This is a genomic window from Naasia sp. (assembly GCF_025465545.1).
Taxonomy (GTDB): domain Bacteria; phylum Actinomycetota; class Actinomycetes; order Actinomycetales; family Microbacteriaceae; genus Naasia.
The window spans coordinates 1-53,695 of record NZ_JAODMK010000022.1; the positions used below are offsets into that span (position 1 = coordinate 1).

Genomic DNA, 53,695 nt, shown 5'->3' on the forward strand with positions numbered 1-53,695 from the left:
GGAGTCAAGGCCTGGGCCGACATGGAGCGCCTTCAGCAGCGTGAGCTCACCACGAGCTTCGTCTCCGGCTGGACGCGGGGGCGGATCGAGAGCACGCTGGAGCTCATGCGGAGCGGCGCGTTGCCCCTCGAACGATTCGCGGGGGCGCCGTCAGCGACGGAGGCAGACATCATGGCGACGATTCGAGCGGTGCTCGACGGGACTCTCTCCCCCGTCGCTGCGGTGCTCGACTGGCGTGACCTGCAGTAGCCGATGACCGAGATCGGGGCTGTCCCCGGCGGGAGGAGTTCTGCCCCGACTGCGCTGGGCCCGGCCCGCCCGGAAGGCGCCCGACGGCGGGTTCCCCGTCGCCGCCCGGCTGGGCACACGCAGGGCAGGAGGACCGCATGACCCACGTTGCGCTCCTCGGAGACTCCGTCTTCGACAACGCCCGGTACGTCGCCGGCGGGCCGGACGTGGTCGCCCAGCTCCGGGAGGCGCTCGGCAGTGACGGGACAGCCAGCCTGCTGGCGGTCGACGGCGACGTGACGGGCGGCGTGCCCGGACAGCTGCGCCGCCTGCCGCCGGAGGCGAGCCACCTGGTCGTCAGCGTGGGCGGCAATGATGCGCTCGGCTTCGCGCACCTGCTGCAGCAGCCGGCGCGGACCGTGGCGGACGGCATCCGGGCGCTCGGCGCTGCGCAGGAGGTCTTCGCGGAGCGGTACGCGGCGATGCTCGACGCGGTCCTCGCGGTCGGACTCCCGACCGTCGTCTGCACGATCTACGACACGAACCCCGCAGAGCCGGGTCATGCGGTGATCCGCAGCGGCATCGCGCTGTTCAACGACTGCATCACTCGAGCCGCCTTTGCCCGTGGCGTGCCGGTGATCGATCTCCGGCTGGTCTGCGACGAGGCGGCCGACTACGCGAATCCGATCGAGCCCTCCGTGCAGGGCGGCCGCAAGATCGCGACGACGATCGCGGCAACCGTCCTCGGCAGGGCGCCCTCCTCGCCGGTCCACCGCCGCCGCTGACCCCTCAGACAGCGAGAATGCGCAGTCCGGGTGGCGGAAGATGGTGCCATGGACCCCAGGGACGCGCTGCACGAGATCGCCTTCCGGCTGGAGCGCGAGCGCGCGCCCCAGTTCAAGGTGCAGGCATTCCGCAAGGCGGCGGGCATCATCGCCCCGCTCGGGGTGCAGGAGGTCGTCGCCCGGGCTCGGGACGGGCGCCTGAAGAGCATGAAGGGCATCGGCGGCAGGACCTTCGAGGTGATCCGGCAGGCCGTCGACGGTGCGGTGCCCGACTACCTCGAGGACCTCCGCCGGCGCGGGCAGGAGCCGCTCGCCGAGGGCGGCGCCGAGCTGCGAGCCGCGCTCCGGGGAGACCTGCACGCGCACAGCGAATGGTCGGACGGGACGACGCCGATCGAGCAGATGGCGGACGCCGCCCGCATGCTCGGCCGCGAGTATCAGGCCCTCACGGACCACTCGCCCACTCTCACGATCGCCAAAGGGCTGAGCGCCGAGCGGCTCAGCGAGCAGCTGGAGCTGGTCGCCGCCCTCAACGATGGCTACGACGGCTTCCGCCTGCTCTCCGGCATCGAGGTCGACATCCTGGAGACGGGGGAGCTCGACCAGACGCCCGAGATGCTGGACCGGCTCGACATCGTGGTGGCGAGCGTGCACTCCAAGCTGCGCTCGCCGAAGGCGACGATGACCGAGCGGATGCTCGGCGGCGTCCGCGACCCGCACACGAACGTGCTCGGCCACTGCACCGGCCGCCTCGTCGAGGGCTCGCGGGGCACCCGGCCGCAGTCGGAGTTCGACGCGAAGGAGGTGTTCGCCGAGTGCGCAGCGCGGAATGTCGCGGTGGAGATCAACTCCCGGCCCGAGCGTCAGGACCCACCGGACGACCTGATCCAGCTCGCGCTCGACGCCGGCTGCCTCTTCAGCATCGACACCGACGCGCACGCGCCCGGACAGCTCGACTTCCTCGCCTACGGGGCTGAGCGGGCTGCGAAGAACGGGGTTCCCGCCGAGCGGATCGTCACCACCTGGCCGCTCGACCGTCTCCTCGACTGGACCAACTCCCGCGACTAGCGGCTCCCCCCGCCGACCTGCCCAGTTCGGTCGCATTTCGGCGCCGTACTGCGACAGAACTGGGCAGGTCAGCGGCATGCGGGGCGCCCCACTACGCGCGTGCGTCCCCAGTGGCAAGGGCCTTGAGGGCGCTTCCCCGCGGTGCGACCCTCGGCTGGGACGAACGAACGGGAGGCGCGATGAAGGCGATGGTGTACCGAGGGCCGTACAAGGTCCGGGTGGAAGAGAAGCCCATGCCGAAGATCGAGCATCCGAACGATGCGATCGTCCGGGTCTCGCTCGCCGCCATCTGCGGCTCCGACCTGCACCTGTACCACGGTCTGATGACGGACCTCCGGATCGGTCACACCTTCGGGCATGAGTTCATCGGGGTGGTCGAGGAGGTCGGCTCATCGGTGCGGAACCTCAAGCGCGGCGACAAGGTGATGGTCCCGTTCAACATCTACTGCGGCTCCTGCTTCTTCTGCGCACGGGGCCTCTACTCGAACTGCCACAACGTCAATGCGAACGCCACGGCGGTCGGCGGGATCTACGGGTACTCGCACACCGCCGGGGGCTACGACGGCGCCCAGGCGGAGTACGTGCGGGTCCCGTTCGCCGACGTCGGTCCCTCGGTCATCCCGGACTGGCTCGCGGACGAGGACGCGCTCATGCTCACGGACGCATATTCGACCGGCTACTTCGGTGCGCAGCTCGGCGACATCGTCCAGGGAGACACGGTCGTCGTGTTCGGGGCCGGCCCGGTCGGACTCGCGGCGGCCCAGTCGTCCTGGCTGATGGGCGCAGGCAGGGTTCTCGTCGTCGACCACCTCGACTACCGGCTGGAGAAGGCGCGGACGATGGCGCACGCGGAGACCCTGAATTTCGTGGAGTACGACGACATCGTGGTCGAGCTGAAGAAGCAGACCGACTACATCGGCGCCGACGTGGCCATCGACGCCGTCGGCGCCGAGGCCGACGGCAATCTGCTGCAGCACATCACCGGCTCGAAGCTGAAGCTGCAGGGCGGTTCCCCGATCGCGCTCAACTGGGCCATCGACTCGGTCCGCAAGGGAGGCACCGTCTCGGTGATGGGTGCCTACGGCCCCATCTTCAGCGCGGTCAAGTTCGGCGACGCGGTCAACAAGGGACTCACGCTCCGGATGAATCAGGCGCCCGTGAAGCGCCAGTGGCCGCGCCTCTTCGAACACATTCAGAACGGCTACATCAAGCCCAGCGACATGATCACCCATCGCATCCCGCTGGAGCACATCGCTGAGGGGTACCACATGTTCTCGTCCAAGCTCGATGACTGCATCAAGACCGTCGTCGTTCCGAACGCGGCCTGATCGAGGAGTACGCCATGGCCTACATCGCTGACAAGCCCACCCCGCCGCCCTCGGCCGACGAACTCCGCGCCCGCATTCCGGGCTGGGGTGCCGACGTCGATCCGAAGGACCGGCCCGCCTTTCCCCGGGAGCGCCGTGACCTGGACTCGGGCGCCCACTGGAACTTCCCCGACCGTCAGCCCGAGATCGTGCCCCGGGAGCGGAGCATCGAGCACAAGTTCGTGACGCCCGTGTTCGGCACCGCTCAGCCGCTCGCCGGGCTCTCGGGGGCGATCCGCCGGTACGCCTACGCACGATTCAGCGAGGGCCGCGCCGCGCACTGGCTCCTCCTCCTCGCCGGCGACCGGGTGGACGCGATGGAGAGCCACGCGCGTTCGCTCCTCACCCTGCATCCCGACAACCCCGTCACCGAGACCGGCATCCTCAGCGAGTTCCGGCGGCACCCGATCCGCTCCCGCTTCGGTCGCAACCGGGCGGACCTCAGCCACACCTGGCTGGACCCGATCCTCGTCGCCGGACCGTGGCTGCTCGGGGGATGGGTGGCGGTCAAGGTGCTGCGCCGCCTGCGCGGCCCGCGCTGAGGTTCCCCGACCGGCCGCTGCTGAGCTCGCGGGAGGGGCCGCCGTACACTTCCCTAGCGGCGGGCGATGCCGATCCGGCGCCTGCCCGCGCCGTGAAGGAGCACCATGTTCCCCGGTCCCGTCATCGTGGCATCCGACCTGCGCAAGACCTACGGCGACTCAGCGGCCGTCGACGGCATCTCGTTCGAGGTGGCCCCCGGCGAGGCCTTCGGGCTGCTGGGGCCGAACGGGGCGGGCAAGTCGACCACCATGCGGATGCTCGGCGCCGTCTCCCAGCGCACCGGCGGCGACCTGCGCATCCTTGGCCTCGATCCGGATCGCTCGGGACCGGAGATCCGCGCGCAGCTCGGGGTGGTGCCGCAGAGCGACAACCTCGACCGTGAGCTCAAGGTGCGCGACAACCTGATCGTCTACGGCCGCTACTTCGGCATGTCACGGAAGGAGCTCGGCCCTCGAGCCGACGCGCTGCTCGAGTTCGCCCAGCTGACCGACCGCGCGAAGGCGCGCGTCGACCAGCTGTCCGGCGGCATGAAGCGCCGGCTGACGATCGCCCGCGCGCTGATCAACGACCCGCGCATCCTCCTGCTTGATGAGCCGACCACCGGACTCGACCCGCAGGCGCGACATGTGCTCTGGGACCGGCTCTTCCGGCTGAAGGAGCAGGGCACAACCCTCGTGCTGACGACTCACCACATGGACGAGGCGGAGCAGCTCTGCGACCGCCTCGTCGTGGTCGACAAGGGAGTCATCATGGCGGAGGGGCCGCCGGCCGAGCTCATCAGCCGATACTCCAGCCGGGAGGTGCTCGAGGTGCGCTTCGGCTCGGACAACAACGCCGCCGTTGCCGCCCGGCTCGGCAGCATCGGGGAGCGGTCCGAGGTCCTGCCCGACCGCGTGCTGATCTACACCGCCAACGGCGAGCGGGAGCTCGCGGCGATCCTCGCCGCCGGCTTCGCGCCGATCACCAGTTTGGTGCGGCGGTCCTCGCTCGAGGACGTGTTCCTCCGTCTCACCGGGCGGAGCCTCGTCGAATGAGCGCCGCCGCATGACGGCCGTTCGCGGCGGACGGGTCGAGGCACGGGCGGCGCGCAGGGCCCGGCGCTACGGGACCTGGTACGCGACCGAGTACCGCCTCCGGCTGATGCGCGCCTACGGAGGCACGATCCTCGCGGGCACCCTCGCCAACCCCCTCATCTACATCTTCGCGCTCGGAGTGGGGCTCGCCACCCTCGTCGAGCAGAAGACCGGCCCGCTCTCGGCGGGCGGCCACGGCTACCTCGCCTTCGTGGCCCCCGCCCTGCTCGGGATCGCCGCGCTCACCGTCGCCATGGAGGAGTCGACCTACGCGGTGATGGCCGGCTTCAAGTGGGACCAGACCTTCTTCGCGATGAACGCGGCACCCCTGTCGCCCGCACAGGTCGCGAGCGGAAACGTGGTCATCGTGATCCTCCGGCTGCTGGTCGGCTGCTCGGTCTACCAGGTCCTCCTCTTCGCCTTCGGCGCGGTGCCCTCGCCCTGGGGATGGCTGACGGTCCTGGTCGCGGTGCTCTGCGGAACCGCGGTGGCCGCCTGCCTTGTCGCCTTCTCGTCCTCGCTCGAGGGCGAGGACAGCCCTCTGGCTCTCGTCATGCGCTTCGTGATCACGCCGATGATGCTGTTCTCGGGCACCTTCTTCCCGCTGGCGAACCTCCCCGTGTTCCTGCAGCCGATCGGCTGGGTGTCGCCGCTCTGGCATGCCACGGAGCTCGGTCGGGTGCTCAACTACGGGGCGGTCGAGCCGGCCTGGCTGTCCGTGCTGCACGTGGCCTACCTCCTGGCCCTCACCGCCGTCGGCTGGCTGCTCGCGATCCGCGTCACCACGAGCAGGCTGAGCCGGTGATCGCCGTCACGGCGCGGGCCGCCGCTGTCCCGGCCCGCATCCTCGGCTCGGTCTACGCGGGCAACGCGCGGGCCGTCCTCGGCCGGGGGATCACAGCGACGCGCAGCAGCAACTGGCTGGTCGTGCTCAGCGGTTTCCTGGAGCCGGTGTTCTACCTGCTCTCGCTCGGCCTGGGCCTCGGCTCGGTGATCGGCACGATCGACACCGGGGGCGGCGCGCAGCTCAGCTACGCGGCGTACATCGCTCCGGCCCTGCTCGCGGTGTCCGCTATGAACGGCGCGATCATGGACTCGACGTGGAACGTGTTCTTCAAGATGCACTTCTCCAAGCTGTACGAGGGGATGGTCGCCACCTCGCTCGGCCCGTTCGATGTCGCGCTCGGCGAGATCCTGCTCGCCCTGCTGCGGGGGGCGATGTACGCGGTCGGCTTCATGGTGATCATGCAGGCCCTGGGGCTGAATCTCGCCTGGACCGCCCTGCTCGCCCTCCCCGCCGTCGTCCTCGTCGCCGCCGGCTTCGCCAGCGTCGGCATGGCCATCACGAGCTTCATGAAGACCTTCCAGCAGATGGACTGGGTGCAGTTCTTCCTGCTGCCGATGTTCCTCTTCTCCGCCACCTTCTACCCGGTCACCGTCTACCCGGTGCCGATCCAGTGGCTCGTGCAGGCGCTTCCGCTGTACCACGGCGTGGAACTGGTACGCGGCCTCACCACCGGAGTGCTCAGCCCCGCGATGCTGCTGCACGTGCTGTACTACCTGGCGATGGTGGCGGTCGGGATGGTCTTCACCACCCGGCGGCTGAAGGCGCTCTTCCTGAGCTGAGGCGGGAATAGCGGGGCGCCTCCCCGCACTTGAGTCTCCTCGTGGATGGAACGAGCGGGTGCAGTCGATGATGGCGGCGGAGATCACCAGGGCGAGCGTGGGCCTGCGGTCCGAGCGAGGACCCATCCTCCTGTCGCTGATGCTCAGCACGTCCCTCGTCGCGCTGGACTCGACCATCATCGCGACGGCGATCCCCTCGGTGGTGGACGACCTGGGCGGCTTCGGCCAGTTCCCCTGGCTCTTCTCGGTCTATCTGCTGGCGCAGGCCGCCTCCACCCCGATCTATGGCCGTCTGGCCGACATCTTCGGTCGCAAGCCGCTCATGTTCCTCGGCATCGGCCTGTTCCTCCTCGGCTCGATCCTCTGCGGCCTCGCCTGGAGCATGCCCGCCCTCATCGTGTTCCGTGCGGTGCAGGGGCTGGGCGCGGGAGCGATTCAGCCGGTGAGCATCACCATCGCCGGCGACATCTACTCGCTCCGCGAACGCGCGAAGGTGCAGGGCTACCTGGCGAGCGTGTGGGGCATCTCGTCGGTCGTCGGTCCCGCGCTCGGCGGCATCTTCTCGGACCTGGTGTCCTGGCGCTGGATCTTCTTCGTCAACATCCCGCTCTGCCTGATCGCCGGCTTCCTGCTGTGGCGCAACTTCTCGGAGAAGGCCGTGCGGTCGGACCAGAAGATCGACTTCCTGGGCGCGGGCCTGCTCGCCTCGTCGACCGCCCTGCTCATCCTCGGGCTCCTCGAGGGCGGTCAGGCCTGGCCGTGGCTGTCGCTGCCGAGTGCCGCGGTGTTCGCCGCCGCAGCCCTCCTGCTCGTCGTGTTCGTCGTCGTGGAGCGCAGGGTGGCCTCGCCGATCCTGCCGCTGTGGGTGCTCCGGCGCCGGGTGCTGCTCGCCAGCAGCGTCGCGTCCCTCCTCGTCGGCGCCATCGTGCTCGGGCTCTCGTCCTACATCCCCACCTACGGCCAGATCGTGCTCGGCACCACCGCCCTCGTCGCCGGGTTCGCGCTCGCCGCGCTCACCATCGGCTGGCCGATCGCCGCGTCGTTCGCCGGCGCCATCTACCTCCGGTACGGGTTCCGGGCGACGGCCGTGCTCGGCTCCGCTCTCGCGCTCGTCGGCACCGCGCTCACCCTCACCCTCGATGCGTCCTCCCAGATCTGGGAGGTGGCCGTCTACTGCGTGATCGTGGGCCTCGGCATGGGCTGGGTCGCGGCGCCCACTCTGATCGCCGCACAGTCGAGCGTCGAGTGGAACGAGCGCGGCGTGGTCACCTCCACGAACCTCTTCGCGCGCAGCATCGGCTCGGCAGTTGGCGTGGCCGTCTTCGGGGCCATCGTGAACGGGGTGGCCGGCCCGTCGGAGGGGGGAACGCCGTCCGCCGAGCGGCTCGTGCCAGCGCTGCACCTGGTCTTCCTCGGCATGACGGGCATCGCGCTCGCCCTCGTCGTGGCGGCGGCGTTCATGCCCGCGCACCGCCGCGATGGCCAGGTCGTCGCACCGGGGGCGGCGGCGCCGGACCCCGCCTGACCGCGTCCCAGCGGGGCGGATCCCGGGAGCTCAGCGAGTGATCACGTGGGCGTCGAGCGCGATGGGCCGGTGGTCGGATGCGCCGGCGGGGAGCACGTCCACCCGGTCGATCGCGTAGCCGTTCGAGGTCACGAAGTCGAAGTAGCCCGAGAAGAACTTGTACCGCACGTAGGTCGGCTCGGTGCTGCGGAACAGCTCGTAGCCGGAGTCGGCCAGGCGCCGCTCCAGCCCCCGGATGAACCACGGGTAGTTGAAGTCGCCCACCATGAGGGCCGGCAGGTTCTCGGCGAGCGACCGCATTCCCTCGTGCGCCGCGGTGATCTGCTTGCGCCGCACGGAGTTCGACGCGGTCAGCGGAGCCGCGTGGAAGGAGCCGACGAGCATCTCCTGACCGGTCTCGGCGTCGAGGAGATGCGCCGCGAGCAGCCGTTCGTTCGCCGGGGCCAGGATCCGGTCGTGCAGCGACTTGTGCACCGCGAAGACGCGGGTGGTGAGCACGGAGTATCGGCTCTCACGACGGTAGATGGCGAGCCCGAGGCGATTCTTCTCGGTGGCGCCCGCGAGCATGAGGTGGCCGATGCGCTCCGGCAGGTCGTCGCTGTCGCACTCCTGCAGGCAGAGCACGTCGACGTCCTCGGCGGTGGCCAGCGCGGCCAGCTCTCCGACGGCGGTGTGCTTGAGCAGGTTGTAACTGACGACTCTCAGCAGCCCGTTCCTCTCCCCGATGACCTCGTCCAGCCTAGGACGGCTCCCGCCACACTACGTCTCCCGCCGGGACCTCTCGATTCCGCGCCGGTGTGCCGCCGACCCTCGTCCGGTGTCTCGCCTGAGGCAGGATGATCCCGTGCTGACGCGGAGCAGGGATCGATGATCGATCTGGAGGCTGTGGCCGACGAGCTCTACCGGCTGCTGCCCGGGGAGTTCACCGCGGCCCGCAACGTGCGGGCGAGGGAGTTGCGGACGGTGGACAAGGGTCTCGCCGCGGTCGTCGCCAAGCTGCCCCGGCCCTCGGTCGCCGCCTGGGCGTGCAACGCCCTCGTTCGCGAGCGTCCCGACCAGTTGCGCCAGGTGCTCGACCTCGGCAGGACCCTCCGTCAGGCGCAGGAGGACCTCGACCCTGCCGCCCTGCGGGAGTTGGGACTGCAGCGGCGCAGGCTGGTGGCCGCACTCGCCCGAGAGGCGGTCGATCTCGGCTCGCGGCTGGGCCAGAACGTGGCGGATGCCACCGTCGACGAGCTCGAGCAGACGCTGCAGGCCGCCATGGCGGACGAGCACGCGGCGGCCGCCGTGCTCTCCGGACGGCTCGTCCGGTCGCTGGCGTCCACCGGATTCGAAGCCGTCGACGTCGGTGGAGCCGTCGCCGGACCCATCGACGGCGTGCTTCCCGCGCCGAGGAGGCCGACCGGCGGAACGACGCACTCCCTGGCCGACCGGCGTGCCGAGAAGCAGCGCGAGAAGGACCTGGCCGAGGCGCGAGCAGAGGTGGAGGAGGCGCAGGCACAGGCGGCGCGGGCGCAGGCCGGCCTCGCCGAGGCCGAGGCGAGTCGCGCGGAGGCGGACCGGCGCCGAAGCGACCTGCGCGGGCGACTGCATCAGCTGGAGGAGCAGATCGCGGCCGTCGAGGCCGAGATCACCGCCGCAGGAACGGCGCTCCGCGAGCTCGCCCGGAAGCAGGACGAGGCCGCCGAGGCCGCCGAGCGGGCGGAGCAGCGTGCGCGTCGTGCTCGGGCCCAGCTCGAGGGCGGCGCAGACCGCCGGTGAGAGAATGACCCGAGCGGAAGGACCTGGGATGCGCTTCGGATTGATCGGCACCGGTTTCTGGGCGGACGTCTGCCATGCGGCCGCACTGGCGGCCACCGAGGGCGTCGAGTTCGTCGGGGTGTGGGGCAGGAACGCCGACGCGGCGGCCGCGCTGGCCGGCAAGCACGGGGTCCGCGCCTTCGCCGACCCCGACGAGCTGCTGGCCGAGGTCGACGGCCTCAGCTTCGCCGTCCCGCCCGACGTGCAGGCTCCCATCGCCATTCGCGCCGCGGCGGCCGGCAAGCACCTGCTGCTCGAGAAGCCCATCGCCCTGGCCCTGTCGGACGCGGACGCGCTCGTCGAGGCCGCCGAGCAGGGCGGCGCAGCCACGCTCGTGTTCGTCACCAACCGCTTCATGCCGGCGATCGCCGATTGGGTCGAGGAGGCCGGGCGGCACGAGTGGAGGGGCGCGACCGGCAACTGGATCTGCAGTCCCCTCAGCGATCCGGGCGGCGACTTCGCGCGATCCGACTGGCGCTGGGCCCGCGGCGCGCTCTGGGATGTCGGCCCGCACGCGCTCTCCCTGATCCTTCCCCTGATGGGCGAGGTCGAGGCCATCGAGGCCGTTGCCGGGACCGGGGATCTCGTGGCGCTCACCCTCCGGCACCGGGGCGGCGGCCTCACGACGCTCTCGATGACGCTGCGCGCGCCGCAGGGCGCCGACCTCACCGACCTGCGCCTCTGGGGCGGGGCGGGAGTCACCTCGAAGCCGGACGGCGACCAGCGGGCGAACGAGACGCTGTCCATCGCCCTCACCGAGCTGGTGCGGCTTGCCGGCGCAGCGGACAAGCGGCATCCCTGTGACGTGCGCTTCGGCCGTGAGATCGTGCGCATCCTCGAGACGGCGGAACGCAGCCTCACGCACTGACGCGAACTGCCCAGTTCTGTCGCAACTCGGCGCCGAATCGCGGCAGAAGTGGGCAGATCGGCGGGCGCGAGCGGGTCAGACGACGGCGGCGAGCGGGGGGTCCATCGAGAGGGGAGCGTCGGCTACATCCCGCCACACGTCCGCCAGGATGTCCACCGCCCGAACGCTCGCCTCGGGTCCGGAGGAGAACGGGATCCGCAGGAACCGCTCGAAGGCGCCGTCGAGCCCGAACCACGGGCCCGCCGCGATGCGCAGGCCGCGGGCGCGCGCGCCGATGGCGAGCTGTGAGCTGACGGGCGCATCGAAGCGCACCCACGCCGACAGGCCGCCCGAGATCGGGGGGACGTGCCATTCGGGCAGTCGTGCCGCCAGCCGTGCGGCGAGTGCGTCCCTCGCCGCGCGGTGCTCGCGCCGCCGGTGCTCCAGCACGAGGTCGAACTCGGCGAGGAGCTCCGTGACGACGAGCTGATCGAACACCGCGGTGCCGAGGTCGGCGACCGGCCGTGCGGCGGCGAAGGCTGCGATCAGGTCTTCGCCCGCGCGGATCCAGCCGACCCGCAGCCCACCCCACATGGTCTTGCTCGCCGACCCGATCGTGACCACGCTGGACCGGCGCGACGCGAACGACGCGGGCAGCGGCAGGGACCCTCGGTCGATGTCGAGCTCGCCCGTGGTCTCGTCCACGACGAGGATCGTTCCCGCGTCCTCCGCGATGCGCACCAGCCGCGCGCGCTCCGGCTCGGAGAGGGAGCGCCCCGTCGGGTTGTGGAAGTCAGGCATCACGTACGCGAGGGCGGGCGCGGCCCGGCGCAGAAGCCGCTCCGCCTCGCCGAGGTCCCAGCCGGTGTCGGAGTGCACGGCGATGGGCAGCAGTCGCGCGCCCACCACCCGGAGCGCCTCATAGGCGTGGGGGTAGCCGGGACTCTCGACCACGGCCCGGTCGCCGCGGGACAGCAGCGTTCTCGCCACCAGGGCGATGGCGGGCTGAGCGCCGGAGGTCACCAGGATCTGGGACGGCGAGGTGTGCAGACCGCGCGCGGTGTATCGCGCGGCGAGCGCCTCGCGCAGGGCGGCGATGCCGAGGAATTCGTAGCCCGGACCGCCGAGCGCTGCCGGCAGCCGAGGCAGGGCGCGCTCCGCCGCCGCCTGGAATCCCGGCACGGCGGGGGAGGAGGCCGTCGCGAAGTCGAGCATCCCCTCGCTGGAGCCGGGTGAGTCGATGCTGCCGCCCGGGATCCTGATCACGCTGCCCGAGCCCCGCAGCGTCTCCACGTAGCCGGCCGCGCGGAGCTCCTCGAGTGCGGCTCCGATGGTGTTCCTGCTGGCCCCGAGCCGTTCGGCGAGATCCCGCTCCCCGGGGAGCCGACTGCCGGCGGGCAGGCGGCCGTCGATGGCGAGCAGCCGCACACGGTCCGCGAGAGTCCGGTACCCCGCGCCGGGTGCTGACCGCCAGTCGGTGAGCAGCTCGGCGAGCTGAGCCGCCCCGATCGATCGTGCCACCGCGCCACTCTATGGCGATTGGCCCTGTTCAGGGGTGCCACTTTGAGGTGGAATCGATTGGTGATCGACCGTCTGCTCTCGGACCGCTGGGTGCGCCTCTTCTCCGGGCTCCTCCTCTACGGTGCCGCCGTGGCTCTCATCGTGCAGGCGGGGGTCGGGGTCTCGCCGTGGGACGTGCTGGCTCAAGGCCTGTCCCTGCGCACCGGGGCGCTGTTCGGCGTGGTCGCGATCCTCATCGGCGCGTTCCTGCTGCTGCTCTGGATCCCTCTGCGGCAGCGGCCGGGCATCGGCACGCTGCTCAACGTGCTCCTCGTGGGGGCCGCCGCCCAGGTGGTCCTCTGGCTGGTCCCCTCGCCTGAACCCCTCGCGGGCCGCATCGCCCTGTTCGCCGCGGGGATCGTGCTGCTGGCGATCGCGACGGGGCTCTACGTCGGTGCCGAGTTGGGGGCGGGCCCCCGGGACGGGCTGATGCTCGGCGTCGCGCGTCGCTTCCGCTGGCCCATCTGGGTCGCGCGCACCAGCATCGAGGCCACCGTGGTCGGCCTCGGCTGGCTCCTCGGCGGCAACGTCGGCCTCGGCACTCTCGCATTCGCTCTCCTCATCGGCCCCCTGTGTCACGTGGCGATCCCCCTGTTCGCCCTGCCGCCCGCGCCGCGCGGGGCAGTTCTCCAGCCGGCGGCTCTCGCTCCGCAGTGACCCCTGCTCACGACGCGGCCCCGTCGTGCGTGCTGACGCAGCGGCGCGGAGGCGCAGGCTGTGAGTACTCGGTGCGTTCCGCGAGCGGCCGCCGAGCGGGCGTAGACACGAAGGGACGACGGGAGGACGGCCGATGAGGGCATTGACCTGGCAGGGCAAGCGATCGGTGAGCGTGGAGGAGGTGCCCGACCCGGGAATCCAGGAGCCGACGGACGCGATCATCCGCATCACCTCGACCGCGATCTGCGGCTCCGACCTGCATCTCTACGAGCTCTTCGGCCCCTTTCTCGACAAGGGCGACATCCTCGGGCACGAGCCGATGGGCATCGTGGAGCAGGTGGGCAGCGCGATCACGAATCTCGTGCCGGGCGACCGGGTGGTCGTCACCTTCAACATCGCCTGCGGAACCTGCTTCATGTGCAGCCACGGCCTCCAGTCCCAGTGCGAGACGACCCAGGTGCGGGAGCACGGCAGCGGCGCGGCGCTGTTCGGCTACACGAAGCTGTACGGCCAGGTGCCCGGCGGCCAGGCCGAGCTGCTGCGCGTGCCCCTCGCGGACTACAACGCGGTGAAGATCGGCACCGAGCTCCCCGACGAGCGATACCTGTTCCTCAGCGACGTCGTGCCGACGGCCTGGCAGGCGGTCCAGTACGCGAACGTCCCGGAGGGCGGCACGCTCGCCGTGATGGGGCTCGGGCCGATCGGCCAGCTCGCCTCCCGCATCGGGCGTCACCTGGGCTACCAGGTGACCGCAGTTGACCTGGTGCCGGAGCGGCGCGCGATGGCTGAGCGGCACGGCATTGAGACCCTCGACCTCACCGACGACGTCGTGGACCGGCTGCGGGAGGGCAGCGGCGGCCGCGGAGTCGACGGAGTGGTCGACGCCGTCGGCATGGAGGCGCACGGCAACTCGGTGATCGGGCTCGCGCAGCAGGCGGTCGGTCTGCTCCCCGACGCACTCGCCCGCAAGGCGATGGAGAAGATGGGCGTCGATCGGATGGCCGCGGTCTACAACTCCCTCGACGCCGTCCGGCGCGGCGGAACGGTCTCCCTCAGCGGCGTCTACGCCGGGGAGGCGGACATCCTGCCCATGAAGAGCATGTTCGACAAGCAGGTGAATCTGCGGATGGGCCAGTGCAACGTGCGGCGCTGGCTCGACGACCTGATCCCCCTCGTCGAGGACCCGGCCGATCCGCTCGGCGTCATGGACCTGACGACCCACAGGGTGGGACTCGACGAGGCGCCGCACATGTACGAGATCTTCCAGAAGAAGGAGGACGGCTGCATCAAGGTGGTGCTGCAGCCCTGACCTCCGCCGCCGTCACCGTGCGGAGATGGAGTCGAAGGCACGGAGCGCGGCAGCACGAGAGGCCTTGAGGTCCACCATCGGCCCCGGGTAGCCAGGCACGCCTTCGGCTCGTGGATCCGGTTCCAGAGCACCACCCCGGCCTCCGCCTGCCGAGCGACCGCGGGCACCACCTCGGACGCGGCGCCCCCGCGCAGGGTCAGCCGGGAGCCCGCGCGCCGAAGGCTCTCGGCCAGGCTGCCGTGCAGCCACCAGCGGCTCGCGCCTCCCCGCGGCGGGCGACCGCAGGGTCGCCATCGAGCACCAAGAGCACGATGATCGGTCCGCCGCGCTCGGCCGCCGCGACTAGGGCTGGGCTGTCTCCGAGGCGCAGGTCGTCACGAAGCCAGACGAGAGTGGTGCCGATCAGGGTCCGAGGGTAGAGGCGCCTGCTGAGGGGCGCCCCGCACGCACCCGGGGGACGGGCTGAGCGAGCCCGCCGCGCGCTGTCGGGTCCCGGCCGGGCAGTCCTCGGGGTGCCACATGAGCCCATCCGGACCCGAGTGCGACCCGGATGGGGGACATTTGGCGGCCGTCGGTCCGTGATCGGGGGACACTCCATTGCCGGGGGTGCAAAGACGGGTTAGTTTCGCAAGCAGAGGTCGGAGCGCGATTCATAGGCCTCACACCACAGTTGACCGGGAAGCTACCCGATGTCCCCCCGCACCCAGGGGAGTCAAGCAGCTTGATCAACCTCGTGGCAGCACGGCGCCGCCGGTCTACCCCAACCGACGCCCGCCCCTGGCGGGATGGAGCGCCTGCTGACTGATGCCGGTGGCGGGGATCCCCCGCCACCGGCAGAGTCGCGCCGTCGTCCTCGGTGGGTTCAACTCGTGCCGACGATTCCGGTGCGCAGCTTCTCCGTGAGGCGCCGGAGCTCGCCCAGCTCGTCCTCGGACAGCGCCGCGCTGACCACTCCCTCGATCGATCGCGAGTGCTCCGCCGCCACCGCGAGGAAGGTGCGGTAGCCCGCATCCGTCATCCGGACGGTGGTTCCCCGCCGATCGTGCTCGTCCGGCAGCTTCTCCAGCAGACCGCGGGCAGCGAGCCGGTCGACGAGCCTGCTGATGCTCGGCTGGGTGAGCAGCACGAGCGTGTTCAGGTCCCGCAACCGGGCGCTGCGCCCCGCGCGTCGGCTGAGGTTGAAGAGCACGTCGTACTCGTTGAACGAGAGGTCGTGGGGGAAGTCGGCGACGAGTCGCCGCATGACGGCGACCTGTGCCCGGAACAGGGACTCCCAGGTCTCGACGGCGGACTGTCGCGCCACGAACTCCTCCTCGACTAGACGGGCCCTACCCACCCTAGAAGGAGGAGGTGCCCGGGACAGTCGAAGGCGGTCCGGACAGGATTGAGGGCCGGCCGCAGAGGCTCGCGGCCGGCCCTCTCCCTTGCACCAAGAGTGTCCTGCAATCACATTCCGCGGAACCTGCCACAGCAAACAACTTCCGCTCCTGAAAGATATAACGGTTAGGTAACGGGGCGCCAGAGCCGTCGAGGATATTTTCCTGGGAGTTTCGCTCGGGCCCCGCCGCCGCCGCCATCCCGACGCGTCCGGACGCGCTCAGACCAGGTCGGGGCTGGGGCCGCGGTGCGAGTGGCGGATGACCACGTCGGCGTGCCGGTCGAAGCGGTATCCGGTGCCCCGGACGGTCCGCACGATGTCCTGGTACGCGCCGAGCTTGGAGCGCAGCCGGCGCACGTGCACGTCGATCGTCCGCTCGTTCGGGGCGTCGTCCTCGGCGTCGGGCCAGAGCGACTCGATGAGCTCCCCGCGGGCGATGGTCCGCCCCTCGCGCAGCACCAGATACTGCAGGAGCTCGAACTCCTTGTAGGTGAGCGGCGCCGTGCCGTCTTCGAGCACGACACGCTTGCGGGAGAGGTCGATGACCACGCCGTCGCCCTTGTCCTCCGCCGGGGGGATCTCCCGCTGCCGGGCGGTCGGATCCTGCAGGGCGAGTCGCACGACGTCGACGTCGCGGCCCCCGGAGCCCGCAGGGGCGAGGGCGACGGCGGCATAGGTCTCGGCGCCGGGCGCAAGATCGGTGGTGAGGCGTCGCAGCGCCTCGACGATCGTCCGGAGGTCCGTGCCCGCGGCCGCCGCGGTGGCCTCGCTGACACCGACGTAGAGCACGAAGCCCCGCGCCTCTGTGCCGTCGGGGACCGCCCTCAGTCGGGGAGCGGGAAGAGCGGGGGAGAGAGCGGGGGGAACGGAAGCGGATTCGAGGGAAGCGAGAGACATGGGAGACCTTCGATGATGGGTGCGGCCGAAGCCACGGGTGCTGCGAGGACCGGGCCGCTGAGGGGCCGGTCGAGGGATTCCCCGATCGTCGGATCGACGGGGAGAGAACGTGCGGAGAGGCTGAGCCGGAAGGGGGTCAGGCGCACATTCGACAGCACATCGCGCGGCCGGCCATCATCATGCCGGCGTTCCCGAGGGCCTCGAAGGAGGTCAGGGTGCGCGCGTTGTCGTACATGGGGTCGAGGATGGGCCACGCAGGGCGGGGCTGTCAAGTGGCTCGCCGGTCAGGAGACGGTCCCGTACAGCCGATCGCCTGCGTCGCCGAGGCCCGGAACGATGTAGCCGACCTCGTTGAGCCGCTCATCGAGGGCGCCCAGCACGATCGTGACGTCCCGTCCCTCGGTCGCCCGCTCCACCGCCGCGAGCCCCTCGGGGGCGGCGATCAGGCAGACCGCCGTCACATCATCGGCTCCGCGCGCGAAGAGGTACTCGATGGCGGCGATCAGGGAGCCGCCGGTCGCCAGCATCGGGTCCAGCACGAAGCACTGCCGATTCGAGAGGTCGTCGGGCAGGCGCTCGGCATAGATGGTGGGCTCGAGCGTCTCCTCGTTCCGCACCATGCCGAGGAAGCCCACCTCGGCACTCGGCATGAGCTTGACCATGCCGTCCAGCATGCCGAGCCCTGCGCGCAGGATGGGCACGACGAGGGGCTTGGGGTCGCTGATGGCGAGGCCGGTGGTCGTGGCCACCGGAGTCTGGATCTCGACCGGCTCAACCCGCACGCTCCGCGTCGCCTCATAGGCGAGCAGCGTCACGAGCTCCTCCGCCAGCGCCCGGAAGGTGGGAGAAGGGGTGGTCTTGTCTCGCAGCACCGTGAGCTTGTGCGTCACGAGAGGATGGTCGGCCACGTGCACTCGCATAGGGTCAATCTAGCCCGGTCGGTCCGGGCCGCGACGCCGGAGGGAGAGCCGTGGACGACGTCTCCGGCTGGATGTCCGCCGCACTGGACGAGGCCGTCGCGGCGCTCGGCACCGGCGACGTGCCCGTCGGAGCCGTGATCGTCGATGAGCAGGGCGGCGTGCTGGCCACCGGCCGGAACCGTCGGGAGGCGGACTCGGATCCGCTGGCCCACGCCGAGGTGCTCGCCATCCGCGCCGCCGCCCGGGCGCGCGGGAGCTGGAATCTCGAGGGCTGCACCCTCGTGGTCACGCTCGAGCCATGCGCGATGTGCGCCGGCGCCGTGCTCGCCTCACGCCTGGGACGTCTCGTCTACGGCGCCTGGGACGAGAAGGCCGGCGCCGTGGGGTCGGTGTACGACCTGCTGCGCGACCGCCGCCTCCCGCACCGGGTGGAGGTCGTGACCGGAGTCCAGGCGGAGCGCAGCGCGGAGCTGCTCCGGGCATTCTTCGCCGACCGCCGGTCCCCCGACGCCTGACGCGGCGTCGTCCGAGGGGTGGTCAGTCCGCCCGGGCCGCGGTCGCCTCGACCTGCTCCAGCCAGGTGGCGAGCATCTGTGCACCCGCGGCCGCCTGCGGCTCGGCGTGCACGGCTCCCTCCGCGCGCAGCCGGCGGGGATCGATGCCGGCGGCGAGGAGCTCCCCGACGCCGGAGGCGAGCCACTGCCCCAGCATGCGGGCGTCGACCTCCGGGTGGAATTGGACGCCGAGCGAGGAGCCCAGCTCGAACGCCTGGTTCTCGTACACGGCCGAGGTCGCGACGCGACGGGCGCCCGCGGGCAGCTCGAACGTGTCGCCGTGCCACTGCAGCACCGGGATCCCGCCGAAGGGTGCCACCGCGGAGTCCGGCACCACCCGCACCGCCGCGAACCCGATCTCCGTCTCGGGGCCGCGGAAGACGGCCGCGCCTGCCGCCGCAGCGAGCAGCTGAGCGCCCAGGCAGACGCCCAGCACCGGACGGTCCTCGGCGAGCCGGGCGCGCAGGGCGTTCAACTCCGCCGTCAGGAAGGGGAACAGGTCGCTCTGGTAGGCGCCCACCGCGCCGCCCAGCACGATCAGCGCGTCGGCCTGCTGCACGGCCGTCGCGTCGAGATCTTCGACGGCGACGTCGAACTGTCGCACCGACCAGCCGCGGGCGGCGAGCACGCCGGCGAACCGGCCGAGGTGCTCCGTCGGCGCGTGCCGCAGGACGACCGCGGTGCGCCCGCCTCTCAATCGAGCGCCCGGATGACGATGGTCTCGGTGGGAGTCGCCGAGTCCGCGGCGATGTCGGGCTCCACGTAGACGGCCGCGACGCTGCGGTCGGTGTGCCGCACCCGCTCCTCGACCTCGGCCACCGCGAGCACGACCTCCGCAAGCCGGAGCGACGGGGAGAGACCGACCCGGGCCACGATGACCACTGCGCCGTCCGACCGGGTGAGTGCCTCGAGGGCCGAGACACCCCGGACCTGGCGGACGTCGAGGACCGCGCGCTTGATCTCGGACAGGTTCTCGAACGCCCCTGACATGGTTCCTCCCGGTGCCGGATGCGCCAATCCTAGGATGGAGGCGTGAGCGACACCCCCGGAATCCAGCTGCCCACGATCGCCGTGCTGGGGGCCGGATCGATGGGCGGCGCGGTGCTGCATGGCCTGCTTCAGCCCACCGTGGAGGTGCTCGGCGGCATCCGCGTCACGACCCGCAGCGGGCGGCGCACCGAGTTCGCCGGGCGCTCCGGCGTGCGCGTCCTCTCCCTGCGTGAGGACCCCGACGCCAACCGCCGTGCCGTGGCCGGGGCCGCTCTCGTGCTCGTGGCGGTGAAGCCGGTCGGCGTCCTCGACCTGCTCCAGGAGATCGCGGGCTCCCTCGCCCCCGGCACGCTCGTGGTCAGCGTCGCTGCCGGCGTCTCGACCGCAGCCATGGAGCGCCGGCTGCCGGACGATGTCGCCGTGATCCGGGCCATGCCGAACACGCCGGCCACAGTGCGCCTCGCCGTCACCGGGATCAGCGCGGGAAGCCGGGCGAGCGCAGAGCAGCGCGAGCTCGCCCGGAACCTGTTCGGCACGGTGGGGAGCGTGCTCGAGGTCGACGAGGACCGGCTGGATGCGCTCAGCGCGATCTCGGGTTCGGGTCCTGCCTATGTCTTCTACCTGGTCGAGCAGCTGGAGGCCGCAGCGCGCGAGCGGGGCTTCGACGACGAGGAGGCGAACCTGCTCGTGCAGGGCACCTTCCGCGGAGCGGTCGAGCTGCTCGCCTCGAGCGGGCTGTCGCCGGCCGAGCTGCGGCGCAGGGTCACGAGTCCGAACGGCACGACCGAGCGCGCGATAGCGGTGCTCGAGGAGGCGCGGCTCGCGGACACCTTCGACGTGGCCACGGCCGCGGCTCTCGCCCGCGCCCGGCAGCTCGCCGCCGAACTGGCCTAGCCCTCTCGCTCAGCAGGCAGAATGCGCGCCATCGGCTCGTGAGACGGGTTCCTGCCTGCTGAGCGACGGAATGACTGCTGGGGGAGAGGGGGGAGAGAGAGGGGGAGGGGGAGGCGGCGGGCTCAGGCCAGGCCGGCGAACCGCTCGATGTCGCCGGTGGTGCCCGAGACGATCACCATGTCGTGACTCGAGAGCACCGTCTCGGCCGTGGCGTAGGTGAACGGCTTGCCCGGCGACTTGACCCCGACGACCGTCACGCGGTGCTTGCGACGCACCTCGGACTGGTTCAGCGGCATGCCCCGGATCGGCTTCGGCGGATACATCTTGACCAGGGCGAAGTCGTCGTCGAACTGGATGAAGTCGAGCATTCGACCGGACACCAGGTGCGCGACGCGCTCACCCGCCTCCGCCTCAGGATAGATCACGTGGTTGGCGCCGATCCGTTCGAGGATCTTGCCGTGCGACTTGGAGATGGCCTTCGCCCAGATCTGCGGGACTCCGAGGTCGACCAGGTTCGCGGTGATGAGCACGCTCGCCTCGATCGAGGAGCCCACCGCCACGACGGCGATCGAGAAGTTCTGGGCGCCGAGCTGGCGCAGCGCCTCGATGCTGCGGGCGTCGGCCTGCACAGTGTGGGTCACCCGCTCCGACCACTTCTGCACGAGCGCGGCGTCGGGATCGACGGCGAGCACCTCGCGGTCGAGGCGGTCGAGCTGGCCTGCAGTGGCGGCACCGAAGCGGCCCAGCCCGATGACCAGGACGGGGGCGTTGTGCGGGATTCGGTCAACCAACGATCGGCCTCTCCTCAGCCCGGGCGAACAACTGCGCGCGCTGGCTGGAGGCCAGCGCCGCGGCGAGAGTCACTGTACCAATGCGCCCCATGAACATGGTCGCGCTCAGCACGTACTTGCCGGGGTCCTCGAGGGTGGCGGTGAATCCGGAGCTCAGACCCGAGGTGCCGAACGCCGAGATGACGTCGAAGAGCACGTGATCGAGGCCCGCCTCCGTCATCTGCAGCAGGATGATCGTCGACAGTGCGACTGTCGTCGCCCCCCACAGCACGATGCTGACCGCGACCCGGAGCACGTCCGAGGGCACCCGCCGCTCGAACACCTCCATCGCCGCGGTGCCCCTCGCTTCGGCGAAGGCCGCGAGGAAGAGCACCGCGAGGGTCGTCACCTTGATGCCGCCGGCCGTCGAGGCGGACCCGCCGCCGATGAACATCAGCATGTCGGTGACGAGCAGGCTCGACTCCCGGAGGTTGCCGATGTCGATCGTGGAGAAGCCGCCCGATCTCGTCATCACCGACAGGAAGAGGGCTTGGAAGGTCAGCTTTCCGACGCCGTCCCCGCCGAACGACTTGGCGTTGTCCCACTCCAGCACGGTGTACGCGAGGGTCCCGAGGGCGAGGAGCACCGCGGACGTGACGAGGGTGAGCTTCACGTGCACCGACCAGCGACGGGGCCGGGTGAGGTTGCGGCTGAGGGCATAGATCACGGGGAAGCCGATGCTGCCCAGCACGACGCCGACCATCAGCCAGGAGAGGAACCAGAGGTCGCTCGCGTAGGGGTCGAAGCCGGAGTCGGCGAGCACGAAGCCGGTGTTGGTGAACGCCATCGCCGAGAACGAGATCGCGTCGCCGAGAGCGGGGATCGGCTCGACGCCCGCCGCGAGCACGCGCGGGTAGAGGAGGACGGCCACCACCGCCTCGATGATCACGGTGCTCAGCGCGACGGTGGCGAGCAGCCCGCCGATCTCGCCGAGGGCCGAACTGGACGACCCTGGCCCGGAGCCCTTCCGCATGGCCATGGGGTTCACATCGCCGGCGACGAGCAGACGCTGCCTCAGGCCGAGGCGACGGCTGACCACGAGACCCATCACCGAGGCGAGCGTGAGCACCCCCACCGCGCCGATCTGGGTGCCGAGCACGATGACCACCTGACCGAGCGGCGACCAGTGGGTCGACATGTCCAGAGTGGCGAGGCCGGTCACGCAGATCGCCGACGTGGCGGTGAACAGGGCGTCCGCGAGTCCCGTCGGCTTTCCCGAGCTGCTCATCACCGGCAGGGACAGGAGCACGGTGAAGAGGACGATGAGGAAGGAGAAGATGACGATCGCGAATCGGGCGGGCGTCGCCGAGACGAAGTAGCTGAACCGGTCCCGTGCGCGCGCCAGGAACGGCTCGCGCATCGACGATCTCCTGGCCATGCCTCCTCCTCGAATGCGGAAAGGCGCCCGCCGTTGGGCGGAATGCCGCAGAGCCCTACCCTTGCAGAATGGCGGACATCTTCGATGTGGTGGCTGACCCGACACGTCGGGAGCTGCTGCGGATCCTGCTCGAGAGGTCGCTCGAGGGCGCGGATGCTCCGCACGGAGGCGAGTCGAGCGTCGGGGAGCTCGTGCTGCGGCTCGGGCTCAGTCAGCCCACGGTGTCGAAGCATCTCAAGGTGCTCCGCGACTGCGCGCTCGTGACGGTGCGCGATCAGGGTCAGCACCGCTTCTACCGGCTCGACCCGAGGCCGCTCGACGACATCGCGAGCTGGGTCGTGCCCTTCCTGCCGTCCGAGCCGGCGGCCCTCGAGCCCGATGCTCGGAGCGGGCCGGCGCAGGCCTCGGAGCGCCCCGCTCCGCTCCTCGGAACGGCTTCCCAGGGACTCGGCGAACGGGTCGGCAGGGGACTCGCGACCGCCCTTCATGCGGTGCGCGGCGTCGGGCCGTCGCTCGGCCGAGCGGGCGGGCTGGGACGACGCTGACAACGTCTTTACAGCGCTTCGCCGCACTCCCTAGAGTGTCCCTGCCGCACACGACCACGAGGGGAGCTGCCATGTCGCTCGCCGACGCGCGCTTCCTGACGGTCGCAGAGGTCGCCGACATGATGCGGGTCTCCCGCATGACGGTCTACCGTCTCGTGCACTCGGGCGAGCTGCCCGCCATCCGCTTCGGCCGCTCCTTCCGGGTGCCCGAGTCGGCCGTGGCGGACGCGCTCCAGAATCACGTGGCGACCACGGCCTGACGCACGCGCGCCTCCTGGTCCGACCCGCGAGGGGTGCCAGGGCGTGGGGTAGACTGCGGTGTCATCTTTTCCCGGTTCTGCACGGACCCGGGCGTCCGTACCGTTCCAGTGAGGTTGTTCCATGGGCTCAGTCATCAAGAAGCGCCGCAAGCGCATGGCCAAGAAGAAGCACCGCAAGCTGCTCCGCAAGACGCGTCACCAGCGCCGCAACAAGAAGTAGCCGCGCCGCTCGCAGGCGAACGCCGGACGAAGCGCCGGGCCGGCTGGCCCGGCGCTTCGGCGTTCCCGGGCCGATCCCCCACCTGCCCCCGGAGCTAGGCTGGCCGGGTGCCAACCGTCGCCGTGACGCTGCTCGCCAAGCCGGGCTGCCACCTCTGCGACGACGCCAGGACCGAGGTGGACCGGGTCGTCGCCGAGCTGCCGGAGGGGGCCGTCTCCGTGGTCGAGCGCAACATCCTCGAGGACTCCGAGCTCTTCGACCGCTACGCCGAGGAGATCCCCGTCGTCCTCATCGAGGGCCGGGTGCACACCTACTGGAGGGTGGACGGGGACCGCCTCCGCCGCGCCCTGGATCAGGCCCGAGCGCGCTGCGCCCTCGACCGCGAGGCCTGACCGGCGCGGTTTCCCAGCGGAGCGCTCCGTACACTTGTGCCGTGGTCGCCAGCGCTCTCCATCTCGTGCGTCACGGCGAGGTGCACAATCCTGCCGGCGTGCTCTACGGGCGCATCCCCGGATTCCGGCTCTCGGACCTCGGTCAGCAGATGGCGTCGAGCGCCGCGACCGCCCTCGCCGCGCGTCCCGTCCGCCGGGTCGTCGCGTCGCCGCTGCAGCGCACCCAGGAGTCGGCTGCTCCCATCGCCGCCGCGTTCGAGCTCGAGGTGGAGACCGACGAGCGCCTCATCGAGCCGTTCAACCGCTTCGAGGGCAAGAAGTTCGAGTTCGGTCCCGGCCTCCTGTCCAACCCCGAGGCCTGGCCATGGGTGAGCAACCCCTTCCGGCCCAGCTGGGGGGAGCCGTACGTGCAGATCGCGGCGCGCATGCTGGCGGCTCTCACCGACGCGCACGCCTCGGTGGAGGACGGCGACGTGGTGCTCGTCTCCCACCAGCTCCCGATCTGGATGGTGCACCGCAGCCTCAAGGGTGAGCGTCTCTACCACGACCCCCGCCGCCGCCGCTGCAGCCTCTCGAGCATCACCACGGTGGAGAAGCGCGGGGAGCGCTTCGTGGAGACCGCCTACGCGGATCCCGCCGGTCCCCTGGCCGGCTCAGCGGTAGACCGGGGAGCCGTATGAGGCGCCGGCGACTCGTGCCCGCTGTCGCCGCTCTGCTCGCCGCAGGCCTGCTGCTGGCCGGCTGCACGAGCGACAGGCTCGCCGACGAGTACCGGGCGGGCAGCAACAAGGGCTACATCGCCGGCGACGGGACGGTGGCGACCTTCCCGGTCGACGATCGGCTCTCGCCTGACCCGTTCTCCGGCGAGACGGACACCGGGGACGAGCTCTCCTCCGCCGACCTCGCGGGCGAGGTCACGGTCCTCAACTTCTGGTACGCCTCATGCCCGCCCTGCCGCGCGGAGGCGCCCGACCTCGAGGCGCTCAACCAGGAGTTCGGTGCCGACGGCGTCCGGTTCGTGGGCGTCAACGTCCGCGACGAGGCAGGCACGTCCCACTCGTTCGCCAAGACCTTCGGGCTCACCTACCCCTCGATCGTCGACTACCGGACTGCGGCGGTGCAGCTGGCGTTCAGCAAGACGATCTCGCCCAACGCGGTCCCGACCACCCTCGTCCTCGACCGGAAGGGCCGGGTCGCCGCCCGCATCCTCGGTCAGGTGACCGAGCCGAGCACACTCCAGACGATCATCCGCGAGACGGTCGAGGAGACCGGCTGAGCATGGGACCCGACGTCGTCGCGGGACCGCTCGCCCTCGCCCTGCCCGTGGCGCTCCTCGCCGGGCTGGTGTCCTTCGCCTCGCCCTGCGTGCTCCCGCTCGTGCCCGGCTACCTCGCCTACATCGGCGGGTTCGCGGACGGCCGCTCCAGCGCGCGACCGGGCGACAGCCGCGGCCGCGCGCGGCTCGCCTCCGGCGTCGCCCTCTTCGTGCTGGGCTTCGCGGTCGTCTTCGTCGCGTTCGGGATCGCCTTCGGCGCGGCCGGCTTCTGGCTGATCCAGTGGCGGGACCTGCTCACCCGCCTCGCCGGTCTCGCGGTGATCGCCCTGGGACTCGTCTTCCTCGGCAGGCTCGAGCGGTTCCAGCGAACCATCCGGCCCTCCTGGCGACCGGTCGCCGGTATCGCGGGAGCCCCGCTCCTGGGCGCGGTCTTCGCCATCGGCTGGACGCCCTGCATCGGCCCCACCCTTGGCGCCATCCTGGGCCTCAGCCTCGACGGCGGGTCGCCCTGGCGCGGCGCCGTCCTCGGCTTCGCCTATGCGCTCGGCCTGGGCATCCCGTTCGTCCTCGTCGCGCTCGGCTTCGGCTGGGCCACCCGCTCCGTCGCATTCCTCCGCCGGCACGTCCGCGCGGTCAACGTGGCGGGCGGGGTGCTGCTCGTGGTCATCGGCCTGCTCATGGTGACCGGTGTCTGGAACTCCTGGATGCTGCAGCTCGGGTCGGTGATCGGCGGCTATGTCACGATCCTCTGACCTCGCGCGTCCGAGCGACCACATCGACTCGGACAGCGACGCCGCCCCGGTCGGGCCACAGCTCGGCCCGGCCGGCTGGGTTCGCTTCCTCTGGCGCCAGCTCACGAGCATGCGCACTGCGCTGTTCCTGCTGCTCCTGCTGGCGATCGCCGCGGTGCCGGGGTCCCTCGTCCCGCAGCGGAGCTCGGACCCCAACGGGGTCGCCCAGTACCAGGTGGACCACCCGGACCTCTTCCCGCTGATCGACGGTGTGCAGGGCTTCGACGTCTACACCTCGGTGTGGTTCTCCTCGATCTACCTGCTGCTGTTCGTCTCCCTGATCGGCTGCGTGCTTCCGCGGGCCCGGCACCACTGGCTCGCACTTCGCGCCCGCCCGCCGCGCACTCCGGCCCGCCTCAACCGGCTCGAGCACGCGCTCGAGCGGGAGGCGGACGGCGACGTCGAGGACGCCATCGCCCGAGCGGAGAGCCTGCTGCGGCGCCGCCGCTACCGCACCACCCGGTACGGGGACTCCGTGTCCGCGGAGCGGGGCTACCTGCGCGAGACCGGCAACCTCGTCTTCCACGCCTCGCTCGTCGGCATCCTCCTCGCGGTCGCCCTGGGCGGCAGCTTCGGCTACAGCGGCCAGAAGATCGTGGTGGAGGGCGAGCCGTTCGTCAACTACGTCGCCGGCTACGACTCCTTCACCCGGGGCCGGCTCGTGGGCGAGACGTCGCTGGATCCGTACCGCGTCACGCTCGACGCGCTCGACGTGGTGTACGAGCAGGAGAATCCGAACGCGGTGGGCCAGCCGATCGACTACACCGCCTCCGTCACGGTGCAGCAGCCGGGGGAGGACGGCGCGGAGCGGACCACGATCAAGGTCAACCAGCCCCTGCAGGTGGACGGCACCGACGTCTACCTGCTCGGCAACGGCTACGCGCCGCGGATCACCGTGCGCAACGCCGACGGCGACGTCGCGTTCTCCGGCGCGGTCCCGTTCCTGCCGCAGGATGCGAACCTCACCTCCGTCGGAGTCGTCAAGGTCCCCGACGGCCTGCCCGAGCAGGTCGGGATGGTGGGACTGCTCTATCCGACGCCCGTGAAGCTCTCGACCGGAGCGCTGAGCTCCGGCTTCCCCGCCCTGAAGGATCCGGTGCTGTCCCTGAACGTCTACACCGGGGACCTCGGCCTCGACAACGGCGTTCCGGTGTCGGTCTACACGCTGGACACCAAGGACCTCACCCAGGTCGCGGGGCGCGGCACCGGCGCGTCCGTCGACCTGTCTCCCGGGCGGACGGTGGAGCTGCCGAACGGACTCGGCAGCGTGACCCTCGACGGGGTCAGCCGGTTCGCGTCGCTGGAGATCCACCACGACCCCGCCCAGCTCTGGGTGCTCGCCTTCGCGGTCCTCGTGCTCGCCGGACTGCTCACGTCGCTCTTCATCCCGCGGCGCCGGATGTGGGTCAAGGTGCACTCCACCGGCAGCGGCCGGCTGCGGCTGGAGTACGCCGGCCTGGCCCGCGGCGACGACCCGACCCTCGCCGGCGCCGTGCGGGATCTGGCCGACGAGCACTCCGGCTCTCGCACGGCCGCCACGACGTAGGCTGTCGGCGTGACCGAGTCGCTGGACGGGATCTCGACCCTCCTCCTCTATGGCGCGATGGGGATCTACGCGATCTCCTTCATCGCGTTCGCCCTCGACCTCGGTCGGCGCTCCGCGTCGGTCGGCAGCGTGGAGAGCGGCGCCCAGCGCATCGCCCGCGCTCGCGGCGGCGCCGTCGTGACTCTCGACCGGCCGCCGGCGGAGACGGTCGTCCGCGAATCGCGCGCGCTCCGCGTCGGCGTCGGCCTGGCAGTCGGCGGGTGGGTGCTGCACCTCGGCGCCGGCGTGCTCCGCGGCATCGCCGCCGCGCGCGTGCCGTGGGCCAACATGTACGAGTTCTCGATGACCGGCACCCTGCTGATCATGGGCGTCTTCCTCGTGCTGCTCACGCGCCGCGACCTGCGCTTCCTCGGCGCCATCATCACCGGACTGGTCGTGCTGCTGCTCGGCATCTCCACGGTCGGCTTCCGCGTGGACGTCGTCCCGCTGCCGCCGGCGCTGCAGTCCTACTGGCTGGTCATCCACGTGCTCGTTGCCATTCTCGGCACGGCATTCTTCACCGTCGGGGCCGCGCTCTCGGTCGTCCAGCTCGTGCAGGAGCGCCGCGAGTCGGGCGCCGCCGCCCGCCTCCGACTGCCGGCATCCGTGCCCGGCGCGGCCGCCCTGGAGAACTCTGCCTACCGGGTGATCATCGTGGGCTTCATCTTCTGGACGTTCACCCTCATCGCGGGCGCCATCTGGGCTGAGCACGCCTGGGGTCGCTACTGGGGCTGGGACACCAAGGAGGTGTGGACCTTCGTGATCTGGGTGATCTTCGCCGGCTACATCCACGCGCGGGCCACCCGCGGCTGGCGGGGTTCACGCTCCGCCTGGCTCGCGATCGTCGGCTACTCGGCGGTGCTGTTCAACTTCGGCATCGTCAACGTGTTCTTCAAGGGACTGCACGCCTATTCGGGCCTCTGAGCCCGCTCGAGGAGCGCCAGGCAGCGGGTGATCCGCTCCCGCCACCACTGGGTGCGCTCCGCGTCCGCCGCCCAGCGCTCCAGCAGGCTCTCATCGGGCGTCGTCCGGCGCACCGGGATCTCCCCCGCGACGGGCAGCAGCGGATCCGCGGTCACGTCCGCCGCGAGGAGCGCCGCAGTGCCCAAGCCGCAGTCGAAGGGCAGCTCGGCCAGCGCGGCGGCGAGGTGCGCCCCCATCGCGAGCCCGACGCTCGTCTCGAGTGCGCTCGACACGACCACCGGAAGCCGCGAACCGGCGGCGAGCCCGAGAGCGGCGCGGATGCCGCCGAGCGGAGCCGCTTTGACGACCAGCACGGCCCCCGCGCCCGCGCGCTCGGCGGCCTGCGGGTCCTCCGCCTTGCGGACCGCCTCGTCGAGGGCGATGGGAACGTCGAGGTAGCGGATGCGCCGCCCCAGCTCGATCAGCTCGCCCAGCTCGGTGCACGGCTGCTCGAGGTACTCCAGGTCGTAGGGTGCGAGGGCGTGCACGGCGCGCTCGGCCTCGTCCACGTTCCACCGACCGTTGGCGTCGACGCGGATGCGCCCTTCCGGGCCGAGCGCCGCCCGGACTGCCGCCACCCGAGCGACGTCCTCTGCCCCGGACTGTCCGGGCTCTGCGACCTTCACCTTGACGGTGCGACAGCCGGGGAAGCCGGCGAGCACCTCGACGACCTGCTCGGCGGGCACGGCCGGCACCGTCGCGTTGACCGGAATGCTCGAGCGCAGCGGATCTGGCGAGGGGCGCCAGCCGAACTCCACGGCCGCGGCCAGCCAGCGCGAGGACTCCTCGTCGTCGTACTCGACGAACGGGGAGAACTCCGTCCACCCTTCGGGACCCTGAAACAGTGCGGCCTCTCGTCGCACGATGCCGCGGAAGCGGCGTCGCAGCGGCAGGTCGACGACGCGGAGGGTGGCGAGGACGTCGTCAGCGGCGATCATCCGGTCATTGTCCCGCGCGGACTCCCTGGGAGAGTCCCGCATCGCTAGACGGGCGAGATTCTCGCTCGCCTAATCTGGAGCGATGACCACGGAGGGAACCGCGCCGGCGCACTACTGGTACGAGGATGCGCCAGGCCGGGCCAGGAGCATCGCCGTGCTCGAGGCGTTCCGCGCATATCGGGTGGCGGAGAGCGCCATGCGGCGCCGCACCCGGGAGGCGATGGCGATGGGGGAGAACGATCTGCTCGCCCTGCGCTTCGTGCTGCGGGCACGGAACCAGGGTCGAGCCGTCGGCCCCAAGGACCTGGCCCGCCACCTCGACATCTCGAGCGCGTCCACCACGGTGCTGCTCGACCGCCTCGAGAAGCGGGGTCATCTGCGGCGGGAGCGGAGCACCGCGGACCGGCGCGCACTCGTGGTCGTGCCCACGATGTCCTCGGACGCCGAGATCCGCGCGAATCTGGGTGAGGTGCACACCCGGATGATGTCGGCGGCGGGCCGCCTCTCGCCTGACGACGCCGAGGTCGTGATCCAGTTCCTCGAGTCCATGCGTGATGCGGTGGACGCCGATGCGAACAGCGGGCAGGTCTCCGCCGACCGGAAGTCGCCTGCACAGAGTTCCGGCGCACCCGTCTGACGACCCGTCAGCCTCGGCAGGTCCCCTTCGGTTCGATGCGACCGGGCGTTCAGAGCGAGGCGAGCGTCAGCATTCCCGCTGCTGCGATGATCGCGCTGCACGCGGCGAGCATTGCGGTCGCGATCGCCACACGCTGCTCGCGCGCCTCACGCTCGGCATGGGCGGCCTCCAGGGCATCGGGCTGGAGTGCCGCACGTGCGGCCTCCTCCGTGCGGAAGCGGCCGGCCACGCCGCCGAAGGCATCGGTGGCGATGTAGCGGTCGCCCACGTGCTCGATCATGCCGGCGTAGTTGCCGTGCCATTCGCCGCTCGAGAGGGAGTCGCTCACCCGGCTCCACCGGAGTTCAGGGGTGGACGTCGCAGGCGTTGCGGTGACGGTCATGAGAGGTCCCTTCCTGCGGCCGAATCGGGCCCCCAGGACCCGCAATCAAACTATCTAGTTCGGCTAGCGGTCTCTCAGGGCTATCGCAGGGGGCCGCCATGGTGTACAACCGGGGGCGCCGATCGACGGGGTGCGGGGGCCTAGGCTGACGGCATGGCAGTGTCCGAGCTCTTCGATCCGGAGCAGTGGAGCGAGGTGCCGGGGTTCGGGGACCTCAGCGACACCACCTATCACCTGGACCGGACCGGCAGGATCGCGCGGATCGCCTTCGACCGCCCCGAGGTGCGCAACGCGTTCCGGCCGCGCACCGTCGACGAGCTGTATCGCGCGCTCGAGAATGCCCGGCAGAATCCCCGGGTCGGGGTCGTGCTGCTCACCGGCAACGGGCCGAGCCCGAAGGACGGCGGCTGGGCGTTCTCGAGCGGCGGTGACCAGCGGATCCGGGGGCGCGACGGCTACCAGTACGAGAGCGGCGGCTCCGCAGGAGGCGCCGCTCCCTCGGCGGACTCGGCTCAGGAAACCCCGGCGCGGACCGGGCGGCTGCACATCCTCGAGGTGCAGCGGCTCATCCGCTTCATGCCCAAGGTCGTGATCGCCGTCGTCCCGGGCTGGGCCGCGGGCGGCGGGCACTCCCTGCACGTGGTCTGCGACCTCACCATCGCGAGCGCCGAGCATGCCCGGTTCAAGCAGACCGACGCGGACGTGGGGTCGTTCGACGCCGGCTACGGCAGCGCGTACTTCGCCCGCCAGGTGGGCCAGAAGTTCGCACGGGAGGTCTTCTTCCTCGCGCGGGAGTACGACGCCCAGCGTGCGTACGAGGCGGGAGCCGTCAACGCGGTGGTCCCGCATGCGGACCTCGAGTCCACGGCGCTCGACTGGGCGCGGGAGATCCTCACCAAGTCGCCGACCGCGGTGCGGATGCTCAAGTACGCCCTCAATGCGGTGGACGACGGTCTCGTCGGTCAGCAGCTCTTCGCCGGGGAGGCGACCCGCCTCGCCTACGGCACCGATGAGGCGGTCGAGGGCAGGGACTCCTTCCTCGAGAGGCGCAGTCCCGACTGGTCTCCTTTCCCCTGGCACTTCTGAGGGCATGAGAGCGCTGCAGGTCCTCGCGGACGAGCCGGCGACGGTGCTCGAGGCGCTGCGGGAGACCCTGTCGGCGGAGGGGCCGGCGCTCCTGCCCCTCGCGCCAGGAGCATCGCGTGCCGGTCTACCGCTCGAGGTGCACAAGCGCGTCGCCGTGGTCGTGCAGACCTCGGGCACCGCGGGTGCACCGAAGCGCGTGGCCCTCTCCGCCGACGCGCTGCTGGCCTCCGCGGCCGCATCGCAGGCGGCCCTCGGCGAGCCGGGAACCTGGGTGCTCGCCCTTCCCGTGCACTACATCGCGGGCCTCCAGGTGCTCGTGCGCGCGATAGCGACGGGATCGGAGCCCGTGCTGCTGCCGCCGGGGCGGTTCGACCCCCGCGCCTTCGCGGCCGCGGTGAGCGGCGCGACCGGACCCGTCTACACCTCGCTCGTGCCGGCGCAGCTCGCCACCCTGCTCGGCTCCTCCGACCCCCTCGTCGTGGAGGCCCTTCCCCGGGTGGCCGCGGCGCTCGTCGGCGGGCAGCGGCTGCAGAGCGGGCTGGCCGGCGCCGCGGCCGCCGCCGCGCTCCGCGTCGTGCGAACCTACGGCGCCTCCGAGACGAGCGGCGGTTGCGTGTACGACGGTGTGCCGCTCGCCGGGACGATCACGCGGATCGTGGACGGAGAGGTACAGCTGTCCGGACCGATGCTGGCGGAGGGCTATCTGGACGATCCGGAGCGGACCGCCTATTCGTTCGTGCACGGCGATGGGCATCGCTGGTTCCGCACGGGAGATGCCGGAAATCTCGAGGACGGTGTGCTGAGCGTGACCCGGCGTCTCGACGACGTGATCGTCTCCGGCGGCGAGAAGGTGTCGCTCGGGCTCGTCGAGACCGTCGTGCGGGAGCTCCCGGGCCTCGCCGACGCGGTGGTGGTGCGCGGTCCCTCGGCCCGCTGGGGCGAGGTCCCGGTGGTCGCCACGACGACCGCCGACCGGCCGGGACTGCTCGACGCTGTGCGGGCAGCGGTGGAGGAGCGCCTGGGCGCGCCGGCGAGACCGGAGTCCGTGGTCACGGTGGATCCGCTCCCGTTCCTCGCCAGCGGCAAGCCGGACCGGGCGCGGATCACCGCCCTCGTGGCCGAGCGTGCGGCACGGTGACGGCCCTTCCGAACGCACGCCCCTAGGATTCTGCGGTGGCCCAGAGCAGAAAGCGTCCGCCCGCACGGGCTCGCACCGTGCAGTCCCGACCGGCGCCGGCACGGCGACCCGGTTCGCCGGCAGGGCGGAAGCGGGGAACCCCGGCGCCACGCCCGGCGACCGCCCGCGACTGGATCGCGGCCTCCCGGTGGCGCACGCTTCCCCTATCGGTGGCGCCCGTCGCGCTCGGCACCGGTGCTGCCGTGGTCGCGGAGGGTGGCGTGTTCCACGAGTACCGCATTCCGCTCTGCCTTGCCGTCGCGGTCTTCCTGCAGCTGGGGGTGAACTACGCCAACGACTACTCGGACGGGGTCAGGGGAACGGACAAGCATCGGGTCGGGCCCGCCCGGCTGACCGGCTCAGGTGCCGCCCGCCCCCGGACGGTGCTGACGGTCGCGCTCGTCTTCTTCGCGCTCGCCGCGGTTGCCGGGCTCGCGCTCACCATCCTCTCCCGGCAGTACTGGCTGCTCGCCGTGGGCGCGGCCGCCATCGCGGCGGCCTGGTTCTACACGGGCGGCAAGCGGCCGTACGGCTACGCGGCCCTCGGCGAGGTGGGCGTCTTCGTCTTCTTCGGCCTGGTCGCGACGATCGGCAGCACCTTCGTGCAGGCCGGGACGGTGAACTCGGAGTCCTGGCTCTCCGCGATCGCGATCGGCTTCCTCGCCTGCGCGGCCCTTCTCGCCAACAACCTCAGGGATCTCGAGCAGGACGCCCGCGCCGGCAAGCGCACGCTCAGCGTGCGGATCGGCTCGCGAGGCTCGCGCGTGCTCTACTGCGTGCTGATCGCGCTGCCGTTCGGCATCCTGGCGTTCTTCGCGGTCTTCTACCCCCTGTCGATCCTCGTGTTCTTCGCGCTGCTCATCGCGATCCCGGCCGGCCTCATCGTCCTGACGGCGCGGACCGCGCGCGAGCTGGTGCTGGCCCTCGGCCTCACCAGCCTGCTCGCACTCGTCTACGGCGTCGGCCTGGGGGCGGCGTTCGCATTCTGACGCCGGCCGCGACGGTCGCGGGCGGTCAGCCGCGCGTCTCGCCCACGGCGGCGTCCTCGGCGTCGTCGTCGGTGGGGGTCGCGGGACGCCTGCCGCTGCGGCGGTCGGCGAGCTGCCGGGACAGCTCCGCCCTCGGTTTGTTCAGGAAGATGAACGAGATGCAGAACGCGATCACGGCCGCGAGGACCGTGGAGATCCACGGCGCGACCGGCAGCACGAGCAGCAGCACGGCCAGCACGACCGCGAAGATCCCGACTCGCAGCGCGGTGAACCACACCCACGTGCGGCGGGGGTCGGAGCGCTCGGTCACGCCCATCAGTGTAGGCACGGACGCCTGCCAGCCCGCTCGTCTATCGTTGTGCGCATGGCGCGCTTCGGGGTGATCGCGGCGGTGATCGCCGCAGCCTTCATGGTGTACTCCGTGGTGGACTGCGCAATGACGAATCGCGGCCGGGTCAGGGGTCCCCGCAAGGGCGTCTGGATTCTCCTCATCCTGCTGCTGCCGGTGCTCGGCGGGGTGCTCTGGTTCCTGGTCGGGCGCGGCAAGCCGGGCAGGCCCGCCCCGCGGCCCGTCGCTCCCGACGACGATCCGGCCTTCCTCCGCCGCCTGTCGAACGACGCGGATCAGGAGGAGCGCATCCGCCGCCTTGAACAGGAGCTGGCTGACCTCGACTCCGACGGTCCTCCCGCACCCCGCCTCAAGGATCCCGACAGCGACGGCGAAGCGCCCGACCGCCGCGATGCCTGACGGCGCGAATCCCGCCAGCGGCTTCGCCTCTGCCCTCCTCGGGCGTCTGGTCGAGCGCGGCGTGCGGCACCTCGTCGTGGCGCCCGGCTCGCGATCGCAGGCGCTCGCCCTGGCCGCCGTCGCGTTGGAGCGTGCGGGGCTCGCGACCCTGCACGTGCGCATCGACGAGCGGTCGGCCGGATTCCTGGCTCTCGGCCTCGCGGTGGAGAGCGGCACCCCGGTCCCCGTCATCGTCACCTCGGGCACGGCGGCTGCGAACCTGCATCCCGCGATGCTCGAGGCCTGGCACTCCGGGGTCCCCCTGATGGCCCTGACCGCCGACCGCCCGGCCGAGCTGCGCGGGGTGGGCGCCAACCAGTCCACGGTGCAGCCGGGTATCTTCGGCCCGGCCACCCCCTGGTCCGTCGACGTGCCAGCGCCGGAGACGGCCGCCGACGCCGACCGGGCCGTCGAACTCGCGGACGAGGCGTGGGAGCACGCCGCCGCGGGCACGCTCAGGTCGGCGCCGGTGCAGCTGAACCTCGCCTTCCGGGATCCGCTGTCCGGGTTCCCCGGCTCGCGGTCTGCCGGTCCACGGACCCCGGTTACGGTGCCCGTGGCCGCGGCGCCTGGGGCACGGCTCGCCGACACGGGGGCGACGATCGTCGTCGCCGGCAGCGGCGCGGGACCGACCGCGGCGGAGTTCGCGCGCGCGGCAGGGCTGCCGCTGCTCGCCGAGGTGGCGAGCGGATCGCGCTTCGGCCCCAACCTGGTGCCCGCCTATCGCCAGGTCCTTGCCGACCCGGCGTTCGGCGGCAGGGTCCGCCAGGTGATCGTCTTCGGTCGGCCCAACCTCAGCCGGGAGGTGTCCGCTCTGCTTCTGCGGTCCGAGGTCTCCAGCGTCGTGGTCGCGACCCGCGGCGCACAGCAGTTCGATCCGAGCCGCCGCGCGCGCATCGTGGCGGGACTGCTGCTCCCCGACTCTCCGGGCGACCGGGTCTGGCTCGGCGAATGGGTGCAGGCGGGCCGGCGGGCCGAGCAGCCCGCCGACGATGCCCCGTATGTCGGCGACCCCGCGGCGGCCTCGCCCGTGCAAGCCGGCCGGCTCGCCCGCGCCGAGCTCGCGGCGGTCCGGGCGCCCGTCACTCGGCGATCCCTGGTCGAGGCCGTCTGGCGCGCCAGCTGGCCGCACGACCGTCTCGTGCTCGGCGCGTCCCGGCTGATCCGCGACGCGGACCGCGCCGTCCCCGGCAAGCGCATCCCTGTGCACGCCAATCGCGGCCTCTCCGGCATCGACGGCACGATCTCGACGGCACTCGGGATCGCCATCGCCGCAACCCGGGGCGACCGCCCGATGCGGGGCACCACCCGGGTGCTCCTCGGCGACCTCACCCTGCTCCACGACGTGGGCGGACTGCTCCTCCCGCCCGGTGAGACGCCGGCCCGGGTGCAGGTGATCGTCGGGAACGACGGCGGCGGAACGATCTTCGACGGCCTCGAGGTCGCGGCGACCGCCGACGCGGCATCGTTCGACCGCGTGCTCTACACGCCCCAGACCGCGGACTTCGCCGCCCTCGCTCGAGGATTCGGCTGGGCGCACTCGGTGGCCGCCACCCGGGGCGACCTCGATCGGGCCCTGACCTCGCCCCCGCAGGGGGTCAGCATCCTCGAGGTGCCTCTTCCCCGCTGAGCGCGGCGTGTCTGCCGAGGAGCTGGGAACCCCCGACATACCGTGAGGGCGAAGGGGGTCCATACATGGCACCGCACGACATCCTCGGCTTCACGATCCTGCTCGTCTCGGGCAGCGCGATGGTCCTCGGTCTCGTCCGCCAGTTCGGCCCCACGCTGCGCCGCCGTCGCAACTAGCCGGCGATCAGCCGAAGGCGTCGACGATCGGCTGGAACTTCAGGGTCGTCTCGGCGAGCTCGCGCTCGGGCTCCGACTCGGCCACGATCCCGGCGCCCGCGTAGGCGGTGAGGGTGCCGTCCGCCTCGAGCTGGGCGCAGCGCAGAGCGACTGCCCACTCCCCGTCGCCTGACGCGTCGACCCAGCCCACCGGACCGGCGTAGCGGCCGCGGTCGAACGGCTCGAGCTCCTCGATCAGCTCGAGCGCTGCGGAGGTCGGGGAGCCGGCGACGGCTGCGGTGGGGTGCAGCGCGGCGAGCAGGTCGAGGCTCGTCGAGCCGTCCGCCAGGCGGCCCTTGACGTCGCTCGCGAGGTGCCAGAGGTTCGGCAGCTTGAGCGGGAACGGCTCATCCGATGAGGACAGTCGGGGCGCGTGCGGGCGCAGGGCCGAGAGGACGCTCGCGACGGCGTACTCGTGCTCTTCACGGTCCTTCCCGGAGGAGACGAGGTCGCGGGCGTGACGGGCATCGTCGTCGGCGTCCTCGCCCCGCCGGGCGCTGCCGGCCAGGACCCGTGCGCCGACGACCCCCTGCCGGACCTGCACCAGCGTCTCGGGGCTGGAGCCGACGAGTCCGTCCACGGCGAAGGTCCACGTGTCGGCGTACGCGCCGGCGAGTTGGCCGAGGGCGAGCCGCAGGTCGGCGAACCGCGGCAGGTGGGCCCGGATGTCCCGCGCCAGCACGACCTTTCCCAGTGGGCCGGCCTGGATGCGGGAGACGGCGTCCTGGACCGCCTGGAGGTAGGTCTCGGGAGGCAGTTCACCCGGCTCGAAGGTGAGCCGGTACTCGTGCCCGGCAGGACGGGGGGCGGGGGCTGTGGGGGCGTCCTCGCCGTCCGGCGCGATGCGGGTGATCCAGGAGACCCCGTTGCGGCGACCGAGCACGATGCGGGGGACGATCAGCGTGCTGGTCGAGGCGGATCCGTCCGCGAAGGCGAAGGCGCCGAAGGCCATCAGCCCGGAGCCCGGCACCCGGACCTCGTCCTGGATCTCCGCGCGCGACACCAGCTCCTGCCAGGCGGCCTTCGCCGCGAGGAACCGGTCGGGGCCGGAGAAGGAGAGGCGTGCGGCCTCGCCGACTCCCACCATGCCGTCGCCCCGGCGCAGCCAGGCGAGCGTGCGATGAGGGTCGGCGGAGGCGAGCAGACGCGGGCTTCCGAGGGCGGGGGTGCTGGTGACCGCGAGAGTCGACGTGGCGGCCTGAAGCACCCGAACAGCCTACGCCCGAGCTCCTGACCGTCGGCCGGGCCAGCACCGAGCCGCCCTGCACCGGGCTCACTCTAGGATTGACGCGTGAACCAGGCGGACCTCAGCAAGAGGGGCGCGGACGTCGCCGCGATGTTCGACAAGGTCTCGGCGCGCTACGACCGCACCAACACGGTCCTCTCCGTCGGCAACGACACGGTGTGGCGGGCGGCGACGACGCGCGCGGTGGCGCCCCGCCCCGGCGAGCGGATCCTCGACCTCGCCGCAGGCACGGGCACCTCGAGTGCCGCGCTGGCGCGATCCGGCGCCTCTGTGGTCGCCGCCGACTTCTCCGAGGGCATGCTCGAGGTGGGACGGCGCAGGCAGGCCGGCAACCCCCGGATCACCTTCGTGCACGCGGATGCCCAGGCTCTCCCCTTCGGCGACGCGGAGTTCGACGCGGTCACGATGTCGTTCGGCCTGCGCAATGTGGAGCAGCCGAAGGTGGCCCTCGCCGAGCTGTTCCGGGTGACGAAGCCGGGCGGGCGGATCGTGATCTGCGAGTTCTCCACGCCGCCACTGGGGCTGATCCGTCGGGGCTACACCGCCTATCTCAAGCGGGTGCTCCCGGTCCTGTCCAAGATCACCAGCTCCAACGCTCCCGCCTACGACTACCTGGGCGACTCGATCCTGGACTGGCCCGACCAGAAGACGCTGAGCGGCTGGATCCGGGACGCCGGGTACGCGGACGTGGGCTATCGCAACCTCACTGCGGGCGTCGTCGCCCTGCATCGGGGGCGCAAGCCCGGAGTCGGCGGATGAGCCCGGCCGTGCCCGTCGCGCGCCGCAGCAAGGCCCTCTCAGCCCAGTTCGGCCTCACCGATCGCTTGTTCGCCAACGGCGAGGACCGCGCCACTGCGACGGCGATCGAGGACGGACTCGTCCTCGTGGAGGCAGGGCTCCTGCGAGAGGTGGCCTTCGCCGACAGCATCGCCGACGTCACGGGCCGCTACCTGCTCGCGGCGGGCGGCAAGCGGGTGCGGCCGATGCTGACCCTGCTGACCGCGCAGCTGGGGGAGGGGATCGGGCCGGACGTCCTCACCGCGGCTGAGGCAGTGGAGATCACGCACCTCGCCTCCCTGTACCACGACGACGTCATGGACGAGGCCGAGAAGCGGCGCGGCGTCCCCACCGCGCAGGCGGTGTGGGGCAACTCGGTGGCGATCCTGACCGGCGACCTGCTCTTCGCCCGGGCAAGCAAGCTGATCGCGTCCCTGGGGGAGCGCGCGACGCGGCTGCAGGCCCAGACATTCGAGCGGCTGGTGCTCGGTCAGCTGCACGAGACGGTGGGACCGGGGCCGGAGGAGGACGCGGTCGAGCACTACCTCCAGGTTCTCGCCGACAAGACGGGATCGCTGATCGCCGCCGCCGCGCAGCTCGGCGTGCTCTTCTCGGGTGCCCCGGAAGAGTACGAGGAGCCCGTTCTGCTGTTCGGGGAGCGGATCGGCGTCGCCTTCCAGCTGGTCGACGACGTGCTCGACCTGTCGCCGCAGTCGGAGGAGACCGGCAAGGTGGCCGGCACGGACCTGCGCGCCGGGGTGCCGACGCTTCCGCTGCTCTACCTGCGCCGGAGCGCGCGCACCGAACCGAGCGCCGCCCTGCTGCTCGCCCGGATCGAGAGCGGTCTCGCGGAGCCGGAGTCAGCGGAGCTGGCGGCCGCGATCGAGTCGCTCCGCGAGCATCAGGCGACCGCCGTCACCATCGGGGAGGCGCACCGCTGGGCGGCCTCCGCCGTCGACGCCCTCGCCCCCCTGCCGAACGGGACGGTGAAGAAGGCACTCACGCGCTTCGCCGACGTCATGGTCGAGCGGTCCAGCTAGCCTTCCCCGGCCCGCCGGCCGGCGTACCCAAGTGAGGAACACTCCCATGACCAAGCTCCGGCTTGCCATCGTCGGCGCGGGCCCGGCGGGCATCTACGCCGCCGACCTGGTGCTGCGCGCCGAGCGCGCCTTCGATGTGTCCATCGACCTGTTCGAGCGCCTCCCCGCCCCGTACGGCCTCGTCCGCTACGGCGTCGCGCCCGACCATCCGCGCATCAAGGGCATCATCTCGGCCCTCCGCGAGGTGCTCGACCGGGGGGACATCCGGCTGTTCGGCAACGTGGAATACGGGACCGACCTCACCCTCGACGACCTCAAGCGGCACTACCACGCGGTGATCTTCTCGACCGGCTCCATGCAGGACGCGCCCCTGGATGTGCCCGGGGTCGACCTGCCGGGCTCGTACGGTGCCGCCGAGTTCGTGAGCTGGTACGACGGTCACCCCGACGTGCCGCGGGAGTGGCCGCTGGATGCCCGCGAGGTGGCGGTGATCGGCAACGGCAACGTGGCGCTCGATGTCGCCCGGATCCTCGCGAAGCACCCGGACGACCTCCTGCCCACCGAGATCCCCGACAACGTCTACGAGGGGCTCAAGGCGTCCCCGGTCACCGACGTGCACGTCTTCGGCCGGCGGGGGCCCGCGCAGGTGCGGTTCACCCCTCTCGAGCTGCGGGAGCTCGGCGAGATGCGCGATGTCGACATGGTGCTCCACGACGAGGACTTCGACTACGACGAGGCGTCGAAGACGGCGGTCGCGACCAACAAGCAGGTCTTCGTGATCGACAAGGTGCTGAATCAGTGGCGCCGGCGGGAGACGGGGACGGCGAGCCGCCGGCTGCACCTGCACTTCTACGCGAAGCCGCTCGAGTTCGTCGGCGACGAGCGGGTGGAGGCGATCCGCTGGGAGCGCACCGAGCCGGACGGCCAGGGTGGCGTGCGCGGCACCGGCGAGATCCGGGAGCTGCCGATCCAGGCGGTGTACCGGGCGGTCGGCTACTTCGGCTCGCCGCTGGCCGGCCTGCCCTTCGACGCGCGGCGCGGCGTGCTGCCCAACCGGGAGGGTCAGGTGATCGACGACGAGGACCAGCCGGTGCACGGCGTCTACGCCACCGGCTGGATCAAGCGCGGGCCCGTCGGCCTGATCGGGCACACGAAGAGCGACGCCATGGAGACCGTGGGGCACGTGCTGTCCGACCAGGCCAACTGGTGGACGCCCGAGCATCCTGAGGAGGAGCGGATCGATGCGCTGCTCTCCGCGCGCGAAGTGCGGTTCACCACGATCGACGGGTGGCATCGCCTCGACGCGCATGAGCTCTCGATCGGCGAGGCCGTGGGCCGCACCCGGATCAAGGTGGTTCCGCGGGACGAGATGACGGTGATCTCCCGCGGAGAGTCAGGGGCCGTCGCCCGCTGACGCCGCCTCGTCACCCGCGTTCCGGTGCGCACTGCTCGAGCCGACGCACCTGTGGTGCCGGGCACGCATCACTGGAGGGCGCTGGTGAGGCGGGCGAGGTTCTCCACGACGGTCCACGGACCGGAGCGCCCTGACCACTCCTCGAGGGTCAGCCGGCGGCTGGCGCGCCGGTAGCCGTCCTCGACGCGGCGCAGGTCCTCCACGAAGGAGGAGCCGCGCACCATCAGCGACACCTCCATGTTGAGGCTGAACGAGCGCATGTCCATGTTGCTCGAGCCGATCACCGCCACGTCGTCATCGATGGTGAAGTGCTTGGCGTGCAGCACGACCGGGCGCCGGTAGAGCCAGATGATGACGCCCGCCTTCAGCAGCTCGGCGTAGTAGGAGCGCTGGGCGTTGTAGACGAGGAACTGATCGCCGATCTCGGAGACGAACAGCTCGACGCGCACGCCGCGCTGGACCGCCGTGGTGATCGCGTAGAGCATCGACTCGTCCGGGACGAAGTAGGGCGAGGTGATGATGATGCGCTCCTGCGCGTAGTAGAGGAGCGCGTTGAAGAGACGCAGGTTGTTCTCGCCGTCGAAGCCGGGACCGCTCGGCACCACCTGGCAGTCGAGCGCCTGATCCTCGATCACGTCGTCCATCGGCTCCGCCTCCCGCACCAGGAGCTCGCCGGTCTCGCCGTACCAGTCGGTGATGAAGATGGCGTTGACGCCCGCGACGATGGGCCCCTCGAGCCGCGTCATCAGGTCCTGCCAGCGCAGCTTCCTGCGCCGGTTGATCCACCGGTTGTAGCTGCGGTCGATCATGTTCTGAGAGCCCATGTAGCCGACTCGGCCGTCGACGACGAGGAGCTTGCGGTGGTTCCGCAGGTCGGGGCGCTGCCACTTGCCCTTGAACGGCTGCACCGGCAGCAGGAGCTCCCACCGGGCGCCCGTGCGCTTCAGCCGGCGGATCGTCCTCCGGTAGTGCGGGTACTGGGTCGACGCGACATGGTCCAGCAGCACCCGGACGGTCACCCCGCGCTGCACGGCTGCCTCGAGAGCGTCGAAGAAGGGTGCGGTGGTCGCGTCGAGGGACAGGATGTAGAACTGCACGTGCACGTACCTGCGCGCGCGACCCACCTCGTCGGTCATGGCGCGGATCGACGAGCCGTAGTCGCCGAGGAGGCTGGCCGAGTTGCCGCCGACGAGCGGCATCGAGCCGAGCTTCCGGTTCAGCTCCACCACCGACTCAAGCCAGGACGGCCAGGCGGCGGTCGTGTTGACCTTGTCCATCCCCTCGGTCGTGTCGAGGATGAACTGGTTGATCTCCGCCTGCCGTTCCCGTCGCCCTCTCGGCAGGCGCGGGCTGCCGATGAGCAGGAACAGGAGCAGGCCGACGTAGGGCAGGAAGAACACCAGCAGCAGCCAGGCGGTGGCCGAGGTCGGCCGGCGGTTGCGCGGGATGACGATGACCGCGCCGATGCGGATCAGCACGTCGAGGACGATCAGGGCGATCGGCACGGCCAGGGGGATGCCGGCCGGGTTCATGCTCGAATCCTAGGAGAGCGGCCCCGCCCGGCTCCTGCCCCCGACCGGGCGACAGAGATCGGCCGCTTTCTCTCCCTCAGCAGGCACTACGAACGCCACGCGCCTCTGCGGGCACTTTCTGCCTGCTGAAGGACGGAATGCCTGCTGATCGAGAGTCGAAGGCCGACGAGGGTCCGGCGGTCGAGTGAGCTGAGCTGGGGGTCCGTGGGATGCAGGCGCGGGGGCGACGTCAGCGGAAGTTGACGAACTGGAGGTCGAGGTCCAGGTCGGAGGACTTCAACAGGGCGATGGTGGCCTGCAGGTCATCCCGGCTCTTCGACTGCACCCGCAGCTCCTCGCCCTGGATCTGGCTCTTCACGGTCTTCGGCGCCTGATCCCGGATGATCTTGCCGATCTTCTTCGCGTGCTCCTGATCGATGCCCTGCTTGAGCTTCGACTCGATCCGGTACTCCCGTCCGCTCGGGTGGGGCTCACCCGATTCGAGGCTCTTCAGCGAGATTCCCCGCTTGATCAGCTTCGTCTGGAACACGTCCAGCACCGCCTTCGCGCGGTCCTCGCTGTTCGACTTGATGAGGATGTCGTCGCCGCTCCACTCGATGGACGAGTCCGTGCCCTTGAAGTCGTAGCGCTGCTCCACCTCCTTGCGGGCCTGGTTGAGCGCGTTGTCGGCCTCCTGCCGGTCGACTTTGCTGACGATGTCGAACGAGGAATCTGCCATGCAGCAATGGTAACGAGCCGCCTTCCGGCGAGTTCCGCTTCCTCCCTTGCAGTGCGGGAGTCGAGGGATCATCATGGTGGCGCATCCGGGCGGCGAAGCCCGGGAAAGAGTGGTGCGCCATGGAACGCTCCGAAGCGCTCGAAGACAGCAAGGGCCCGTCCTGTCCCAGCTGCCAGACCTCGATGCAGGGCACGAAGGCCGGCTGGTGGTGTCCGGACTGCGGCTACATGCCGTGACCTGACTCGAGCTCACGGGCGTCGGGAATCTCCTTCGCCCGAGGAATTTCGTGCGCGTCGTCGGCGCCGGTATTGTTGTCGAGCGCCTCCGGCCAGATCTTCGAGATGTGGTCGGAGCAGCCAGGCGAGTTACCCAAGCGGCCAAAGGGATCTGACTGTAAATCAGCCGGCGTAGCCTTCGGGGGTTCGAATCCCTCACTCGCCACGAATGAGAGAAGGGCCGCCCATCGGGCGGCCCTTCTCTCATTCGGTGGCAAGCGCAGGACGAGCAGCCTCTCGCCCGGGACGAATCCCCTCGCACTCTCAGCAACACCCCCCATGCCCCCGCCTCCCGCATTGCACTTCAATAGGACGCATGGCTCTCGCCCCGAACGGACTCGACGAACTCCTGCTCATCGCCAGGGACACCGCGCTCGCCGCGGGTGCGCTCACCCTCCGTCGCCGGCAGGAGGGCGTGGTGGTGGCGGCCACGAAGAGCACGCCGATCGATGTGGTGACCGCCGCTGATCGGGAGGCGGAGCAGCTGATCCGCTCGCTCCTCGCCGACGCACGGCCGGAGGACGGCTTCCTCGGTGAGGAGTCGGGAGCGACCGGAGGCACCAGCGGGCTCACCTGGGTGGTGGACCCGATCGACGGCACCGTCAACTACCTGTACGGGCTTCCCGCCTGGTCGGTCAGCATCGCGGTCGTCGAAGGCGATCCGGAACCGGAGACGTGGCGGGCTCTCGCCGGATGCGTGCTCAACCCCAGCACGCAGGAGGTCTTCACGGCGACCGCGGGCGGGGGCGCCCGCCTGGGGGAATCCGAGCTGCGCGTCAACCGGGATGTCGGCCTCGACCGGGCCCTGATCGGCACCGGCTTCGCCTACGCCCTCGCGACCCGAGGGGCGCAACTGGACATCGCGTCGGCCCTGCTCGCACGGTGCCGTGACCTGCGCCGCATCGGCTCGAGCGCCCTCGACCTCTGCAACGTCGCGAGCGGGCGGTATGACGCGTACTACGAGTCGGGCCTGCACCCGTGGGATCACGCGGCCGGTGCGCTCATCGCCTCCGAGGCGGGCGCCGCTGTCGTCGGCGCGGGTGGCGCCCGGGGCAACGAGGACCTGCTGATCGCGGCCGCACCCGCCCTGGCTGACGAGATCTCCGCCCTGATCTCGAGCGTCCGGAACCGCTGAGGAGGCGGGGCGTGGGGCCGCCGATCCGCTGCCCTGACGCCTGACAGAACGGGAGCGGGAGACCCGCTACACCGCAGAAACCGATTTCGGGAGTCGCAATTCCGGCCGATTGCGCTTACCGTGGAGTGCGTGCCTCGTTCCGGGGCCCCCCATCCACGCCCATTCTCGGTGCCTTTCCGTGTGCGCCCTACCCTCTGGTGAGACCCTCTTCGTGCAGCATTCTCCGACGCCTGACGCCCGTTTCCCGTCCGGACGGGACGCTTCAGGACCCGGATCCGAGCTGATCTCCCGGCGGGCGATCCGGCAGCGCGAGCAGCTCGAGCGGGTGTCGAGCCGCGGCGCGGGGATCCGCCGAGCCGGCATCGCCGGACACCCGAGGGTGCACCCGGATCGCACGGCTGGCGGGGAGCGCGCCCCGCTCCTCATGCGGCTCGCGAGGCTTCTGTTCACCGCAACGACGATGCTCGCAGTGGCGGCGATGGCGTTCGTCACCTCGGTGCCCGCGAACGCGCTCCTCTCCGACGAGGACCTCGTCGCCGCGCGGCTCAGCACCTTCGCCGGGCAGCAGGTGCTCGACGACGTGGGTGGCAGCGCAGCCGTCATCACCCGCGACGGCTACTCCGTGCGCACCGCGGCGGAGAACGCCTTGGCGGACCGCTTCAGCGGAGTGGACAGCTTCCAGAACAACACCGAGTCCAGGATCCAGTGGCCGTTCGCAGTCACCGTGCCGATCACCGACGGCTACGGCTACCGGGACTCGCCCTGCGCGGGCTGCTCCACTCAGCACGAGGGCACCGACTTCGCGCCCGGCGAGGGCGCGCCGGTGCAGGCGATCGCCGATGGTGTCGTCCGCGAGGTGGTCTCCTCGGACACGGGACTCGGCATGCACGTCGTCATCGAGCACCTCATCGACGGCGAGCTCATCACGAGCACCTACGCCCACATGCAGTTCGGCTCGGTGCCCCTCGCGGTCGGACAGTCGGTCGGCGTCGGGGACCTGGTCGGACTGGTGGGCAACACCGGATCCTCGACCGGACCGCACCTGCACCTGGAGATCCGGCTCGGCGGCACCGAGGCGGTCGACGCCTTCGTCTGGCTCAACGAGCACGTCGACTGACGACTCGCGCTCCCCGTTCCCGGCCCCCGAACGGGGCGCCCTTAGTCTGACCCCGGGTCAGACATGCAGAACCAGCCGGAGCACCTCAGTCGACGCTCTCTGGTGCGGGCGGAGCGGGCACTGTCGGCGGCGGTCGCGCCGGCGCCCCTGCCGCGACAGTCGCTTCGGCGCACCGCCCTCTCGCTCCTCACGATGGTCTTCGTGGCAGCGATGACCATCGTCACGACGATCCCGGGGAGCTCCCTCCTCACCCCCGCCGATGTCGCGGCCGCCAGTGCGCCGGTCGCCGAGGCGAGCGGGATCGGGTCGCAGTCCCCGGGCCTGATCAGCGGCGGAGCCGATGTCCCGATCAGCCGCGACGAGTACTCGGTGACCTCGCTTCGAGACCAGTTGGCGGCCGCCAGCGCGGGGCGCGCCGGCGCGTTCACGAACGACACCAGCTGGGACATCCAGTGGCCGTTCGCCTGGGGGGTCCCGATGTCCGACCGGTTCGGCCCACGAGTCCTCTGCAGCACCTGCGGCGTCACCCAGCACAACGGCGTCGACTTCCTGCCCGGCGTCGGGGCGCCGATCCAGGCGATCGCCGACGGCGTGGTCCGCTACGTGGAGGAGTCGGACGAGGGCCTGGGGGTGCACGTCATCATCGACCACCAGGTCGGCGGCCGGCTGGTCTCGTCGGTGTACTGCCACATGCAGTTCGACTCGGTCGCGATGAGCGTCGGGGAGCAGGTGAAGGTGGGCCAGCTCGTCGGGCTGGTCGGCGAGACCGGCTTCGCGTTCGGCCCGCACCTGCACTTCGAGATCCGCGAGGGTGCCACGCAGCAGGTCGATCCGGTCGCCTGGCTCGAGGCGAACGCCGGCTAGCGGCGGAGCCCGCTAGAGCGTGTGCAGCCAGACCGTCGAGTCGGTGAGCAGCACCGCCTCGGGCAGGGCGTCGCTCGAGACGAGCACCTCGCCGGCGGGGAGCTCGACCGGAGTCGTGCCGAGGTTGGCGATCACCGTGACGTCGCCGTTGCGGAACGCGACCACCTGCTCCGAATATCCCGGCAGCCAGTCGACCGACCCCGTGCCGAGGCCGTGCGAGCGACGCAGCTCCAGCGCGAGCCGGTACAGCTCGAGCGTCGAACCGGGGACGCCGAGCTGCGTGTCGCGAGCGAAGCGCGTCCACTCCCCGGGCTGGGGCAGCCAGCTCTCGCCGGAGGTGTTGAAGCCGTAGCCCGGGGCCGTCGCCTCCCAGGGGATCGGCACTCGGCAGCCGTCCCTGCCGTAGCGCGCGCCGTTCGTGCGGAACCAGGTCGGATCCTGCCGGGCGGAGTCCGGCAGGTCGATGACCTCCGGCAGCCCCAGCTCCTCGCCCTGGTACAGGTAGGCGCTGCCGGGAAGGGCGAGCATCAGCGCTGTCGCCGCCCGTGCCCGCCGCAGTCCGATGTCGGGGATGGGCTGACCGGGGCTCTTCGGGCCGATGCCGGCGCCTTGCGGGTTCTCGGCGGTGAGCGCGAGCCGGCTGGCGTGCCGGACGACGTCGTGGTTGGACAGCACCCACGTGCTCGGGGCGCCGACCCCGCCGAACGCGGCCAGGGACTCGTCGATGACGCTCCGCAGTGCAGGCGCCTGCCAGGGCGTCTCCAGGTAGACGAAGTTGAAGGCCTGCTGCATCTCGTCGGGCCGCACCCAGTCGGCCAACTTCTCCAGCGGGTCCACCCAGGCCTCCGCGACGAGCACGCGATCGCCCTCGTACTCCTCCAGAACCGCGTGCCATTCACGGAAGATCTCGTGCACCCCGGGCTGGGCCCAGTAGGGCGGGGTGGCGGGGTCCTCCGCCGCGTGTCCCTCGATCTCGGGCGCGAGCGTGACGCCGCCGCCCATCGAGCCGGTGCCGGCGGGAGGCGTGTAGTCGGGCAGGCCGGCGGCCTTCGCCATGCCGTGCGCCACGTCGACCCGGAAGCCGTCGACGCCCCGGTCCAGCCAGAAGCGCAGGATGTCGGCGAACTGCTCGTGCACCCAGGGATTCGTCCAGTCGAGGTCCGGCTGGCTCGAGTCGAAGATGTGCAGGTACCACTGGCCGGGCGTGCCGTCCGGACGGGTCGTGCGGGTCCAGCCCTGCCCGCCGAAGACGGACTGCCAGTTGTTCGGGGGCTGGGATCCGTCCGGTCCACGGCCATCGCGGAACAGGTAGCGGGCGCGCTCGGCGCTGCCCTCCGGCGAGGCGAGCGCCTCCTGGAACCACCGGTGGTCGCTGGAGGTGTGGTTCGGCACCAGGTCCACGATCACCTTGAGGCCTTCGGCGTGCGCCCGGGTGAGCAGCGAGTCGAAGTCCTGGAGGGTGCCGAAGCGCGGGTCGACGTCGCAGTAGTCCGCGACGTCGTAGCCGGCGTCGTGCTGAGGCGAGGTGTAGAAGGGCGAGAGCCAGACCGCGTCCACACCGAGCTCGACGAGCGCATCGAGCCGGCTGGTGATGCCGGGCAGATCGCCGATGCCGTCCCCGTCGCCGTCCGCGAACGAGCGCGGGTAGATCTGATAGATCACGGCAGAGCGCCACCACTGGTCGGGGGTGCGGGTCGCGGCAGGCGTCTCCTCGAGTTCCCCCTCGCCCCCGTTCTCGACCTCGGTGGCGGGCAGCTCGGGGTCGGGCGCAGTGCTCGGCATCGTCACCCGGACAACCCTACTGAGGCCCTCGCAGGTGGCGGGAGGAGTTGCTTTGCGAGGTGCTAATCTTCTACGGTGCCGGAGGCGCGGGCAGGTTCTGTCGCCGTCGGCTACGCCCCGATAGCTCAGTGGTAGAGCATCTCCATGGTAAGGAGAAGGTCCTCAGTTCAATCCTGAGTCGGGGCTCGAACTCCTCCGGGATCGCCAGTCGGCGCACCGGTGGAGCGCGCGGCGGGGTAGCTCAGGTGGTTAGAGCACACGGCTCATAATCGTGGTGTCGCGGGTTCAAGTCCCGCCCCCGCTACGAGAGGAAAAGGCCCCGCGAGGGGCCTTTTTCGTCGCGTCGCTCGGGGGTCGACTCGAGCGCGCTCCGGTGGGCCCCTGACGCCTGCTGGCGCCAGCGATCAAGTCCCGCCCCCGCCCCGTCCTCGAGAGCGGCAGGCGCAAGCGGCGTTTGCGGAGCCGACCGCGGGCTCAGGAGTGCAGCGACAATGGCGCCCGGCGCAGGGATCCCCCGATCCGGAGCTCGAGGTCCCCGGTGAGCGCCGCGTCCGCCGGGAACCAGTCGACGGCGGGAAACTCCGCCCGGGCGCGCCAGACCCGGCGGCGGAGCGTGCGACGCACCGATCCGGCCGCGCGCAGCTCGATGCCCGACGGCTCGCCGGTGGGTCCGTGCAGGGCGATCGCCGCCGTGACGCCGTCCGGGCTCACATCGGCGCCGGTGAGGGAGAAGTCGGCGGTGACCGTGATGCCGTCCCCTGAGCGCTCGAGCGTCGCCGAGTGCGCGCGGAGCGCGAAGGCGGGTCCCGGCTCGTCGTGCCGGGCCCGGGCCTGCCGCAGCACCTCGCCCCACCGCGCCGTGACGGCCGCGTCGGAGAACCGGGACGCTGCCCGCATCGCTGCCGAGCGCATCGCGAGGACCTCTTCGGCCGGCAGCGCGACGAGCCGCTCGATGGCGTCGGCGAGGGCCGCGATATCGCCGGGCGGCACGAGGAAGCCGTTGACCCCGTCTCCGATCATGTCGGCCGGTCCGTATGCCACGTCGTAGGAGAGCGGGAGAGCGCCGCGGGCCATGCCTTCCGCCAGCACCAGGGGGAAGCCCTCGCTCGTGCTCGTGAGCAGGAAGAACGACGCCGTCGCGAACGAGGAGACCGCGCTGCGGTCGAAGCCCTTGAGCCGCACGACCTCGCCGAGGCCGAGCTCGCCGATTGTCCGCTCGAGCGAGGGGCGGTCAGGACCCTCGCCGTAGATGTCGAGGCGCACGCCGATGCCGCGGGAGCGGACAGCCTGCACCGCGTGGACGGCGTGCCCGATCCGCTTCCGGCCGTCGAGGCTGCCGAGCATCACGCCGAGCAGCGGGTCGTGCTCGGTCGGTGCGGGCGATGCGGGCAGCGGTGCCGCGTTCGATACGACCTGGAGCGCGGTGGAGGGGCCGAGCAGCGCGCGGACGTCGTCGCGCTGGCGTTCGGACAGCAGTGCGACCGCGTCGAAGTCGTCGAGCCGCGCGAGGACCTGGCGACGGGATCCCTTCACCCGTTCGCCGGGGCGCCGATCGCCCGCCAGGTGCGAGTTGTGCATGACGTGCACGCGGGTGGCCTTCGGGTTGCGGTAGTCCACCAGGAAGTTCGCCGTCGTCTTGCTGTCGACGATGAGGAAGGAGTCCTCGTCGCCGATCACGGTGTCGAGCCACCAGTGGTAGAAGGGCCACGGCCGGGTGAACCCGAAGACGGGCCGCCCGGCCGCGTCGCACAGCACGATGGATCGCCCGCCGAGCGAACCGTGCGCGTGGGTGTCCCGTCGATCGCTCAGAGCCAGGCTGCCGTCCTCGCGGTGGCGGTCGAGCTGCAGCAGCGTGCCGTCATGGGCGTGGCGGAGGACGGTGCGGCCGCCGGTCGCCGGAAGCGGAGCGAAGCGCGCCAGTGCAGCAGGCTTCGCGCCCGCGGGCGCCGACGGGCGATCCGTCGCCGCGGTGAGCTCGTCCCACATGTTGCGGACCGTGACCGCGGGGGCCAGTTGGCCCGTCTCGCGGAGGTCCCCCTCGATCGCCGGATAGTCGTCGCGAGGGTCGAAGGTCAGGATGTCCACCGGGGTGCCGGCGAGCTCCGCGAAGGCACGGGACCGGCGGAGCAGGGCGCTGGTCATGCCGCCGAACTCGCGCGTCAGGCCCCAGGTGAGCGCGAACTGGCGGCCCTTCGGCAGCAGTGTCGGCTGGCCAGACATCGGGTCCCCCTCGCGCGCATCGTAGGACGAGACCGCGAGCCTAGGCGATGTCGGTGGCGACACCTAAACTGGGGGCAACAAACGCCCCGCAACACAACATGTATGGAATGACACCCCTGTCATTCACGTTATATAGTGGAGATCCGCCGCGAGGTGGATCAGCAGATTTGCTCATCGAAGGGGAGATGACTCATGGATTTCGACAACGACTCGGTCGGTGGCTACGCGGTTCCTATGGACCCGATGGACCTCCTGCAGTGCGAGAGCTGCCAGTAAGCAGGCTGCCTCCGCAGAAGAGCCCCCGTGCGCCCGGCGCCGGGGGCTCCTGCTTTGCCCGGCGGCCTCCTGCCGCCCGAACCTAGACTGTCGGGGTGGCAGTGAACCCGGCGATCCAAGGACGCAGCTATCCGCAGACGCCCCCGTATCTGGTGGGCCGTGAGAAGGTCCGCGAGTTCGCCCGCGCCGTGCTCGCGACCGACCGGGCGAGCCTCGACGTCGAGGCGGCACGCGCTGCCGGCTTCGCGGACCTGGTGGCCCCGCCGACGTTCGCCGTCGTCGTGCAGGAGCACAGCCTCACCCAGCTGCTCACGGACCCGGAGGCCGGCATCGACTTCACGCGCGTGGTGCACGGCGACCAGCGCTTCAGCTTCACCCGGCCGATCGTCGCCGGCGACGAGCTGACCGCCACGCTCACCGTGACGAGCGTCAAGTCGCTCGGCGGGCACTCCATGGTCACCGCATCGTCCGCGATCGTCGACTCGGCCGGGGCGCACGTCGTCACCGCCACCTCCACCCTCGTGGTGCGAGGCGACGAGTGAGCGCGCTCGAGGGCCTCGCCGTGGGCGACATCGTGGCGGAGCGCGAGATCGTGCTGACCCGCGACTCGCTCGTCCGCTACGCCGGTGCCTCCGGCGACTTCAACCCCATCCACTACCGCGACGACGCGGCCGCATCGGTGGGGCTTCCCGGCGTACTCGCCCACGGCATGCTGACGATGGGCGCGGCCGTGCAGCCCGTCGTCGATTGGGCGGGCGGAGCCGGGCGGGTGCGGGACTACCAGGTGCGCTTCACCCGGCCCGTTGTCGTGTCGCCCGAGGACGGCGCGCTGCTCGCGGTGTCGGCGAAGGTCGGCGCCATCGACCGGGAGGCGCGAACCGCGCGCATCGACCTGACGGTCCGGTTCGGGGGCGACACCGTCCTGGGCAAGGCCCAGGTCGTGGTCGCGCTCGACTGACATGGTGGACCAGGACAGGGCCGGCTCTCCGCGGCAGTCGCTGGCGGCGCTGACCACCCTGAGAGTCGGGGGACCCGCGGCGCGAATCCTCGCGCCCGACACGACCGCCGAGCTCGTCGACGCCGCCCTCGGCATCTGGGGCGAGGTGGACGAGTGGATCGTCCTCGGCGGCGGATCGAACGTCGTCGTCGCCGATGAGGGCTTCGACGGCACCGTGCTGCGGACCGCCGTCCGGGGGATCGCGGAGGTGCCCGGTTCTGCGCCGGGACGGGTGCGCCTCCGGGTCGAGGCGGGGACGCCGTGGGACGACCTGGTCGCCTACACCGTCGAGCGCGGGCTCGCCGGCATCGAGGCGCTGTCGGGGATCCCCGGATCGACCGGCGCCGCGCCCATCCAGAACATCGGCGCCTACGGACAGGAGGTCGGGGCGACTCTCGTGGCCGTGGACTTCCTCGACTATCTCAGCGGCGCTCACGAGCGCCTCGCCGCAGGCGAGCTGGAGCTCGGCTACCGCACATCCGTGTTCAAGCGCGGCAGGCAGGGGATCGTGACAGCGGCCGAGTTCGAACTCGTCGCGGGGGGCCTCGGCGCTCCCGTCGCGTACACCCAGCTGGCGCGCTCCCTCGAGGTGGCGATCGGCGATCGGGTGCCGGTGCTCGACGTGCGGGAGGCCGTGCTCGAGCTGCGGCGGAGCAAGGGCATGGTGCTCGACGAGGCGGACCCGGATTCGCGCAGCGCCGGCTCCTTCTTCACCAACCCCATCGTGAGCGAGCGATTCGCGCGGACGCTGCCGGATGCGGCTCCCCGCTGGCCGGTCCGGTCGGAGGACCCCGATCTCGTCCTGCCCCTCGGAGTCGACCTTCCCGCAGAGCTGCCCGAGCGCCTGCCCGGCGAGGCGCCCCAGGTGAAGCTCAGCGCAGCCTGGCTGATCGAGCACGCGGGAATCACGCGGGGATTCGCCCTGCCGGGCTCGCGTGCCGGGATCTCCGGCAAGCACTCGCTGGCGATCGTCAACCGGGGAGGCGCGACGGCCGCCGAGGTGGTCGAGCTGGCGCGCTATGTGCAGGCGATGGTGCAGGGCGAGTTCGGGTTGCTGCTGCACCCGGAGCCCGTGCTCGTCGGCTTCAGCCTCTAGGCAGCAGACCCAGCTCGAGCGCGAGCGTCACCGCGCGGGTGCGATCGCTCACTTCGAGCTTCTCGAAGATGTGCAGCAGGTGCGTCTTTACGGTGGCCTCGCCGATGAACAGCTCGCGGGCGATCTCCGGATTGCTGCTCCCGCGGGCCACGAGGGTCAGCACCTGCTGCTCGCGGGTCGAGAGCCGGACCGTGGGGCGGCGGTCGCGCCGGACCCGGCCGACCAGGGCGGCGGCGATGGAGGGTGCCAGCACGGTGTCGCCGGCGGCCACCGACAGCACCCCGGCGAGGATCTCCTCCCGCGGGGAGGCCTTGAGCAGATAGCCGCTCGCCCCCGCTGTGATGGCCTCCAGGATCTGGTCGTCGCTCTCGTAGGTGGTGAGCACGAGCACCCGGGTGGCGGCGCCGGCGGCCAGGATGCGCTCCGTCGCCGCCGCTCCGTCGAGGCGCGGCATCTGCAGGTCCATCAGCACGACGTCGGGACGAAGCTCCTCGGCCAGGCGCACCGCCTCCTCGCCGTCGGCCGCCTCGCCCACCACGGCGACGCGGTCGTCGCCGGCCAGCAGCGCGACGATGCCGTTGCGCACGATCGGGTGGTCGTCGGCGACCAGCACCCGCACCGGCTCCCGCACGGGCTTCGTCGAGGGGGTCTCGAGCGTCATGGTGTCTCCTCCAGGGGAACGATCACGGTCAGTCGGGTGCCGCCGCCCGGGCGCGCGCCGAGCGCGACCGTGCCGCCGACGAGCCCCACCCGCTCACGCATCCCGGCGACGCCGAAGCCCGAGTTCGCGGCCGCGTTCTCCTCAGGGAGCCCGCGGCCGTCGTCCTCCACCGTGAGCGTCACCGCCGCGGCAGTCTCCTCGATCGCGAGCGAGGCGCTGGAGGCAGCCGAGTGCTTGCGGATGTTGGCGAGCCCCTCCTGCGCGCAGCGCAGCAGCACCACCTCCAGCTCGCGCGGCAGGTCGGCGTGCACGCGGGTGTCGACCAGCACGCCGGTCTCCCGCTGGAACCGGGCTGCGAGGCGCTCCGTGGCCACCCGCAGCCCGCCCTCGACTCGGACCGACGCCGACGAGGCGAGCATGGCCCGAGCCTCGCCCAGCGCGTG

General features: G+C 71.3%; 60 protein-coding genes, 3 tRNA genes and 1 pseudogene (1 of these 64 cut by a window edge). 42 read left to right on the top strand and 22 right to left on the bottom strand.

Going from position 1 to position 53,695, the window contains the following annotated elements; translation table 11 throughout:
- The 9 genes from JWR33_RS06860 to JWR33_RS06900 form a co-directional block, all read left to right on the top strand.
- A partial coding sequence (locus JWR33_RS06860; RefSeq protein ID WP_297410498.1) for a hypothetical protein occupies positions 1-249 on the top strand: 249 nt, incomplete at its 5' end.
- Between the two features lie 137 nt (positions 250-386).
- Positions 387-1,013 carry an SGNH/GDSL hydrolase family protein gene (locus JWR33_RS06865; protein ID WP_297410500.1) on the top strand — a complete coding sequence of 209 codons (627 nt, stop codon included), beginning with the start codon at positions 387-389 and terminating at the stop codon, positions 1,011-1,013.
- A 48-nt stretch (positions 1,014-1,061) separates the two neighbouring features.
- The gene (locus JWR33_RS06870; protein ID WP_297410502.1) at positions 1,062-2,081 is read left to right on the top strand and encodes a PHP domain-containing protein; all 1,020 of its coding nucleotides are present in this window, start codon (positions 1,062-1,064) and stop codon (positions 2,079-2,081) included.
- Positions 2,082-2,260: 179 nt separating this feature from the next.
- Positions 2,261-3,409 (top strand): zinc-dependent alcohol dehydrogenase, encoded by a 1,149-nt coding sequence (locus JWR33_RS06875; RefSeq protein WP_297410503.1) that lies wholly within the window; start codon positions 2,261-2,263, stop codon positions 3,407-3,409.
- Positions 3,410-3,423: 14 nt separating this feature from the next.
- Positions 3,424-3,990 (top strand): hypothetical protein, encoded by a 567-nt coding sequence (locus JWR33_RS06880; RefSeq protein WP_297410505.1) that lies wholly within the window; start codon positions 3,424-3,426, stop codon positions 3,988-3,990.
- A gap of 105 nt (positions 3,991-4,095) precedes the next feature.
- The gene (locus tag JWR33_RS06885; RefSeq protein ID WP_297410507.1) at positions 4,096-5,025 is read left to right on the top strand and encodes an ABC transporter ATP-binding protein; all 930 of its coding nucleotides are present in this window, start codon (positions 4,096-4,098) and stop codon (positions 5,023-5,025) included.
- Between the two features lie 10 nt (positions 5,026-5,035).
- Entirely contained in the window at positions 5,036-5,869 is an 834-nt protein-coding gene (locus JWR33_RS06890) for an ABC transporter permease (protein ID WP_297410509.1), read from the top strand.
- On the top strand, positions 5,869-6,690 hold the full coding sequence (locus JWR33_RS06895) for an ABC transporter permease (protein WP_297410681.1): 822 nt from the start codon (positions 5,869-5,871) through the stop codon (positions 6,688-6,690). Before JWR33_RS06890 ends, JWR33_RS06895 begins: the two co-directional genes overlap by 1 nt.
- Positions 6,691-6,757: 67 nt before the next feature.
- Complete coding sequence (locus JWR33_RS06900) at positions 6,758-8,215, top strand: MDR family MFS transporter (RefSeq protein ID WP_297410683.1); 1,458 nt, start codon at positions 6,758-6,760, stop codon at positions 8,213-8,215.
- Between the two features lie 30 nt (positions 8,216-8,245).
- On the opposite strand, the gene JWR33_RS06905 is transcribed toward JWR33_RS06900, so the two are convergent.
- On the bottom strand, positions 8,246-8,920 hold the full coding sequence (locus JWR33_RS06905; RefSeq protein WP_297410685.1) for an endonuclease/exonuclease/phosphatase family protein: 675 nt from the start codon (positions 8,918-8,920) through the stop codon (positions 8,246-8,248).
- Positions 8,921-9,082: 162 nt separating this feature from the next.
- Between JWR33_RS06905 and JWR33_RS06910 the strand changes: the two genes are divergently transcribed.
- Together JWR33_RS06910 and JWR33_RS06915 are read left to right on the top strand one after the other, a co-directional pair.
- The gene (locus tag JWR33_RS06910; RefSeq protein ID WP_297410511.1) at positions 9,083-9,976 is read left to right on the top strand and encodes a transposase; all 894 of its coding nucleotides are present in this window, start codon (positions 9,083-9,085) and stop codon (positions 9,974-9,976) included.
- 28 nt (positions 9,977-10,004) lie between these two features.
- Positions 10,005-10,883, top strand: a complete 879-nt coding sequence (locus tag JWR33_RS06915) for a Gfo/Idh/MocA family oxidoreductase (RefSeq protein ID WP_297410513.1) — start codon at positions 10,005-10,007, stop codon at positions 10,881-10,883.
- 75 nt (positions 10,884-10,958) lie between these two features.
- On the opposite strand, the gene JWR33_RS06920 is transcribed toward JWR33_RS06915, so the two are convergent.
- Positions 10,959-12,383, bottom strand: a complete 1,425-nt coding sequence (locus tag JWR33_RS06920; RefSeq protein ID WP_297410515.1) for a PLP-dependent aminotransferase family protein — start codon at positions 12,381-12,383, stop codon at positions 10,959-10,961.
- Positions 12,384-12,443: 60 nt separating this feature from the next.
- On the opposite strand from JWR33_RS06920, the gene JWR33_RS06925 reads away from it, so the two are divergent.
- Both JWR33_RS06925 and JWR33_RS06930 read left to right on the top strand, forming a co-directional pair.
- On the top strand, positions 12,444-13,079 hold the full coding sequence (locus tag JWR33_RS06925) for a hypothetical protein (RefSeq protein WP_297410517.1): 636 nt from the start codon (positions 12,444-12,446) through the stop codon (positions 13,077-13,079).
- Between the two features lie 133 nt (positions 13,080-13,212).
- On the top strand, positions 13,213-14,388 hold the full coding sequence (locus JWR33_RS06930) for an alcohol dehydrogenase catalytic domain-containing protein (RefSeq protein WP_297410518.1): 1,176 nt from the start codon (positions 13,213-13,215) through the stop codon (positions 14,386-14,388).
- A 155-nt stretch (positions 14,389-14,543) separates the two neighbouring features.
- Here the strand turns inward: JWR33_RS06930 and JWR33_RS06935 are convergent.
- The 5 genes and pseudogenes from JWR33_RS06935 to upp all read right to left on the bottom strand — a co-directional run.
- A pseudogene (locus JWR33_RS06935) lies at positions 14,544-14,621 on the bottom strand (hypothetical protein); the annotation flags it as partial.
- Positions 14,585-14,986 carry a deoxyribodipyrimidine photo-lyase gene (locus JWR33_RS06940; RefSeq protein ID WP_366073867.1) on the bottom strand — a complete coding sequence of 134 codons (402 nt, stop codon included), beginning with the start codon at positions 14,984-14,986 and terminating at the stop codon, positions 14,585-14,587. The gene JWR33_RS06940 and the pseudogene JWR33_RS06935, both read right to left, overlap by 37 nt.
- Positions 14,987-15,250: 264 nt before the next feature.
- Positions 15,251-15,631 carry a MarR family winged helix-turn-helix transcriptional regulator gene (locus JWR33_RS06945; RefSeq protein ID WP_297410687.1) on the bottom strand — a complete coding sequence of 127 codons (381 nt, stop codon included), beginning with the start codon at positions 15,629-15,631 and terminating at the stop codon, positions 15,251-15,253.
- Between the two features lie 354 nt (positions 15,632-15,985).
- Positions 15,986-16,663 carry a winged helix-turn-helix domain-containing protein gene (locus JWR33_RS06950; protein ID WP_297410520.1) on the bottom strand — a complete coding sequence of 226 codons (678 nt, stop codon included), beginning with the start codon at positions 16,661-16,663 and terminating at the stop codon, positions 15,986-15,988.
- Between the two features lie 284 nt (positions 16,664-16,947).
- Positions 16,948-17,583: a uracil phosphoribosyltransferase gene (gene upp / locus JWR33_RS06955; protein ID WP_297410521.1), complete on the bottom strand. Its 636-nt coding sequence runs from the start codon at positions 17,581-17,583 to the stop codon at positions 16,948-16,950.
- Positions 17,584-17,654: 71 nt separating this feature from the next.
- On the opposite strand from upp, the gene JWR33_RS06960 reads away from it, so the two are divergent.
- Positions 17,655-18,098 carry a nucleoside deaminase gene (locus tag JWR33_RS06960; protein WP_297410689.1) on the top strand — a complete coding sequence of 148 codons (444 nt, stop codon included), beginning with the start codon at positions 17,655-17,657 and terminating at the stop codon, positions 18,096-18,098.
- A gap of 22 nt (positions 18,099-18,120) precedes the next feature.
- On the opposite strand, the gene JWR33_RS06965 is transcribed toward JWR33_RS06960, so the two are convergent.
- Together JWR33_RS06965 and JWR33_RS06970 are read right to left on the bottom strand one after the other, a co-directional pair.
- The gene (locus JWR33_RS06965; RefSeq protein ID WP_297410523.1) at positions 18,121-18,834 is read right to left on the bottom strand and encodes a glutamine amidotransferase; all 714 of its coding nucleotides are present in this window, start codon (positions 18,832-18,834) and stop codon (positions 18,121-18,123) included.
- Positions 18,831-19,127, bottom strand: coding sequence for a hypothetical protein (locus JWR33_RS06970; protein ID WP_297410524.1), 297 nt, complete (start codon positions 19,125-19,127; stop codon positions 18,831-18,833). The genes JWR33_RS06965 and JWR33_RS06970 overlap by 4 nt, the downstream gene beginning before the upstream one ends.
- A gap of 42 nt (positions 19,128-19,169) precedes the next feature.
- Here JWR33_RS06970 and proC point away from each other — a divergent pair, with 42 nt between their 5' ends.
- Positions 19,170-20,021, top strand: a complete 852-nt coding sequence (proC, locus tag JWR33_RS06975) for a pyrroline-5-carboxylate reductase (protein ID WP_297410525.1) — start codon at positions 19,170-19,172, stop codon at positions 20,019-20,021.
- A 122-nt stretch (positions 20,022-20,143) separates the two neighbouring features.
- On the opposite strand, the gene JWR33_RS06980 is transcribed toward proC, so the two are convergent.
- Both JWR33_RS06980 and JWR33_RS06985 read right to left on the bottom strand, forming a co-directional pair.
- Positions 20,144-20,812, bottom strand: a complete 669-nt coding sequence (locus tag JWR33_RS06980; protein ID WP_297410527.1) for a TrkA family potassium uptake protein — start codon at positions 20,810-20,812, stop codon at positions 20,144-20,146.
- Entirely contained in the window at positions 20,805-22,229 is a 1,425-nt protein-coding gene (locus JWR33_RS06985) for a potassium transporter TrkG (RefSeq protein WP_297410529.1), read from the bottom strand. Before JWR33_RS06985 ends, JWR33_RS06980 begins: the two co-directional genes overlap by 8 nt.
- Before the next feature lie 68 nt (positions 22,230-22,297).
- On the opposite strand from JWR33_RS06985, the gene JWR33_RS06990 reads away from it, so the two are divergent.
- The 9 genes from JWR33_RS06990 (at position 22,298) to ccsB (ending at position 28,222) form a co-directional block, all read left to right on the top strand.
- Entirely contained in the window at positions 22,298-22,774 is a 477-nt protein-coding gene (locus JWR33_RS06990) for a metalloregulator ArsR/SmtB family transcription factor (protein ID WP_297410531.1), read from the top strand.
- 71 nt (positions 22,775-22,845) lie between these two features.
- Positions 22,846-23,034 (top strand): helix-turn-helix domain-containing protein, encoded by a 189-nt coding sequence (locus JWR33_RS06995; RefSeq protein WP_297410533.1) that lies wholly within the window; start codon positions 22,846-22,848, stop codon positions 23,032-23,034.
- A 121-nt stretch (positions 23,035-23,155) separates the two neighbouring features.
- Positions 23,156-23,254 (top strand): AURKAIP1/COX24 domain-containing protein, encoded by a 99-nt coding sequence (locus JWR33_RS07000; protein ID WP_003792170.1) that lies wholly within the window; start codon positions 23,156-23,158, stop codon positions 23,252-23,254.
- 107 nt (positions 23,255-23,361) lie between these two features.
- Entirely contained in the window at positions 23,362-23,646 is a 285-nt protein-coding gene (locus JWR33_RS07005; RefSeq protein ID WP_297410535.1) for a glutaredoxin family protein, read from the top strand.
- A gap of 41 nt (positions 23,647-23,687) precedes the next feature.
- Entirely contained in the window at positions 23,688-24,326 is a 639-nt protein-coding gene (locus tag JWR33_RS07010; protein ID WP_297410537.1) for a histidine phosphatase family protein, read from the top strand.
- 14 nt (positions 24,327-24,340) lie between these two features.
- Complete coding sequence (locus tag JWR33_RS07015) at positions 24,341-24,922, top strand: TlpA disulfide reductase family protein (RefSeq protein ID WP_366073874.1); 582 nt, start codon at positions 24,341-24,343, stop codon at positions 24,920-24,922.
- Positions 24,923-24,924: 2 nt separating this feature from the next.
- The gene (locus JWR33_RS07020; RefSeq protein ID WP_297410540.1) at positions 24,925-25,674 is read left to right on the top strand and encodes a cytochrome c biogenesis protein CcdA; all 750 of its coding nucleotides are present in this window, start codon (positions 24,925-24,927) and stop codon (positions 25,672-25,674) included.
- A complete protein-coding gene (locus JWR33_RS07025) occupies positions 25,658-27,259 on the top strand; it encodes a cytochrome c biogenesis protein ResB (RefSeq protein WP_297410542.1) in 1,602 nt (533 codons plus the stop codon). Before JWR33_RS07020 ends, JWR33_RS07025 begins: the two co-directional genes overlap by 17 nt.
- Before the next feature lie 9 nt (positions 27,260-27,268).
- Positions 27,269-28,222, top strand: coding sequence for a c-type cytochrome biogenesis protein CcsB (ccsB, locus tag JWR33_RS07030; protein WP_297410543.1), 954 nt, complete (start codon positions 27,269-27,271; stop codon positions 28,220-28,222).
- Here the strand turns inward: ccsB and JWR33_RS07035 are convergent.
- Positions 28,207-29,199: an o-succinylbenzoate synthase gene (locus JWR33_RS07035; RefSeq protein WP_297410545.1), complete on the bottom strand. Its 993-nt coding sequence runs from the start codon at positions 29,197-29,199 to the stop codon at positions 28,207-28,209. The two genes, ccsB and JWR33_RS07035, sit on opposite strands and share 16 nt — an antisense overlap.
- Before the next feature lie 82 nt (positions 29,200-29,281).
- Here JWR33_RS07035 and JWR33_RS07040 point away from each other — a divergent pair, with 82 nt between their 5' ends.
- Positions 29,282-29,836, top strand: a complete 555-nt coding sequence (locus JWR33_RS07040; RefSeq protein WP_297410546.1) for a MarR family transcriptional regulator — start codon at positions 29,282-29,284, stop codon at positions 29,834-29,836.
- 49 nt (positions 29,837-29,885) lie between these two features.
- Here the strand turns inward: JWR33_RS07040 and JWR33_RS07045 are convergent, their stop codons facing one another.
- A complete protein-coding gene (locus JWR33_RS07045) occupies positions 29,886-30,218 on the bottom strand; it encodes a hypothetical protein (RefSeq protein ID WP_297410547.1) in 333 nt (110 codons plus the stop codon).
- Between the two features lie 153 nt (positions 30,219-30,371).
- Here JWR33_RS07045 and JWR33_RS07050 point away from each other — a divergent pair, with 153 nt between their 5' ends.
- From JWR33_RS07050 to JWR33_RS07060, 3 genes are all read left to right on the top strand, one after another.
- Positions 30,372-31,304 (top strand): 1,4-dihydroxy-2-naphthoyl-CoA synthase, encoded by a 933-nt coding sequence (locus JWR33_RS07050; protein ID WP_297410548.1) that lies wholly within the window; start codon positions 30,372-30,374, stop codon positions 31,302-31,304.
- 4 nt (positions 31,305-31,308) lie between these two features.
- A complete protein-coding gene (locus tag JWR33_RS07055) occupies positions 31,309-32,442 on the top strand; it encodes an AMP-binding protein (protein ID WP_297410549.1) in 1,134 nt (377 codons plus the stop codon).
- A 77-nt stretch (positions 32,443-32,519) separates the two neighbouring features.
- Entirely contained in the window at positions 32,520-33,470 is a 951-nt protein-coding gene (locus JWR33_RS07060) for a 1,4-dihydroxy-2-naphthoate polyprenyltransferase (protein ID WP_297410691.1), read from the top strand.
- Between the two features lie 25 nt (positions 33,471-33,495).
- Here JWR33_RS07060 and JWR33_RS07065 read toward each other — a convergent pair whose 3' ends face one another.
- On the bottom strand, positions 33,496-33,780 hold the full coding sequence (locus tag JWR33_RS07065) for a DUF4229 domain-containing protein (protein WP_297410551.1): 285 nt from the start codon (positions 33,778-33,780) through the stop codon (positions 33,496-33,498).
- 54 nt (positions 33,781-33,834) lie between these two features.
- Here JWR33_RS07065 and JWR33_RS07070 point away from each other — a divergent pair, with 54 nt between their 5' ends.
- Together JWR33_RS07070 and menD are read left to right on the top strand one after the other, a co-directional pair.
- Positions 33,835-34,218, top strand: coding sequence for a PLDc N-terminal domain-containing protein (locus JWR33_RS07070; protein ID WP_297410552.1), 384 nt, complete (start codon positions 33,835-33,837; stop codon positions 34,216-34,218).
- The gene (menD, locus tag JWR33_RS07075) at positions 34,211-35,887 is read left to right on the top strand and encodes a 2-succinyl-5-enolpyruvyl-6-hydroxy-3-cyclohexene-1-carboxylic-acid synthase (RefSeq protein ID WP_297410553.1); all 1,677 of its coding nucleotides are present in this window, start codon (positions 34,211-34,213) and stop codon (positions 35,885-35,887) included. The genes JWR33_RS07070 and menD overlap by 8 nt, the downstream gene beginning before the upstream one ends.
- Before the next feature lie 183 nt (positions 35,888-36,070).
- On the opposite strand, the gene JWR33_RS07080 is transcribed toward menD, so the two are convergent.
- Positions 36,071-37,246: an isochorismate synthase gene (locus JWR33_RS07080; RefSeq protein WP_297410693.1), complete on the bottom strand. Its 1,176-nt coding sequence runs from the start codon at positions 37,244-37,246 to the stop codon at positions 36,071-36,073.
- Between the two features lie 147 nt (positions 37,247-37,393).
- On the opposite strand from JWR33_RS07080, the gene JWR33_RS07085 reads away from it, so the two are divergent.
- The 3 genes from JWR33_RS07085 to JWR33_RS07095 are packed head-to-tail and all read left to right on the top strand — an operon-like array spanning position 37,394 to position 40,579.
- Positions 37,394-38,107 (top strand): class I SAM-dependent methyltransferase, encoded by a 714-nt coding sequence (locus tag JWR33_RS07085; RefSeq protein WP_297410554.1) that lies wholly within the window; start codon positions 37,394-37,396, stop codon positions 38,105-38,107.
- On the top strand, positions 38,104-39,165 hold the full coding sequence (locus JWR33_RS07090; protein WP_297410555.1) for a polyprenyl synthetase family protein: 1,062 nt from the start codon (positions 38,104-38,106) through the stop codon (positions 39,163-39,165). The genes JWR33_RS07085 and JWR33_RS07090 overlap by 4 nt, the downstream gene beginning before the upstream one ends.
- Before the next feature lie 46 nt (positions 39,166-39,211).
- Positions 39,212-40,579 (top strand): FAD-dependent oxidoreductase, encoded by a 1,368-nt coding sequence (locus JWR33_RS07095; protein ID WP_297410556.1) that lies wholly within the window; start codon positions 39,212-39,214, stop codon positions 40,577-40,579.
- A gap of 68 nt (positions 40,580-40,647) precedes the next feature.
- On the opposite strand, the gene cls is transcribed toward JWR33_RS07095, so the two are convergent.
- From cls to JWR33_RS07110, 3 genes are all read right to left on the bottom strand, one after another.
- Entirely contained in the window at positions 40,648-42,111 is a 1,464-nt protein-coding gene (cls, locus tag JWR33_RS07100; protein ID WP_297410557.1) for a cardiolipin synthase, read from the bottom strand.
- 229 nt (positions 42,112-42,340) lie between these two features.
- Positions 42,341-42,829 (bottom strand): YajQ family cyclic di-GMP-binding protein, encoded by a 489-nt coding sequence (locus JWR33_RS07105; RefSeq protein WP_297410558.1) that lies wholly within the window; start codon positions 42,827-42,829, stop codon positions 42,341-42,343.
- Positions 42,830-43,052: 223 nt separating this feature from the next.
- The gene (locus JWR33_RS07110) at positions 43,053-43,202 is read right to left on the bottom strand and encodes a hypothetical protein (RefSeq protein WP_297410559.1); all 150 of its coding nucleotides are present in this window, start codon (positions 43,200-43,202) and stop codon (positions 43,053-43,055) included.
- On the opposite strand from JWR33_RS07110, the gene JWR33_RS07115 reads away from it, so the two are divergent.
- The 4 genes from JWR33_RS07115 to JWR33_RS07130 all read left to right on the top strand — a co-directional run bounded on the left by JWR33_RS07115 (position 43,189) and on the right by JWR33_RS07130 (position 46,220).
- A tRNA-Tyr gene (locus tag JWR33_RS07115) sits at positions 43,189-43,270 on the top strand. The two genes, JWR33_RS07110 and JWR33_RS07115, sit on opposite strands and share 14 nt — an antisense overlap.
- Before the next feature lie 150 nt (positions 43,271-43,420).
- Positions 43,421-44,239 carry an inositol monophosphatase family protein gene (locus JWR33_RS07120; protein WP_297410560.1) on the top strand — a complete coding sequence of 273 codons (819 nt, stop codon included), beginning with the start codon at positions 43,421-43,423 and terminating at the stop codon, positions 44,237-44,239.
- 211 nt (positions 44,240-44,450) lie between these two features.
- The gene (locus tag JWR33_RS07125; protein WP_297410562.1) at positions 44,451-45,356 is read left to right on the top strand and encodes a M23 family metallopeptidase; all 906 of its coding nucleotides are present in this window, start codon (positions 44,451-44,453) and stop codon (positions 45,354-45,356) included.
- 63 nt (positions 45,357-45,419) lie between these two features.
- Positions 45,420-46,220: a M23 family metallopeptidase gene (locus JWR33_RS07130; RefSeq protein ID WP_297410563.1), complete on the top strand. Its 801-nt coding sequence runs from the start codon at positions 45,420-45,422 to the stop codon at positions 46,218-46,220.
- 12 nt (positions 46,221-46,232) lie between these two features.
- Here the strand turns inward: JWR33_RS07130 and JWR33_RS07135 are convergent, their stop codons facing one another.
- On the bottom strand, positions 46,233-48,002 hold the full coding sequence (locus tag JWR33_RS07135; RefSeq protein ID WP_297410695.1) for a glycoside hydrolase family 13 protein: 1,770 nt from the start codon (positions 48,000-48,002) through the stop codon (positions 46,233-46,235).
- A gap of 114 nt (positions 48,003-48,116) precedes the next feature.
- Here JWR33_RS07135 and JWR33_RS07140 point away from each other — a divergent pair.
- Positions 48,117-48,188, top strand: a tRNA-Thr gene (locus tag JWR33_RS07140).
- 44 nt (positions 48,189-48,232) lie between these two features.
- Positions 48,233-48,306 (top strand) — tRNA-Met (locus tag JWR33_RS07145).
- A 170-nt stretch (positions 48,307-48,476) separates the two neighbouring features.
- On the opposite strand, the gene JWR33_RS07150 is transcribed toward JWR33_RS07145, so the two are convergent.
- A complete protein-coding gene (locus tag JWR33_RS07150; RefSeq protein WP_297410564.1) occupies positions 48,477-50,222 on the bottom strand; it encodes a glycosyltransferase in 1,746 nt (581 codons plus the stop codon).
- A 371-nt stretch (positions 50,223-50,593) separates the two neighbouring features.
- On the opposite strand from JWR33_RS07150, the gene JWR33_RS07155 reads away from it, so the two are divergent.
- Genes JWR33_RS07155 through JWR33_RS07165 form a run of 3 tightly spaced genes read left to right on the top strand, consistent with a single transcriptional unit; the run spans position 50,594 to position 52,591 of the window.
- Positions 50,594-51,040, top strand: a complete 447-nt coding sequence (locus tag JWR33_RS07155; RefSeq protein ID WP_297410565.1) for a MaoC family dehydratase N-terminal domain-containing protein — start codon at positions 50,594-50,596, stop codon at positions 51,038-51,040.
- A complete protein-coding gene (locus JWR33_RS07160) occupies positions 51,037-51,456 on the top strand; it encodes a MaoC family dehydratase (RefSeq protein ID WP_297410566.1) in 420 nt (139 codons plus the stop codon). The genes JWR33_RS07155 and JWR33_RS07160 overlap by 4 nt, the downstream gene beginning before the upstream one ends.
- Before the next feature lie 4 nt (positions 51,457-51,460).
- Positions 51,461-52,591, top strand: coding sequence for a UDP-N-acetylmuramate dehydrogenase (locus tag JWR33_RS07165; RefSeq protein ID WP_297410567.1), 1,131 nt, complete (start codon positions 51,461-51,463; stop codon positions 52,589-52,591).
- Here the strand turns inward: JWR33_RS07165 and JWR33_RS07170 are convergent.
- Complete coding sequence (locus JWR33_RS07170) at positions 52,581-53,252, bottom strand: response regulator transcription factor (RefSeq protein ID WP_297410568.1); 672 nt, start codon at positions 53,250-53,252, stop codon at positions 52,581-52,583. The two genes, JWR33_RS07165 and JWR33_RS07170, sit on opposite strands and share 11 nt — an antisense overlap.
- Positions 53,249-53,695 carry the 3' end of a histidine kinase gene (locus JWR33_RS07175; RefSeq protein WP_297410569.1) on the bottom strand. 741 nt of this gene lie beyond the right edge of the window, so the window shows 447 of its 1,188 coding nt (coding positions 742-1,188); its start codon lies beyond the right edge, outside the window; the stop codon is at positions 53,249-53,251. The genes JWR33_RS07170 and JWR33_RS07175 overlap by 4 nt, the downstream gene beginning before the upstream one ends.

Bases quoted from the DNA above. Each gene is read 5' to 3' on its own strand.
- JWR33_RS06865 (WP_297410500.1), top strand. From the start codon at position 387: ATGACCCACGTTGCGCTCCTCGGAGACTCCGTCTTCGACAACGCCCGG.
- JWR33_RS06870 (WP_297410502.1), top strand. From the start codon at position 1,062: ATGGACCCCAGGGACGCGCTGCACGAGATCGCCTTCCGGCTGGAGCGC.
- JWR33_RS06875 (WP_297410503.1), top strand. From the start codon at position 2,261: ATGAAGGCGATGGTGTACCGAGGGCCGTACAAGGTCCGGGTGGAAGAG.
- JWR33_RS06880 (WP_297410505.1), top strand. From the start codon at position 3,424: ATGGCCTACATCGCTGACAAGCCCACCCCGCCGCCCTCGGCCGACGAA.
- JWR33_RS06885 (WP_297410507.1), top strand. From the start codon at position 4,096: ATGTTCCCCGGTCCCGTCATCGTGGCATCCGACCTGCGCAAGACCTAC.
- JWR33_RS06890 (WP_297410509.1), top strand. From the start codon at position 5,036: ATGACGGCCGTTCGCGGCGGACGGGTCGAGGCACGGGCGGCGCGCAGG.
- JWR33_RS06900 (WP_297410683.1), top strand. From the start codon at position 6,758: ATGATGGCGGCGGAGATCACCAGGGCGAGCGTGGGCCTGCGGTCCGAG.
- JWR33_RS06910 (WP_297410511.1), top strand. From the start codon at position 9,083: ATGATCGATCTGGAGGCTGTGGCCGACGAGCTCTACCGGCTGCTGCCC.
- JWR33_RS06915 (WP_297410513.1), top strand. From the start codon at position 10,005: ATGCGCTTCGGATTGATCGGCACCGGTTTCTGGGCGGACGTCTGCCAT.
- JWR33_RS06930 (WP_297410518.1), top strand. From the start codon at position 13,213: ATGAGGGCATTGACCTGGCAGGGCAAGCGATCGGTGAGCGTGGAGGAG.
- JWR33_RS06940 (WP_366073867.1), bottom strand. From the start codon at position 14,986: ATGGAGTGTCCCCCGATCACGGACCGACGGCCGCCAAATGTCCCCCAT.
- JWR33_RS06945 (WP_297410687.1), bottom strand. From the start codon at position 15,631: ATGCGGCGACTCGTCGCCGACTTCCCCCACGACCTCTCGTTCAACGAG.
- JWR33_RS06950 (WP_297410520.1), bottom strand. From the start codon at position 16,663: ATGTCTCTCGCTTCCCTCGAATCCGCTTCCGTTCCCCCCGCTCTCTCC.
- upp (WP_297410521.1), bottom strand. From the start codon at position 17,583: ATGCGAGTGCACGTGGCCGACCATCCTCTCGTGACGCACAAGCTCACG.
- JWR33_RS06960 (WP_297410689.1), top strand. From the start codon at position 17,655: ATGTCCGCCGCACTGGACGAGGCCGTCGCGGCGCTCGGCACCGGCGAC.
- JWR33_RS06970 (WP_297410524.1), bottom strand. From the start codon at position 19,127: ATGTCAGGGGCGTTCGAGAACCTGTCCGAGATCAAGCGCGCGGTCCTC.
- JWR33_RS06985 (WP_297410529.1), bottom strand. From the start codon at position 22,229: ATGGCCAGGAGATCGTCGATGCGCGAGCCGTTCCTGGCGCGCGCACGG.
- JWR33_RS06990 (WP_297410531.1), top strand. From the start codon at position 22,298: ATGGCGGACATCTTCGATGTGGTGGCTGACCCGACACGTCGGGAGCTG.
- JWR33_RS06995 (WP_297410533.1), top strand. From the start codon at position 22,846: ATGTCGCTCGCCGACGCGCGCTTCCTGACGGTCGCAGAGGTCGCCGAC.
- JWR33_RS07000 (WP_003792170.1), top strand. From the start codon at position 23,156: ATGGGCTCAGTCATCAAGAAGCGCCGCAAGCGCATGGCCAAGAAGAAG.
- JWR33_RS07020 (WP_297410540.1), top strand. From the start codon at position 24,925: ATGGGACCCGACGTCGTCGCGGGACCGCTCGCCCTCGCCCTGCCCGTG.
- JWR33_RS07025 (WP_297410542.1), top strand. From the start codon at position 25,658: ATGTCACGATCCTCTGACCTCGCGCGTCCGAGCGACCACATCGACTCG.
- JWR33_RS07035 (WP_297410545.1), bottom strand. From the start codon at position 29,199: ATGATCGCCGCTGACGACGTCCTCGCCACCCTCCGCGTCGTCGACCTG.
- JWR33_RS07040 (WP_297410546.1), top strand. From the start codon at position 29,282: ATGACCACGGAGGGAACCGCGCCGGCGCACTACTGGTACGAGGATGCG.
- JWR33_RS07045 (WP_297410547.1), bottom strand. From the start codon at position 30,218: ATGACCGTCACCGCAACGCCTGCGACGTCCACCCCTGAACTCCGGTGG.
- JWR33_RS07050 (WP_297410548.1), top strand. From the start codon at position 30,372: ATGGCAGTGTCCGAGCTCTTCGATCCGGAGCAGTGGAGCGAGGTGCCG.
- JWR33_RS07055 (WP_297410549.1), top strand. From the start codon at position 31,309: ATGAGAGCGCTGCAGGTCCTCGCGGACGAGCCGGCGACGGTGCTCGAG.
- JWR33_RS07070 (WP_297410552.1), top strand. From the start codon at position 33,835: ATGGCGCGCTTCGGGGTGATCGCGGCGGTGATCGCCGCAGCCTTCATG.
- menD (WP_297410553.1), top strand. From the start codon at position 34,211: ATGCCTGACGGCGCGAATCCCGCCAGCGGCTTCGCCTCTGCCCTCCTC.
- JWR33_RS07090 (WP_297410555.1), top strand. From the start codon at position 38,104: ATGAGCCCGGCCGTGCCCGTCGCGCGCCGCAGCAAGGCCCTCTCAGCC.
- JWR33_RS07095 (WP_297410556.1), top strand. From the start codon at position 39,212: ATGACCAAGCTCCGGCTTGCCATCGTCGGCGCGGGCCCGGCGGGCATC.
- cls (WP_297410557.1), bottom strand. From the start codon at position 42,111: ATGAACCCGGCCGGCATCCCCCTGGCCGTGCCGATCGCCCTGATCGTC.
- JWR33_RS07105 (WP_297410558.1), bottom strand. From the start codon at position 42,829: ATGGCAGATTCCTCGTTCGACATCGTCAGCAAAGTCGACCGGCAGGAG.
- JWR33_RS07120 (WP_297410560.1), top strand. From the start codon at position 43,421: ATGGCTCTCGCCCCGAACGGACTCGACGAACTCCTGCTCATCGCCAGG.
- JWR33_RS07130 (WP_297410563.1), top strand. From the start codon at position 45,420: ATGCAGAACCAGCCGGAGCACCTCAGTCGACGCTCTCTGGTGCGGGCG.
- JWR33_RS07135 (WP_297410695.1), bottom strand. From the start codon at position 48,002: ATGCCGAGCACTGCGCCCGACCCCGAGCTGCCCGCCACCGAGGTCGAG.
- JWR33_RS07150 (WP_297410564.1), bottom strand. From the start codon at position 50,222: ATGTCTGGCCAGCCGACACTGCTGCCGAAGGGCCGCCAGTTCGCGCTC.
- JWR33_RS07170 (WP_297410568.1), bottom strand. From the start codon at position 53,252: ATGACGCTCGAGACCCCCTCGACGAAGCCCGTGCGGGAGCCGGTGCGG.